Genomic DNA, 46,076 nt, shown 5'->3' with positions numbered 1-46,076 from the left:
AGGAAATTTGAGAGGAGCTGTCCTTAGTACGAGAGGACCGGGATGGACGTACCGCTGGTGCACCAGTTGTTCCGCCAGGAGCATGGCTGGGTAGCTACGTACGGACGGGATAAGCGCTGAAAGCATCTAAGCGTGAAGCCCCCCTCAAGATGAGATTTCCCAGTATGTAAGACCCCTTGAAGACGACGAGGTAGATAGGTTGGAGGTGGAAGCACGGCAACGTGTGGAGCTGACCAATACTAATCGGTCGAGGGCTTATCCAAAAGTAAAACGCAAGTTTCGTTTCGGATTCAGTTTTCAGGGAGCAAATTCCTGTATGGATTTACATGGCTATATCAATTGGAGAGATACCCAAGTGGCTATAAGGGGACCCTCTGCTAAGGGGTTAGACTGCGTAAGCGGTGCGAGGGTTCGAATCCCTCTCTCTCCGCCATTTGTAATCCATTATCATGTTATTGTGGCGGCGTAGCTCAGCTGGCTAGAGCGTACGGTTCATACCCGTGAGGTCGGGGGTTCGATCCCCTCTGCCGCTACCATACATACCTGGAGGCTTAGCTCAGCTGGGAGAGCATCTGCCTTACAAGCAGAGGGTCGGGGGTTCGAACCCCTCAGCCTCCACCATTTTTAGATTGTAGTTTGACTTTACACCGTGCCGGTGTAGCTCAACTGGTAGAGCAACTGACTTGTAATCAGTAGGTTGGGGGTTCAAGTCCTCTCGCCGGCACCATTTAATTACAAATGCGGAACCGTGGTGTAGTTGGCCTAACATGCCTGCCTGTCACGCAGGAGATCGCGGGTTCGAATCCCGTCGGTTCCGCCATTTTTGTTTGTTTTATGGCTCGGTAGCTCAGTCGGTAGAGCAAAGGACTGAAAATCCTTGTGTCGGCGGTTCGATTCCGTCCCGCGCCACCATATTGTGGAGGCTTAGCGAAGTGGCCAAACGCATCAGACTGTAAATCTGCTCACGTACGTGTTCGGTGGTTCGAATCCATCAGCCTCCACCAGTTTTATGAGCCATTAGCTCAGTTGGTAGAGCACCTGACTTTTAATCAGGGTGTCGAAGGTTCGAGTCCTTCATGGCTCATTCCAATCGAAAGTCATCACCATTAGGTGATGACTTTTTTGTGTTTTTTAGAGGATTATATAATTCCGAAAAATGGGGTTTTCTTGGAAGCATCAGCTGATATAGTGTTGCGGAGGGTTGGATTCCATCCGCGGAATGAAGCGGACGGAGAAGGTCTTATTTTGCGAAAAAGTCTGCTTTTCTGGCGGATTCAGACTCAGGAGAAGTGATATGGCTCGTTTGATCCTAGAATAAGGGGAGATAGGACAAATAGCGAAAACCCTGTCCGGTTTGTCCTGCTGAAACACCTGATTCGCTCCTCATAAGAACAGGCATATAGTGGTTAACAAACGGTCCTTAATGACAGATGTGGAGCATGTCTGGGTAGCCGGAGATATAGCGGTACACGCTGAGCAGGCCACTGTTGCCATGGGGGAAGCAGCCATTGCCGGGATCTTGATGCATAAGGAATTGAAAAAAATGACCCCTGTTACTCTGCCCCCGGCCAAGAAAAGGCATGTACATGCCGAGTGAAGTCTCCAGCCAGGCTGCTCTAACCCTAACAGTGTCTAAGGCGCATCTTGTTGAAAAATGTGATAAAATAGGCGAAAAGAGCAAAAGTGGTGGAGTATGGTGACGATGGATAGTGAGGTATTGCGTCAAAAATTAGAGCAGCTCACCGGAAAGAGAACTGGAATCAAACAGCTCGGGAGGCAGCATTCGGCTTCCCTTTTTGGCATTGGTGCAGAAGAGCAGGACCAGCCCGTGGTGCATGAGGGGCATTTATGGGTGCCTTTGTATGAGAACGATGGACGGATAACAGCAATCTGGCTGGAGCTGGATGGGCTGACTCCCATGGAGGTGAAGCTGGTTAATTATGCGGCAAGAAATTTTGCAGTCGCCCTTAAGGCAACAGGCCTGAAGGAAGAAGGCGAAATAGAGGCCCGCCAGCTCAGCGGGTGGTTGAATGCCCAATTGGAGCAGGAAAAGAATGAGGCGGAAATTCCTGACGAAATGACTTTGAAGGGACGGCTGGTGGGGGAGATGATTCCCTTCCTGCTGGTCAGCGAAAATGTTCATAACCCGCAGGTGACCTACCGTTCTCTGATGAAGCTGCTGCGCAGTTACTTCGAGAATGAAATTCTGCTTATCCCTCTGCAGGAGAAGGAATGGTTAATTTTAGCCCGCAAGGAACTGCTCACCGGCGGGGATGATAAGGAAGATGAGGAAGAGAGTGCTGATGACTTGCTGGCGCAGACCTGTATGGGGCTGCATGAGCTGATAGCCAGCGAGTGGGTTGGGGTTTTCCATCTGGCGGTAGCACCTGCCATTATTCCTGTGAAAGGGTTAACCGGATCGGTAGCCCTGCTGCGAGAAACCATTATATTGGGCCGGATCTTTCAGGTTGGGGACTACATTCATCTGCCATGGGAGCTTCATATGGAGCGGCTGGTTAATAGCATTCCCGATGACCGCCGCAGGCAGCTGCTTGGACAGATCGGGGATTATACCTCTGTGCTTGCGGACAAGGAAATGCTGCTTACTTTGGAGACTTTTTTTGAGATGGACTGCAATGTCAGTGAAACGGCCAAAAAGCTGTATATTCACCGGAATACGCTGCTGTACAGGCTGGATAAGATCAAACAGGAGACCGGAGCGGATGTCCGGAGCTTTGGGGATGCTGCTATTGTGAAGTTAGCCATGTTATTGTATAAAGTGACGAAAAGAAAATAGGTTTTTTGTGAACGTTACAAATAGCCAGCGCGGCATGTCTGGGGTAAGATAAATATACAAGAAAGCGATTTATTTTTTAATCCAATAATTGACTCGAGGGGGAAATACAATGGCAGGCGTTCGTTTAGAGCATATTTTCAAAAAATACCCGGGTTCCGATAAAGCGACAGTAATCGATATCAATCTTGATATTAAAGATAAGGAATTTCTGGTATTGGTTGGACCATCCGGTTGCGGTAAATCCACAACCCTGCGTATGATTGCCGGTCTGGAAGAAATCTCCGAAGGTAAGATGTACATTGGCGACCGTGTAGTCAATGACGTAGCTCCTAAAGACCGCGATATCGCGATGGTATTCCAATCCTACGCCTTGTATCCGCACATGAGTGTATATCAGAACATGGCATTCGGTTTGAAACTGCGTAAAGTGAAAAAAGAAGAAATCGACAAAAAAGTACGCGAAGCTGCGAAAATTCTCGATATCGAGCATTTGCTTGACCGCAAACCAAAAGCATTGTCCGGTGGTCAACGCCAACGTGTCGCTCTGGGCCGTGCAATCGTACGTGATCCGCAAGTCTTCCTGATGGATGAACCTCTCTCCAACTTGGATGCTAAACTTCGTGGTCAGATGCGTGCGGAAATCACTAAGCTGGTTAAACGTCTTGAAACCACTTGTATCTATGTAACACATGACCAGACAGAAGCTATGACAATGGGTGACCGTATCGTAGTTATGTATGATGGTATCATTCAACAAGCTGCTTCTCCTGAAGAGTTGTACAATGAGCCTACAAACCTGTTCGTAGCCGGATTTATCGGTTCTCCTACAATGAACTTTATCAACGGTACACTTTCTGATGTTGGCGGCGCCGTACGCTTCCGCGCAGAGAACCTTGATGTTGAAGTGCCAGGCGGCAAAGCCACACTGCTGCGCAACAAAGGCTATATCGGCAAAGATGTAATCATGGGTGTTCGTCCGGAAGATATCCACGAAGAACCAGTATTCCTGGAAGCTTCTCCGAACACGATCTTCACTTCGATGGTTGATGTTACTGAAAACCTGGGTCATGAAATGCTCTTGTACTTGAGCGGCCTTGGTGCCAGCACTGTCATCGCCCGTGTAGACGGACGTTCCACTACCCGTGAAGGCAGCAAGCCAAAATTGGCGATCGACATGAACAAAATCCACATCTTCGACAAGGAATCCGAACTTAACGTTCTGCTCGGATAAGATAGCATAACCGTGTGAAGCAAGCCGCCTGAGAAGGCGGCTTTTTTAATAAATAGAAGCAGCTATATTTTGGGGGCTTTCTATACAGCGCATGATTTTGGACGGAAAGCCATGGCCCCACAATGTGGGGCTGTTTATTTTTGCACACCACGGCTCCTATGAGCCCTGCTTATTTGTTAAGTCAGACAGAAGGAACAAGGCTATTAAGATTGCATTCATAGGCGTTATCCATTAAGATAGCAGGAGAATTACCTGCGGCTGGGATAGGAACTGTTATTAACCAAATGCGGGCGAGCGGTTACCGCCGCTGGTGACGAAAGGACGGACACACATGGCTAAGAAGGTAAAGGTATCCGAATTGGTGCAGAATTTTCAGTTAGAGGTTGTTTCCGGACATGAGGGTTTGAAGAGACCGATTACAGTGGATGATTTGAATCGTCCTGGTCTGGAAATGGCTGGTTATTTTGAATATTACCCTGAAGAACGTGTTCAATTGCTGGGCAAGACCGAGCTGGCTTTTTTCTCCATGCTGCCGGACGAAGAGCGTAAAAGCCGGATTCGCGGGATCTGTAATGATAATACACCTTGTATCGTGATTACAAGAGCACTTGATGTACCGCAGGAGCTTATTGATATAAGCAACGAAAAAGGATTGCCGGTGCTGCGCAGCTCTATGGCGACTACGATTTTTTCCAGCAGACTAACCAGCTTTCTGGAAGGCCGGCTGGCGCCTACCGCCACGATTCATGGCGTTCTCTGTGACGTATACGGTGTGGGGATGCTGATTACAGGCAGCAGCGGCATCGGTAAAAGTGAGACCGCGCTGGAGCTTGTAAAACGGGGACACCGTCTGATTGCTGATGACGCGGTAGAAATCCGCCAAACCTCGGATAACCAGCTGCACGGGACCGCTCCGGAGCTTATCCGCCATCTGCTGGAAATCCGCGGTGTCGGTATAATCAACGTAATGACATTGTTTGGTGCAGGGGCGATCCGCAATCACAAACGTATCACGCTGGTAGTCAGACTGGAAGCCTGGCAGCAGGACAAGCAATATGACCGGCTCGGACTGGATGAGGAAACGACACGGATTATCGATACAGATGTGCCGCTTGTAACGATTCCCGTACGCCCAGGACGTAACCTTGCGGTTATTATTGAAGTGGCGGCTATGAACTATCGTTTGAAGCAGATGGGCTTCAATGCGGCGCTGCAGTTCACTAATAAGCTTACTGCCACCATATCTGAAGACATGGATGATTTGGACTAGGAGTGTGAGAGCATGTTTTTTTCGTTAGCGATTGATCCGATTGTCTTCTCCATCGGTTCACTGCCGGTTCACTGGTATGGTCTGATACTCGGTGTCGGCGCATTGGCCGGGTTATTTTTGGCGATCCAAGAGGGCAAGCGTTTCAATATTCCGCAGGAATTTTTCATGGATATGCTGCTGCTCGGTGTGCCGTCTGCAATCATTGGTGCGCGGATTTATTTTGTGGCTTTCAAATGGGAGGATTACAAGGACAACTTTGTTGATGTCTTCAAGATCTGGAACGGCGGAATCGCAATCTATGGCGCGCTAATTGGAGCTATCATTTGCGGTATTATTTATTTCCGTTACAAAGGGTATCCGTTCTGGCGCATTGTGGATATTTGCGCACCTGGACTGCTTGCAGGCCAGATGATCGGACGCTGGGGGAATTTCGTGAACCAGGAAGCCTATGGTGGCGTTGTGGAGGAATCTTTCCTGCGTGATAAGCTGCATCTTCCTGACTTTATAGTGAACCAGATGTACATAGGAGACGCCTTTCATCATCCAACCTTCCTGTATGAATCACTCTGGAGCCTGCTCGGTATTCTGCTGCTGATGGTGCTGCGCCGGCAAAAGTTTGTGCGTGCAGGTGAGATTTTCCTGTCTTATTTCATTTGGTATTCCATCGGACGCTTCTTTATCGAGGCGCTGCGTACGGACAGCCTGGCTTTTAAAGGGAACAGCGGACTGGCTTCCTTCCTGAACGGATTGTGGTCACCGATGAAATGGCTGGGCTTTGAACAAGGGTATCTCGATCCGGCTTATGGAAATATCCGCAGCTCACAGCTTTTGGCGCTGCTGACTATCGTAGCGGCTATATTACTAATCATTGTCCGGCGGGTAACAGGTCAGCCTAAGGACCATTACTCCGATCCTATTGTCAGCACCAAGGCTGCTGCAGCGGATGCTGTAGTTCCGGAAAGTGCTGCACATACACCGCAGAGTGCTCCGCAGGTCAGACAACCGGAGCCGGAGAAAACGCCGGATGAATTACCGAAGGAGTAGCTGATCTAATGATAGAATGTGTACTGTTTGATCTGGACGGAACGATTGTAAATACCAACGAGCTGATTATCAGCTCGTTCCTGCACACGCTGAAGGAGAATAATCTGCCCCCGCTGACCCGGGAGCAGATTATTCCCTATATGGGGACTACACTGCATCAACAGTTGAGTGCTTTCTCCGGTCTGGAGGATACCAGCGTGCTGGAGCAGTCCTACCGTTCGTATAATTATGCGCACCATGATGAGCTCATTGGCTCTTTTCCCCATGTGAATGAGACGATGGAGGAGCTTGCGGACCGCGGCATCAAGCTGGGGATTGTGACGACCAAAATTCGTCCGACCACAATCAAGGCGCTGGAGATGTTCGATCTGCTGAAGTACATGGAGACCATTGTGACAGTAAATGATGTAGTTCAGCCAAAGCCTCACGCAGAGCCGGTTCTGAAGGCTGTCAGCAACCTGGGCGTTAATCCGCGTAGAACACTGATGGTTGGAGACAGCCCTGTTGATATCCAGTCCGCCAAAGCGGCTGGTGTCCGTGTAGCTGCAGTAGCCTGGTCGCTAAAAGGTGAAGACGTACTGAGTAAATATGAGCCTGATTATATCATCCATGATATGAAGGACATCTTCGGAATCGTAGACCAGGGGACGATGGAGCCGTGAGAAGAGTAACCCGTTATCCCGTGGAAGGGCACAACTCCCTTTGGTACATCTACCGCACGGTCAGCCCTTGGAAAGGTGTGCGTAATTTTATTTTTATACAGATTGCCCGTTATTGCCCGATTCTGCCGGTTAAGAACTGGATATACCGTAACGTCTTGGGCATGAAGGTGGGCAAGCACACTGCGTTTGGGCTCATGGCGATGGTAGATGTATTTTTCCCGGAAAAGATTACGGTGGGCGAAAATTCTGTGATCGGCTACAATACCACAATTCTGGCCCATGAATACCTGATCAAGGAATACCGGCTGGGTGAAGTCATTATCGGTGAAAATGTGCTGATTGGTGCCAATACGACGATTCTTCCTGGTGTAATTATCGGAGATGGAGCGGTTGTAGCGGCCGGATCAGTGGTGCATAAGGATGTGGCGGCTGGTTCCTTTGTCGGGGGCAACCCGCTCAGGGAGCTGCGTCCGTCGACCGGGGATGATCGTGAAGCCTCTGAAGATAAGTGATGTAATGTGGAAGGTTGCCCTGCAGTATGGTTGCGTGCACTCACGCAGGAGCTGCGGGGCTTTGTTATGAAAACAAAAAATAGTCAAAAATTAAGCAACCTTTCAGTGTTCAGCAACGTGAACAAGGCGTTATACTTAAGGGTAGACGCGTATTGTGCATATGGCGCGTACTGCGAGTATTTGATTGTTTTTGAAAAAAGGCACCTTAGGTGCGCAGTTATACAGGAGGAAAAGGAATGGGACAAAAGGAAAGAATTCCACAGCTGGATATATTTCGGGCCATTGCGATTCTTGCGGTGATCGCTATACATGCCACTTCACGTACACTCGCGGAGACACTGGACACCTCGATGTTCCATCCGTTTCTGTTCATTAACAAGTTCAGCCAATTTGCCGTGCCGTCGTTTGTCTTTTTGAGCGGATTCGTGCTGTTCTACAATTATATCGACCGCCCGTTAACGGGAAGAACTCTGGGGAAATTCTATAGCCGCAGACTGATTTATATTATTGTGCCTTATGTTATGTTTTCGCTCATGTACTTTATCCTGAAAATGACCGCAGGCCATACCTGGAGTCTGCCTCTGGATGAGATGGCCCACAAGCTCGGCAAATATCTGCTTACCGGGACAGCGTATACGCATCTGTACTATATTATTATCATTATACAGTTCTATGTGCTGTTCCCGCTTATGTTATGGTGTCTGCAAAAGGTCCGGCGGCTTGCAGCCTGGGCCCCGCTGATCGGACTGCTGCTGCAATGGGGATTCGTGCTGCTGAACAAATATATGACGAATCATGGATACTGGCACTTGTCCAAAGGCAGTCTGTCTATTACCTACTTCTCCTACTTCCTGCTCGGAGCGGCCATTGCGGTCTATTATGGAACCTTGAAACAATGGCTGATTCTCTCGCGTAAGGGTTGGCTTTCGGGTAAAGGACCTGGATGGATTGCGCTGTGGGTCCTATGGGCTGCTGCCGGAATCATTCATGTGGAACTGTGGTTCAACAGCTACACGAAAAAAACAGTGATTAACAGCCTGTGGTATGAAGGCTTCTCCAATCTGCATGGGCTGCTCTCCTGCATCGTGCTGCTGCAGCTGTCTTTCCTGCTGCATGGCACAGGCCGGCGTGTGTGGAGCCGTATGCTGATCTCTATCGGTGCCTGTTCCTTTGGGATCTATCTGGTTCATCCGGCACTGCTGTTCCTATACAGAAAACTTCCGTTTCACGGGGGTTCGCTTGCGTATACGGCCGCCATCGCCGGTGGTTGGCTCGTAGCATTGCTAGGCTCCTGGCTCGTTGTAGCCGTGGTCTTCCGCTATGTGAAGTCGGCCTGGGTGGTCTTTGGCTCCGGACCGCAGAAGCCTCAGAACAAGGCAGCCCTATAGCTTGTGAGTGATGAAATCAAATGAATTAAAAAAGCGCCGACTTGCCCGCAATATTGCGGCTGGTCGGCGTTTTATATAAGGCAGAAGCAGCCGGATTCTTATTCCCCGGCCTGTTCCCGCTGAAATTCAGCGATGGCCTGATACTGGCTCTCTAAGCTGCGGAATACGGAAATATAGATAGGCAGCAGCTGCTTATAGACGCGGGCGTGCTCCTTCACCGGTTGATGCTGATGGGTAGAGCCGATCATGTTGAATACAATATCAAAGGAGTCTGTGCGTCCGGTGGCATAAAGGCCAAGCACGACTGCGCCCAGACAGGAGCTTTCGAAGCTCTCCGGAATGACGACCTCCTGGTCGAAAATATCGGCCATCATCTGCCGCCACAGGGAGGAGCGGGCGAAGCCGCCGGTGGCATGGATTTTGGCAGGCCGCCCAATCTGCTCCTCCATGGCCAGCAGGACGGTGTACATGTTGAAGATGACTCCCTCCAGCACGGAGCGGATCATATGCTCTTTGTGGTGATTCATCGTCAGCCCGAAAAAAGAGCCCCGGGCATCCGGATTCCACAGCGGCGCACGCTCTCCGGTCAGATAGGGATGAAAGAGCAGACCATTGCTTCCGGGTGGCACCTGCTCGGCAATCCGCGTCAGCACCTCATAGGGGTCAATGCCAAGGCGCTTCGCTGTCTCCACCTCGGAGGCGGCGAACTCATCCCGGACCCAGCGGAAGAGCATGCCGCCATTGTTCACCGGGCCGCCGATGACCCAGTGCTTCTCGGTCAGGGCATAACAGAAGATCCGTCCCTTGGGATCGGTAAGCGGCCGGTCCACGACCGTGCGGATGGCTCCGCTGGTGCCGATCGTGGCAGCGACGACCCCCGGCTTAATGGCGCCAACGCCAAGATTGGAGAGTACACCGTCGGTGGCTCCTACAATAAAAGGGGTAGACGGCAGTAATCCGAGCTGCTCAGCCATCCCTGGCAGCAGCCCTTGCATGATCTGGGTGGTGGGAACAAGTTTCGAGAGACGGTCTGCAGTAATGCCGGCAATATGCAGAGCTTCTGCATCCCAGTCCAGCTGCTCCAAATTGAACATGCCTGTGGCAGAGGCAATGGAATAGTCTATGACGTATTCACCGAAAAGCTTGGCGAAGATATATTCTTTGATAGATATGAATTTGTAGGTCTGGTGGAACAGCTCCGGCTGTTCCTCGCCCAGCCACATCAGCTTGGTGAGGGGAGACATGGGGTGGATAGGCGTTCCAGTGCGCAGATACAGCTCATGGCCGCCCAGTTCGTTCCGCAGCCGGACGGCACAGGCGGCGCTGCGGTTATCTGCCCAGGTAATGCAGGGAGTCAGAGGATGGCCTGCATGGTCTACAGCAATCACGCTGTGCATGGCGGAGCTGAATGACAGAAAAAGAACGGAATCCGGACGTACGGCACTGTCCTTCATTACGGTTGAAATGGTATGAAATACAGCGCTTAGGATTTGCTCCGGGTCCTGCTCTGCTACCGAAGGTGAAGGGGTGTGCAGCGGGTAGCCCAGGTTCGCTTGAGCGGTAATTCTGCCATTCTCCTCAAAGAGGACCGCCTTTGTGCTTGTTGTTCCAATATCGACGCCGATCATATAGGATGTGCCCAATTCTCAGACCTTCTTTCTGATGAAAATAAGGAAAGCGGGCCGGGTAAACTTGCAGCCGCCCCGTTCCGCTATCCGGTATGCTTGAGATGTAAAGAGTATAAGGTATTGGCAGTGCTTTAGACAAAGATGCTGAGAATCATGATGAAGGTTAAACCCACTACGGACAGAATGGTCTCCATCACCGTCCATGATTTCAAGGTCTGGACTACAGACATGCCGAAAAATTCTTTGATCATCCAGAAGCCGGCATCATTGACATGGGACAGCACCAGAGATCCGGCACCTGTAGCAAGCACTGCCAGCTCGATGTTCACACCAGGGGTTACGGCAAGGACAGGGGCGACAATGCCGGCAGCAGTTGTCATGGCTACAGTAGCTGAACCGGTAGCCACACGAATCAAAGCAGCAATCAGCCACGCGAAAAATATAATATTTACATGGGTTTGCGTAGCCAGAGCTGCAATGGCTCCGCCGACTCCACTGTCGATCAACACCTGCTTGAACGCTCCGCCGCCTCCGATGATCAGAATAATGGAAGCTGTCGGTGCCAGACATTCACTTGTAAAACGGGAGATTTCTTCTTTCTTGAAGCCGCGTGCAAAACCCAGCGAGAAAAAGGAAAAAACGGCAGCGATAAGCAGGGCAATGATCTCATGCCCGATAAATTTGGCGAAAGGCGTAAAGGCATTAGAGGCCTCAGGATCTATAATATCAGCAACTGATCCCATTAGCATCAATATAACGGGCAATAGGATCGTTAACAGAGTAATTCCGAAGCCAGGGAGTTCCCGAACGCTTTTGGCAGCAAATTGCTCAGCCAGCTCCCGGGGAGGCTCCACACGTATCCGTTTGCCTATGAACTTACCGAAAAGCGGGCCGGCAATAATGGCTGTTGGCAGACCTACAATAATGGAATACAGAATCGTTTTACCCAAGTTTGCGCCGTAGGCACCAATGGCAATCATAGGCGCCGGATGGGGCGGAACAAGGCCGTGGACCGTGGACAAGCCGGCCAGAATCGGGATTCCGATTTGCAGGAGCGGCATTTTTGTTTTGCGTGCCACCATAAAGACTACAGGGATCAGCAGGATTAAGCCAACTTCGAAAAATACCGGGATTCCGACAACAAAGCCTACCAGCATCATAGCCCAATGGACTCTTTTTTCTCCAAAACGGTCTACCAGCGTATTTGCAATTCGCTCCGCGCCGCCGGATTCGGCCATCATTTTTCCCAGCATCGTACCTAGGCCTATAACAATCGCGATCGTGCCCAGTGTCCCGCCAAGCCCGCCGGTAATGGACTTAATCAAAGACGGGTACTCCATCCCTGCAAGCAGACCAAGGGCCAAGGCGGAGAGAAGCAGCGTAACGAAGGGATTCCACTTGTATCTGGCGATAAGCATAACCAGAAAAACAATGACAAGCAGCGTCCAGGTGAGCAGTGTCGCATTATGACTAAGTCCGAATAAACTTTCCATAGTGAACGGGTCCTCCCTTTGTGGTTTCACGTGCAGCCAATAGCTTAAGTTTTTAAGATAACCAGATTGAGCGCTTTCAATAAACCGATCTATTGTATACTTGTCGACAACATAATCGAAACAAAGGCAGGCCTTTGCTGAAAGAAGATTGCTTAGGGAAGGCTGCGAATCAGCGTTTCTCCAGAGTCGGCAAAATACTCCTGAACCACCTTGTGAATGGTCTCAGGATCTCCTGAACGAAGAGCCTCAACGACCGTCCGGTGTTTATCTGCCACCCAATTCATACGTGCTTCCCCGAGGGTGAAGCCCTTTTCTGTTGTAATCAGAATGACGGTCATCACAATATAGCGGATGCTGTTCCATAAATGAAGAATCCGGGTATGATTGGCTTCTGTGACAATGGCTTCGTGAAAAGAAAAGTCCTGGTGCGCAAACTCCACATAATCATTATGCTTGACGGCCAGCTTCATCTTGTCGATGGATTGTTCAAGCTGCTGGATTAGGGCATCCTGTATATTGACGGCCAGTCTTTGCTGGGCAAAACTCTCAATGAGGTACCGCACATCATACAACTCTTTGACGTCCTTGATATTCAGGCCAACCACCACGGCCCCCATTCTTTCCAGACGGATCAACCCCTCGCCGGACAGGGATTTAAGCGCTTCCCGGACAGGAGAACGGCTGGTGCCAAAATCGGCAGCAATCCGGTTCTCGGAAAGCACCTCGCCCGGTTTTATGTTTTCATTTATAATTTGCAGCCTGAGTTCACAGGCAATCGATTCTCCAAGGGAGGCTCCTTGCAGCCAAGTAACAGGATAATGCATGAAAAACGACTCCTCTATGTGATTAGTTGTAAGCTAAGACCTGGCATTCCCCTAATTTTAGCATACAATGTCTTCACGGTTCCATCAGTTTAACATGCCCTTTGTCCTGCACGGAGCTGGTCTTGCAGTTTTGACTTTATTGTTCCCCCTGCACCACGGCGTGACCGCCGAATTCATTGCGGAGGGCGGCAACAACCTTGCCATGAAAAGTGTCATCCTCCAGGGAACGGTAGCGCATCAGAAGCGATAGGGCAATAACCGGTGTGCTGGCTTCGAGATCCAGAGCGGTTTGAACGGTCCATTTTCCTTCTCCGGAGCTGTGCATCACCCCGCGAATACCGGAGAGCTTCGGATCTTTGGCAAAAGCATTCTGCGCAAGCTCCATCAGCCAGCCGCGGATCACAGAGCCATTTGACCACAATTGTGCGACATTCTCATAGTTAAAGTCAAAACTGCTTTTCTCCAGCAGCTCAAAGCCCTCGGCAATAGCCTGCATCATCCCGTACTCAATGCCGTTGTGGATCATTTTTAGAAAATGGCCGCTTCCGCTTTCCCCCGTGTAGAGATAACCCCGCTCCACTGCCAGATCACGGAATAAGGGCTCGATTTCGGTGAATACCTCAGCATTACCGCCAACCATAAAACAAGCACCATGCTCCGCACCTTCTGTTCCCCCGGATGTGCCGGCGTCAAACAAATAAATGCCTCGTTCACGCAGCTTTCCGGCTCGCGCAATGGATTCTTTATAATGGGAATTCCCGCCGTCAATGATGATATCGCCTGCTTCAAGCAGCCCGGCAAGAGTGTCAATAACTCCTGTTACGATCTCTCCGGCCGGAACCATGACCCAGACAATTCTGGGAGGCACCAGCTTCGTGACCATATCCTCCAGGGATGAAGCGGGAAGCGCTCCCTGTTCGGCCAATTGCTGCCCCCTTTGCGGATTGATATCGCTTACTACAAGGTCATGCCCATGGTTCAGCAGATTCAGTGCCAGGTTAAAACCCATCTTGCCCAGTCCGATCATGCCCAATTTCATTGCCGTTCACTCCTTAGCAGATTTTTGTTAAAGACTTGTGTACTTGTATACAACTTTGTCTGTATCTTACTACTGTGATCAAGACTTTGTAAAGAACAATTTTGTAAGCGGTTCATATTTGGGCGAATCGAGGCGCACTATATAGAAATCTTAACTTCACTCTATATGTAAGCATTTATGCTATTCTATATTAAAGGTTAAATTGACGTAGAGGGATGGTCCGTGATACGATATTCCCATTACTTTACCTTACTACCACTTTACCATAGTAAAGCATTTTTCATTCTATTGATGATATCTGACGAGGTGACCAATGAAGATGTCCAAACCCAAGGGATTCGAGAAGCCGGCCGGTGTGCGTGACTATCTCCCGCGTGCAGTGGCCAAGCTGCGCAAGATCGAGAATGATGTGCTGCACTGCATGAGCCGCTGGGGGTACCGGCAGGTGATTACGCCCACTTTGGAATATTACGATACGGTCGGCGTGGCCAGCTCCACATCGGACCAGAAACTCTATAAATTGCTTAACAACCGCGGGCAGGCCCTGGTGCTGCGCTCTGAGATGACAGCGCCGGTGGCGCGTGTAGTTTCTTCACTGTTAAAAGACGAGCCGCTGCCGCTCCGCTTGTCCTATCACGCCAACGTGTTCCGGGCGATTGAGGAGGAAGCGGGGCGGGAGGCGGAGTTTTTTCAAACCGGGGTTGAGCTGGTCGGAGACGATTCACCGGAGGCGGATGCCGAGGTTGTGGCGCTGGCGATTTCCTCGCTGCAGGCAGCCGGTGTGAAGTCCTTCAAAATCGCCATGGGGCATGTCGGCTTCCTCGACGGGCTGTTCCAGGAGGCGGTAGCCGGTCTTCCTGACGCGCAGGAGGAGCTTAAGAGCCACTTGCTGAACCGTGATTATGTGGCGTTCCGCGAGACGCTGCGGCGTCTGGAGCTGTCCGAGGCGCAGAAGAATGAGCTGGACGGGCTGCTGCGGCTGCGGGGAGGCAAAGAAATCTGCGGCCAGGCGCTTGAGCTCAGCAGCCATCCGCTGGCCCGGGCCTCTATTGAGCATCTATGCAAGGTGTGGGAAGTGCTGGTGTCATACGGGGTTTCGCAGCATGTGCTGATTGACCTGACGATGATTGGCGACTTCTCCTATTATACAGGCATGACCTTCGAGGGCTACGCTTCGGAGCTCGGATTTCCGGTATGCAGCGGCGGCCGTTATGACAATCTGCTGCAGCAGTTCGGACGCCCTGTTCCTTCGACGGGCTTCTCCTTGAAGACGAACCGTATTCTCGACGGCGTATCCGGTGTGCCGGAAGAGGAAGAGCTGCCGGTTCTGATCCAGTATGACGCTCCTCGGCGCAAAGAAGGTCTGGCAGAGGCGGCGCGCCTGCGGGCCGAAGGGCATGTGGTAGTGACGCGTCTGGCGGCAGAGCCCGGCGATCTCAAAACGGTGAAGCGTCTGGACACGGATACGGTTGAAGCGGAAGGCGACAGGTACGGGGAGGTTTATACGTTTGTGTCTTTTGTCAGCGAGCATGGCTGAGAAGAGGATGAATGAGGCTGCGGGATGGAACGTGCCAAGCAGCAGGGTTTCTACAGCATTCTGAAGTGATAGACATTCATGCCGCCCTTTGGCGGCAAATCAGACGATGAAATCTCGGGGAAGGCCCTCAATTTGGCTTTGCCAAATTCGAGGCTTCCATAACAATGTCGTGAGAATCGGACATCGTTATTTCAGGATAGAATATCAGGTTTGACCTATAAATGGGCAAGGAAACGGAGGTCTATGATCATGTCGCAGATATTGAAGGTGGCCATGCCGAAAGGACGGATATACAACAAAGCGGCGGAGCTGTTCCGCCAGGCGGGACTGCCGATTCCGCCGGATGGCGAAGAGTCGCGCAAGCTGGTGATCTCACTGCCGGATGCGGGAATGGAGTTCATCTTGGCCAAGCCGGTGGATGTGCCGACTTATGTGGAATATGGAGTAGCTGATATCGGCATTGTCGGCAAGGATGTGCTGCTGGAGGAGAACCGGGACGTCTACGAGCTGCTCGATTTGGGAATCGCGCGCTGCCGGATGTCGATTATCGGCCTGCCGAACTGGCAGCCGGGCATTCAGCAGCGGGTGGCGACCAAATATCCGAATGTGGCTTCGCGCTATTTCCGCGAACAGGGGCAGCAGGTGGAGGTTGTGAAGCTGAACGGCTCCATTGAGCTTGCGCCGCTGATCGGCCTTGCCGACCGCATCGTCGATATGGTGGAGACCGGACAGACGCTGAAGGACAACGGACTGGTGGAGATGAAGAGCATCTTCGAGATTACAAGCCGGCTTGTGGCTAACCGTGTAAGCTACCGGATGAAGAATGAAGAGATTCAGCAGCTGTGCGACCGCCTGCAGGCGGTTATCACCGGGCCGGGACTGGCAACGGGCGGAGTACAACGCTAAGGACGAAAAAGGGGGAAGCAGCGGTGAAGATTCAATCGGGCAAGGAATTTAAGCTTCAGCGTGAAGTGGAATACGGAACGCCGGAGCAAAACAAGGCTGTGAAGCAAATCGTGGCCGATATCAAAAAAGAGGGCGATGCCGCACTGCTCCGCTATACGGAACGTTTTGACGGTGCTGTGCTTACAGCTGCCGGGCTGCGTGTGACGGAGGAGGAGCTCCAGGCGGCGTATGGCCGGGTGGAGGAATCCTTTGTGACGGCGATCCGCGCGGCCGCAGCCAATATCCGGGTGTTTCATGCCCGGCAGAAACGCAATTCCTGGATGGATCTGCAGCCGGACGGCACGATCCTCGGCCAGATCATCCGCCCGCTGAAACGCGTGGGCGTCTATGTTCCCGGCGGCAAGGCAGCCTATCCGTCCTCGGTGCTGATGAACGTGATTCCGGCCCAGATCGCCGGCGTGCCGGAGATCGTGATGGTCACTCCGCCGTCGACGGGCGGCACGGAGGGCATCGATCCTTACATTCTCGTGGCCGCCGCTGAAGCCGGCGTGAACGAGATCTACCGCGTGGGCGGCGCGCAGGCGGTCGCCGCACTGGCGTTCGGCACGGCGTCCATCGCGCCGGTCGACAAGATCTGCGGGCCAGGGAACATCTACGTGGCCCTGGCCAAACGCGAGGTCTACGGCGCTGTCGACATCGACAGCATCGCCGGACCGAGCGAGATCGTCGTGCTCGCCGACGATACCGCCGAGGCCGCCTACGTCGCGGCCGACCTGCTCTCGCAGGCCGAGCACGACGAAATGGCCTCGGCCATCCTGGTCACGCCGTCGCAGCGCTTGGCGGAGGCAGTCGCTGCCGAAGTAGAACGGCAGCTGAGTGAGCTTCCGCGCGAGGCCATCGCGCGTGCCTCTGTAGACCACTACGGCGCGATTATCGTCGTGGAATCGCTGGCAGAAGGAATCTCCGTGGTGAACCGGCTGGCGCCGGAGCATCTGGAGATTGTCACGGAAGACCCGATGGGCCTGCTCGGCAGCATCGAGAACGCCGGAGCTATTTTCCTGGGCCCGTACAGCTCGGAGCCGGTGGGGGATTATTTTGCCGGGCCGAATCATATTATTCCGACCAACGGCACAGCGCGGTTCTCGTCGCCGGTGGATGTGGATGATTTCATTAAGAAATCCAGCCTGATCTATTACAGCAAAGAAGCACTGCTGCAGGACGGGGCAACGATTATAGAACTGGCACGCCGTGAGGGGCTGGAAGGCCATGCGCGGGCAATAGAGATCCGACTACAGAACGAAGCGAAGGGTGGAGACGGAAATGGAAAGTAACAACGAAGCTGGAGCTGTGCGCAAGGCCGGACTAAGCCGCAAAACTAACGAAACGGATATTAAGCTTTCCCTGGCCGTGGACGGCAGCGGGGTCTCGGAGCTGGAGACGGATGTGCCATTTCTGAATCATATGCTGGATTTATTCACGAAGCACGGCCAGTTTGATCTGTCTGTGCAGGCGCGGGGCGACATCGACATTGATGATCACCACACAGTTGAAGACATCGGCATCTGTCTGGGCCAGGCATTCCGTGAAGCGCTGGGCGACAAAAAAGGCATCAAACGCTACGCCAATGTCTTCATCCCTATGGATGAGGCGCTGGCTCAGGTGGTCATCGACATCAGCAACCGGCCGCATTTTGAATACCGGGCAACGTATCCTTCACAACAGGTGGGCAGTTTTTCAACGGAGCTGGTGCATGAATTTCTGTGGAAATTCGCGCTGGAGGCGCGGATTACGCTGCACGTAATCGTACACTACGGCTCGAATACGCACCACATGATCGAAGCGATATTCAAGGCGCTGGGACGGGCGCTGGACGAAGCCACACTGATTGACCCGCGCGTGAAGGGTGTGCCTTCCACGAAGGGAGTGCTGTAGATGACTGTTGCAATCGTCGATTACGGCATGGGCAATCTGCATAGTGTCAGCAAGGCGGTGGAACGACTCGGGTATAAAAGTCTTGTGACGGGTGAGGCCGGGGAGATTCTGGCTGCCGATAGCGTCATTCTGCCGGGAGTCGGTGCGTTTGGCGATGCGATGGAGCATCTGCGGGAGAGTGGGCTGGATGCTGTGGTCCAAAAGGCCGCAGCTTCAGGCCAGCCGCTTTTGGGGATATGCCTCGGCATGCAGCTGCTGTTCAGCAGCGGCGAGGAGTACGGCACCCACGAAGGACTGGATCTTCTGCCTGGCTCGGTAGTGCGTTTTGCGCCCCGTGAGGGCTATAAAGTGCCGCATATGGGCTGGAACAAGCTGGACTTTCTGCAGCCGCAGAGTCCTCTGTTCTCAGGGCTTGAAGCAGGACATGTGTATTTTGTCCACTCTTTCCATGCCATCATGGCACAGCAGAGCGATCTGCTTGCTGTCACAGATTACGGGCATCCGGTTACGGCTATTGTAGGCCGGGAGAATGTATTCGGTATGCAGTTTCACCCGGAGAAGAGCGGGGAGCTGGGGATGAAGCTGCTGGGCAATTTTTTGAAGCTGAAGGGCACGCGGGCGTAGCCCGCTATATATAAGCTGAACTTAAGAATTGGATCACGCCGAACCGGCGAATCCCCTGTTATTACAGGGGTTCATCGATTCACGGGGATAGATTCTTAGGTTCACTCTTTGTATAACTATATTGTAACGAAAGTGGGAGCGCCACATGTCTTCTTTTATCGTATATCCGGCAATTGATATCCGGGATGGAAAATGCGTCAGACTGCAGCAGGGTGACTACAATCAGGAAACCATTTACAACGACAGCCCGGTGAGCGTGGCCAAATCGTGGGAAGAGCAGGGCGGGAAATTTATTCATCTCGTCGATTTGGACGGGGCCAAAGCCGGACATCCGGTGAATGATGCCATCATCGGGGCAATTGCCAAAAACGCAGGCGTCCCTGTGCAGGTAGGCGGAGGACTCCGTACGCTTGCGGATGTCGAGAAACTGCTGGGTCTCGGCGTGAGCCGGGTCATTATTGGCACTGCGGCGATCAACGACCACGCGTTCACAGAGGCTGTGCTCGCCAAATACGGTGACAAGGTTGCAATCGGCATCGATGCCCGGGGTGGATATGTAGCTACTCACGGCTGGCTGAACACCTCCGAGGTGCGTGCGGAGGACCTGGCCAAGGAGCTGGCCGCCAAAGGGGCTGAGACGTTCATCTACACCGACATCTCACGCGACGGCATGATGCAGGGACCCAACATCGAGGGTATCCTGTCCATGGCTGCCACCAGCGGCAAAACCGTTATTGCTTCAGGCGGTGTAACGAGTCTGGACGACCTGCTGCGTCTGAGCGTTCATAGCGGCAGCGGTATCGGCGGAGCGATAGTCGGCAAAGCGCTGTACACCGGCAATATTGATCTGGCTGAGGCGCTTCAGGCGCTGGACAGCAAGTAGGCAGAAGCTATAGGGCTCTGGAGTGCAGCGGTGTTCACTTACTCGCATGAATCCTCCGAATATACTCAGGAGCTGCTTGTGTTCTCTTACCTTCTGGATTTGTGAGAATCTTAATTGTAATTCGTACATTTAATTTCAGTTGAAAAGGTCTAAAAGGAACTTTAATTGCATTTCGTACAGCTATAAATAGATGGCTAGGCCATATGCGGGAGATTGCCGAAATTTAGTTGTACGAAATACATTTAAACTACTGGAACACCTAAAAGCCGAGTAAATAATTGTACGTTATGCAGTTAGAGCTCTAGGTCATGTTGGTTGACTATTGGCACTTATGAAATGATTGCACTTTCTGCAATAGAAAGCTCATTATCATGCGTTAAATCACCATCTGCTGCATTCTGTACAGCTGATTTCCGGAATTCTGGTAAAAGTGCACATTTGGCCCGATTCAACTGTATAGCAGAGTTCGATGGATACGATTTTTCGGCCGATTTAGAGCTCTTCTGCTGTAAAAGTTGCAGTCAATGTTGAGGTTGACGCTCAAGCCGAAGTTAAAGTTGGTTTAATGCTCACACAGGTGCGGTCAAGCCTACCTTTATCTTTCCGCAGGTGGTGCGAGGCCGCCGTCCCGCCAGGGGCCAAAACGTGGAACACGTAGGTGGTTTTTGGGGTTATATTTGGGTTTGTACTTGTTTTTGATCTCTATGAGATTGAATTTTAAACAAGTTTATGAACAGAGCAGTCATCCTTAGTGGGAAAAAGGTTCACTAATCGCGCTCATTCGGTTTATGGAGTAGCCTATGTTGGAAAAAGTACCACTAATTAGGCTGAAAGCGGCCGTGTGGGATGAATTTGCATGAATTAGGTGTACAAAATCCAACTAAAACCACTTAGCGTTTTCTAGCCCTATAGTCGCCCGGGAGCGCACAACCCCTGCCCACGCCAGCCATCCAGGTGTCCAGAGGGCCGGGGCCCTTGGGGTCCCCCTTGGCTAAGGGGGATTTAGGGGGATCGAAATCCCTTAGGGGAAATGGTTGGATCGAAACAGGTTTTCGCTCGAAAACTACGGAAAGGGGTTATTTCATGTTAGCCAAACGCATCATTCCCTGTCTGGATGTGAAGGACGGGCGGGTAGTCAAAGGCGTGAATTTTGTGAATCTGCGCGATGCCGGGGATCCGGTGGAGCTGGCGGCACTGTATGACCGGGAGGGCGCAGATGAGCTTGTGTTTCTCGATATTTCCGCTTCTGTTGAAGGCCGGGCTACGATGGTGGAAGTTGTGCGGCAGACCGCCGGTGAAATCGCCATTCCGTTCACGGTAGGCGGAGGGATCTCCACACCGGAGGATATGAAGCGCATCCTGCGTGCCGGTGCGGACAAAATCGGCATCAATACCGCAGCGGTCAACAATCCGCAGCTCATTCTTGAGGGAGCGCGCCGTTTCGGCGCCCAGTGCATTGTAGTGGCGATGGATGCCAAATATAATGAGGCTTGGGGCGAATGGGAAGTATACACGCACGGCGGACGCAAGCCTACGGGAATCCGTGCGCTGGCCTGGGCCAAGGAAGCCGAGAAGCTGGGAGCGGGCGAGATTCTGCTGACCAGCATGGATGCGGACGGCACCAAGGATGGCTTCGATCTGAAGCTGACTGCTGCGGTCAGTGACCTGCTCACTATTCCTGTAATTGCCTCCGGGGGAGCAGGGAAGATGGAGCATTTTTATGATGTATTTACCGAAGGCAAAGCCGATGCGGGACTGGCAGCGACGATTTTTCACTATAAAGAGATTGCCATTCATGATTTAAAAGCAGATCTGAAGCAAAAAGGGGTAGAGATCCGATGAGCGAAGCCGAACAAAACAAAGCGCTAAGCCAGCAAGATGTACTAGAGGGCATCCGCTGGAATGAAGCCGGACTGCTGCCTGCCGTAGTGCAGGATGCGGAAAGTCTGGAAGTCTTAATGTTTGCCTACATGAACAAAGAATCGCTGCAGCTCTCGCTGGAGAGCGGACAGACCTGGTTCTGGAGCCGTTCGCGCAGCGAGCTGTGGCATAAGGGAGGGACCTCGGGCAATACCCAGGCCATCACCTCGATTCATTATGACTGCGACAGCGACACGCTGCTGGTAAAGGTGATACCGGAAGGGCCGGCATGCCATACAGGAGAAACCTCCTGTTTCTTCCGTGAGCTTCCGCTGAGCAATCCTGCAGCAGCGAAAGGAGTTAAGGGAGGCCAAGAAGCAGTCTCTGCCCGGCAAGGGCTGAACGACAGTGAGCGGTTTGCGGTTCTGGGCGAACTGGAACAGGTGATTGCCGAGCGGGAAGCGGAGCGGCCCGAAGGGGCATATACCACATACCTGTTCGACAAGGGCGTTGACAAGATTCTTAAGAAGGTAGGCGAAGAAGCTTCCGAAACGATCATCGCTGCCAAAAATAAAGATAATGCCGAGCTGCGCCTCGAGGTCAGCGACCTGATCTATCATCTGCTGGTGCTGCTGCAGGAGCGCAAGCTGCCGCTGGATGAGATTATGGATGAGCTGAGCGCCCGCCATGAACGGCCCCGCCGCGATTAGGAAGGAGCCTTCTACATGCGTATTGATTATCATACCCACCATGAACGCTGCGGCCACGCGGTAGGAACACTGGAAGAATACGTTCAGCGGGGGATTGAATTGGGGCTGGAGCAGCTCGGACTGTCAGACCATCTGCCGCTTATCCATGTGGACTCGGAGAGCTACTATCCTGAGATGGCTATGCCGCTGTCGGAGCTTCCCCGTTACGTCGAGGAATGTTTGAACCTGAAGGAACGCTATCGCGGAAGAATTGAGCTGCGTGTCGGGCTGGAAGCCGATTATATCGAAGGGTATGAGGAGCAGATCCGCGAGCTTTTGTCACCGTATCCGTGGGATTATCTGATCGGATCGGTGCATTTTCTCGGAGAATGGGACATCACGGACTTTCGCCAAACCGGGGGCTGGGAAGGCCGGGATGTGATGGAGGTCTACCGCCGGTATTATGATGCGGTGCGGAAGTCGGCGTTATCGGGATTATATGATATTATAGGACATATGGATGTTATCAAACGGTTTGGCTACGGTCCACAGACACCGGAGGGCAAGGCCGAGGTGCGGGCGCTGGAGCATGAAGCGCTGAAGGCAATAGCCGGCAGCGGCATAGCGATGGAGCTTAACGCTTCCGGACTTACCAAGCCGTGCGCGGAGATGTTCCCCTCGGGGCATGTGCTCCAGCAGGCGCTGGAGCTGGGCATCCCGCTCACCCTTGGCTCTGACGCCCATGATCCCCTGAAGCTGGGAGACGGCTTGCAGGAAGCGCGGAGCCTGCTGTGGCGCACAGGCTTCCGCAAGCTGGCTGTGTTTGAGGGGCGTGTCCGTACGCTCGTTCCGTTTGAACTATAAATTTTGATCCCCAGGAGGGTACTATGCATCATCATCAGTTGCGTATTTTTTCCGGTTCGTCGAATCCGAAGCTGGCCGCAGATATTGCGGAGCGTCTGGGTGCCCCGCTGGGCCAGATTAAGCTGACCCGCTTCAAGAGCGGCGAGATTTATGTGCATTACGAAGAGAGCATCCGGAACTGTGACGTATTTTTGGTGCAATCCCTCGCGCATCCCATTAATGAACTATTCGTAGAGCTGCTGGTCATGATCGATGCCGCCAAACGCGCATCGGCTAGAACGGTTAATATTATTGTGCCTTATTACGGCTACGCCCGGCAGGAGCGGAAATCTGCACCGCGCGAGCCGATTTCGGCGAAGATGGTGGCTGATGTGCTTACGACCGCAGGAGCCACCCGTGTGATTACGATTGACCTGCATGCGGCGGCGATTCAAGGCTTTTTCAACATACCGGTAGATCACTTGACGGCGCTTGATCTGATCAGTGGATATCTGAAGGTGAAGGGCTTATCCGACCTGGTGGTTGTGTCACCAGATGCGGGCCGCGCCTCTATGGCGGAGAAGCTGGCCAGCCGTCTGGATTCGCCGTTTGCCATTATGATCAAGAAGCGTCCGGCCCACAACGAATCGGTGATTACGCATGTGATTGGTGATGTAGAAGGACGGACGCCGATCATCATTGAGGATCTGATCGATACGGGAACGACGATTGTGAATGTAGTGGAAGGCCTGAAGGAGCGGGGGGCCAAGAACAGCATCGTTTGTGCCACCCATGGTCTTTTTTCCGGAGACGCCTTGAGCCGTATGGTACACCCCAATATAGATGAGATTGTCGTTACCGACTCTATTGCGCTGCCGGATGATCATTCCAGCCGTTTCACCGTGCTCTCCGTAGCACCTATGCTGGCTGAAGCCACACGCATTATTATCGAAGGCGGTTCCATTGACAAGCTGTTCAGAGACGCGGGAATTTAGGTTCCTGCGTCTTTTTTTTGTTTAGGAAATTATGATTTCTCTTTATTGTGGATAAAGTGTGTATAAAGTTGGGGATAAGTATGTGCGAATTCAGCGAATTCACTCAAACGGGTGGAAATTAGCCGGATTCGATTGCCTTTTTCCAACTGGCGCTTGCGAAAAAGCAGGTGAGCCGTGCTAGTTGGAAAAAGGGAACTTATTTCTCCCACCAATCAACAATTGTAAGAATGAAGTGGAAAAAGGAAGCTTAATTAGGCGATATTACTCTGTTAGGAGCCAAACCAGCAGAATTAGTTAACTTTTTTCCACTTGAAATTCCCGAAGAATTCAAAAAGTTCTCCTGGCAACGCTAAGCTGAAATCTATTCAGACAAGGACGGCGTATCCGTTTTGTTCTGAAAAGACAAAAAGCGGGCGGGTGAATCTATCGTGCCGGGTGGGCAGAGATGGCTTTTTCAAGCTTTTACCTCCTGGAGACTCCCTTCCGAGCTTGAGAATCCCCCTGTCACCTGTGGTATACTGTGTGGAGACAGTCGGACCATAAATGGTATCGACGGCACTTAAATGGGAGCCAGGGCAGAGATTTGCCGCCGCTCTCCTATTTTTCGTGAGGATAAGGAAGCTTACAAAGGGAGGTGCCTTGCTTCCATGATTGAGAGAACTTCAGAGAATGACGTGGAGAATCGAAACGTGATTCCCGTTACTCTGGATGCCAATTTTTTCTTTGAAAGAGCCGTACGGTCATTGGACCGCTTTCAATATGATAAGGCATTGAAGAATTTTCGCAAAGCTGTTGAATATGAACCGGAAAACCCGGTGAATCATTGCAATATGGCGGGTATATTATCCGAGATGGGGAAATATGAGGCATCCAACGACATCTTAACCCATGTTCTGGAGGAAATTGATCCCTCTATGACGGAATGCCACTTCTATATGGCTAATAACTATGCAAATATGGAAAGCTTTGAAGAGGCCGAGCGCAGTCTGGTCACCTATCTTCAGGAAGATGCGAACGGAGAGTTCATTGCCGAGTCCGAAGAGCTGATGGAACTGCTGCAATATGAGCTGAACCGTCCGGCTCCGCTGGTCCGGATCCGCAGCCGGGAAGGTGTCGTGGAGCATGACAGAGCCCGGAGCCTGCTCGAGGAAGGGAAGTTTCCGCAAGCGGTCGCGCTGCTGGAAGAAATTGTACAGAACATCCCCGATTTTCTGGCGGCGCATAACAATCTGGCTCTTGCCTATTTCTATATGGGCCGCTTTGCCAAAGCCAAGGAATGCCTTGGCGAAGTGCTCGCCCAGGACCCGGGCAACCTGCATGCATTGTGCAACATGGCTATTTTCCTGCAGTATGCAGGCGATCGGGAACAGCTGGATGGGCTGGTGCGCATGCTGGAAGCCACTGTGCCTTTTCACCAGGAGCATGTATTCAAAATGGCTACGACGATGGGGATTCTGGGCAAGCACAAAACGGCCTACGGGCACTTCCGCCGCCTGCTGAAGGATGAAGAGGTCGGTGGCGATGCGAGCTTGTACCATTACTGTGCAGCGGCGGCAAGCAACAGCGGATTTGTGAGTGAGGCGGTACGCTGCTGGCAGCTGGCCGCTAAGCTGGACCCGGAATCAGTAGTACCGAAGTTTTTCCTGTCCCAGCTTCAGCTGGCCCAGGCCGAGGGCCGGCCGCTGCCTCCGGTAAGCTATAATTATCAGCTGCCTTTTCAGGAACAGCTCAAGCAGTGGAAGAACAACATGGACAGCTTCTCTGAAGAGGTGCGGAATAATCCGCTGCTGCGTGCTTCGTTCTTCTGGGCGCTGCGTTACGGTGATTCAAGTACGAAGCTTCAGGTGACAGAGGCGCTCCGCTGGATCGGGGACGATGAAATGTCCGAGGTGCTGAAGGGGATTTCTGAGCAGGAGCCGCTGCAGGAGACTGCACTTCTCGGGCTGCAGCGCCTGATCGGTGGCGCTCCGGAGGAGAGCACCATCCAGAGGGCTGTTCAAGAGCCGGGCGTGCCAGGCCATAAAGGGCTACCGGAATGGAAAGAGGACTGGCAGCGGGTTATTGATCATACGGCTGCCGTGATGGAACGGCGATATGATGCCGTGCTGAAGAAGGATGCCGAGCTTCTCTGGAAGCAGTTCATCAGCCGCCTCTACCCGGATGTTCCCTTGTTTAGGCATACTGAAGGCTGGTGTGCGGCTCTGGAATATTTGACCGCCAAGCTGCATAGCCATCCGCTTACCTATCGTGAGGCTGCCCAGCGCTACGGCGTTTCGGTCTCTATGGTAAGCCGGTACGCGCGGCGTATTCATCAAGTATGCGGGTTCCCGCAGGACGGGGCGGCAGCGGACATTTTGCCGCCTTTTACGGAAAATATCTGACCCTAAGGAGGATATACTCATGTACAAAACAATTGTAATCGGAACAGGCCCGGCAGGACTGACTGCCGCGATTTACCTGGCACGTGCCAATCTCAGCCCCCTTGTCATTGAAGGCTTGCAGCCGGGAGGACAATTGACTACAACGACAGAGGTAGAGAACTTCCCTGGTTTTCCTGACGGCATCCTGGGTCCGGATTTGATGGATAATATGCGTAAGCAGGCAGAGCGCTTCGGGGCTCAATTTAAGAATGGCTGGGTGGAAGCTGTGGACTTCTCGCAGCGCCCATTTAAGATAACCGTGGATGGCATGGGTGTGCTGGAAGCAGAGTCCGTAATTATTTCGACCGGAGCTTCGGCGAGGTACCTGGGCATCCCGGGAGAGCAGGATAATGTCGGACGCGGGGTCAGCACCTGTGCAACCTGCGACGGGTTCTTCTTCCGCGGCAAAAAGATTGTAGTGGTTGGCGGCGGCGACTCCGCCATGGAGGAAGCAAGCTTCCTGACGCGGTTCGCTTCCAGTGTGACCCTGGTCCACCGCCGTCCGGAGCTGCGCGCTTCGAAGATCATGCAGGACCGTGCGCGGGAGAACAGCAAGGTCGCCTGGGCACTGAACCGCACCCCGCTAGAAGTCGCTGTCGGAGATACCGGGGTGAAGGGACTGAAGGTCCGCAACAATGAGACGGGAGCTGAAGAGCTTGTGGAGGCGGACGGCGTATTTGTCGCTATCGGCCACACACCGAACACGGCCTTCCTGGGCGGCCAGATCACTACCGATGCCAACGGCTATATCGTGGTGAAACCGGGAACCACAGAAACCAATATTCCGGGCGTGTTTGCTTGCGGCGATGTGCAGGATACCCGTTACCGCCAGGCGATCTCGGCTGCCGGGACCGGCTGCATGGCCGCCATGGATGCCGAGAAATATCTGGAAGGCTCGATGGTGCATGACTGGAGCGAAACGCTGGATAAGTAACGGAGGCGTTCAGTCAGCAAAATTTTTTATTGACACAAAATACCACTCCATGTAAATTGTATTTAATTAGATAAGATACCCACTAGGGGAGCCTGAATAGGCTGAGACGGGATAAGTGATTCCCGGACCCTTGAACCTGATCTGGATCATACCAGCGTAGGAAAGTGGAGTCGGACCTTTTTTAGCGCAGCCTTCTTTTGGCTGTTCCTGAATAAAGCCGCTCCAGGTGGAGCGGCTTTTTGAATTATAAGAATTTATAGGCTTTGTGCTATGAATTATCCTTTTAATTCTCGCTGAAACGGTACCTTCCTTATCCAAGGACGGGGCAGCCGTTTCTGCCTGCTGCGTGATTATCTTATCTGCACATTGCTCATAGAGCACAAAGGAGGAGATAAGAATGTCAGATTCAGTAAAGAAGGAAGAGGTTAATCTTTCAGGATTCCCCGCGAGCCGCAAGGTATATGTAGAGGGCTCACGCCCGGACATTCAGGTACCGATGCGTGAAATCTCTCTCAGCCGGACCGAGGGCGTGGCGGGAGAGGCGGATAATGCGCCACTGCGCGTGTATGATACCAGCGGGATTTATACTGACGCCGGACAAGAGACCGATATCCGCAAGGGTCTCCCGCCGCACCGCTTATGCTGGATTGCGGAACGCGGAGATTCGGAAGAATACGCCGGGAGAGCTGTGCAGCCCGGAGATAACGGCAGGACTGCGGACGGATCGCCGGCAGAAGGTTTTTCCGGCTTGCAGCGGCGCCCGTTAAGAGCGCGTGAGGGCCGCAATGTCACCCAGCTCCACTATGCGCGGCAGGGGATCATTACACCGGAAATGGAGTATATCGCCATCCGTGAGAATACCCGGCCTGAATTCGTAAGGGACGAGGTCGCGGCAGGCCGGGCCATTATCCCGTCCAATCTCAACCATCCCGAGAGTGAACCGATGATCATCGGGCGTAATTTCCTGGTCAAGATCAATGCGAACATTGGGAATTCCGCCGTGTCTTCTTCCATTGAAGAGGAAGTGGAGAAGATGAGGTGGGCAACGCGCTGGGGGGCCGATACGATTATGGACCTCTCCACCGGCGCAAAAATCCATGCCACCCGCGAATGGATTATCCGCAACTCGCCGGTTCCAATCGGCACAGTGCCCATCTACCAGGCTCTGGAGAAGGTAAAAGGAATAGCTGAGGATTTGACCTGGGAGCTGTACCGCGACACACTTATTGAACAGGCGGAGCAAGGTGTGGATTACTTCACCATTCATGCCGGGGTGCTGAAGCGCTATATTCCGCTTACCGCTGGCAGAATGACCGGAATTGTCTCACGGGGCGGTTCCATTATGGCGGCCTGGTGCCTTGCCCATGATCAGGAGAACTTTTTATATACACATTTTGAGGATATTTGCGAGATTATGAAAACTTATGATGTGGCCTTTTCCCTGGGAGACGGGCTACGCCCGGGCTCCATCGCCGATGCCAATGACGAGGCTCAATTTGCTGAGCTAGAAACGCTTGGAGAGCTGACGGCGCTGGCCTGGAAGCATGATGTTCAGGTGATGGTGGAAGGTCCAGGCCATGTGCCGATGCACAAGATCAAGGAGAATATGGATAAGCAGCTGGAGCTTTGCCAGGAAGCCCCTTTTTACACCCTCGGTCCGCTGACTACGGATATTGCCCCCGGCTATGACCATATTACATCGGCAATTGGTGCGGCTATGATCGGCTGGTTCGGGACAGCGATGCTCTGCTATGTTACCCCGAAGGAGCATCTGGGCCTACCGAACAAGAACGATGTGCGCGAAGGTGTCATTACCTACAAAATCGCTGCACATGCCGCTGATTTGGCCAAGGGACATCCGGGCGCACAGGACCGGGACAACGCACTCTCCAAGGCGCGGTTCGAGTTCCGGTGGCGTGACCAGTTCCACTTGTCGCTGGACCCGGAACGTGCGCTGGAGTACCATGATGAGACGCTTCCGGCGGAAGGCGCCAAGACAGCGCATTTCTGCTCGATGTGCGGCCCGAAATTCTGCAGCATGCGGATCTCGCACGATATCCGCAATTCGTCCAGGCTAAGCAGAATGCTGTAACCTGCAACAACCGTTCCGAGAGGCTGTTTCCGACGCTGTAACATGCGGAGGAGGCAGCTTTTTTCTATAGATGTTTCATTCCGTATCCACGTGGCAAACCAATTGTTTGTCAGCTTAATTAAGTTTGTAATTTTGTGATTGCAATCACAATCCTTCCCTGTACCCTATGCTAAGCTGGTGTTGAGAAAGGTTATCAATTAGCCCGGGGTTAAGCTGCAGGAGGAGAGCGCAATGAGCAAAAGCCTTAACATGGATGAGTCCATATTTGAGCTGGTCAGCCGTTATCCGGAGGTCGTAGATATTATGGTGGAGCTGGGGTTCCGCGATATCACCAAGCCAGGCATGCTGCAGACGGCAGGCCGGTTCATGACCCTGTCCAAAGGAATCACAATGAAAAAAATGGATCGCGAAACCGTCCGGCAAGCTTTTCAGCGCCATGGCTTCGAGATTATTCAATAGAGGAGAGAATACAATGAGCGAACTGATTAATAACCGGGAAGTGGATGTTCCCGAGCAGACACGCCGCCAAGCCATGCTTAGGGAAATAATCAAGGAGCTGCATGCCGGAAAAAGCGTGGAGGAAGTCAAAGCACGTTTTGCAGAAGCGGTAGGTGATGTTACAGTCGCGGAAATCTCGGCCATGGAGCATTCACTGATGACAGAAGAGGGGATTCCTGTAGAGGAGGTGCAGCGACTGTGCTCTGTGCACACGGCCATTTTCAAAGGGTCCATCCAGGAGATTCACCGTTCCAATAAACCGGAGGAACAGCCGGGGCATCCCGTGCATACCTTCAAGCTGGAGAACCGCGAGATTGAACGTCTTGTGAACTTCCGCCTTCAGCTTCATACTGATAAATTCCTAAGAAGCGGCACGGAAGAGATGAAGTTCAAGCTGCTGGAGGATCTGAGCCTGCTGCTCGATCTCGACAAGCACTACAGCCGCAAAGAGAATCTGCTGTTTCCCTACCTTGAGAAGTACGGCATCTATGGGCCTACCAAGGTGATGTGGGGAGTGGATGATGGTATCCGCAGTATGATCAAGCAGGCAAAAGCCGCGCTTGGTTCTTATAACGGGGAGGCCGAGGAACTTGGTGCTCTGCTGGCGAACATTATTCAGGAAGTCAATGAAATGATCTTTAAAGAAGAGAATATCCTGCTGCCGATGGCGCTCGATAAGCTGACTGAGGATGAATGGGTCAAAATCGCCCGCGAAAGCGATGAAATCGGCTTCTGCCTGGCTGCACCGGAGCGCGAATGGATTCCTGAGCGTGTTGCAGAGCCGGAGGGTGCCGCAGCGCCAGCGCAAGAGGGAGGAGTGGCTCCTCAGGGCTTTATCCGCTTCGAGACGGGCTTGTTGTCACTGCATCAGCTGGAAACGGTGCTGAACCATTTGCCGGTCGACCTGACGTTTATTGACGAAAATGACGTAGTCCGCTACTTCTCGCATGGTAAAGAGCGTATTTTTGCCCGCACCAAGGCGGTCATTGGACGCACCGTGCAGAACTGCCATCCGCCGCAAAGCGTGCATGTGGTAGAGAAGCTATTGGCGGATTTCAAGGCAGGCCGCAAGGATGCTGAGGATTTCTGGATTGCCATCAAAGATAAATTTATCTACATCCGTTATTTCGCTGTCCGTGATGAAGCGGGACAATACATGGGCACGCTTGAATTCACCCAGAATATCGCACCGATCCGCGCACTGGAGGGACAAAAACGGATTTTGTCGGAATAGCGTAAATTTCATACATCTGGAGAAACGGAAGCTGCCTCTTTTGGAGGACGGTCAAGCCGTTTCTTTTTGCATAAAAAAATACCAGCCGCCTTATATAGCCGGGTGTGCCGCCTTTCCTTGACCGCAGGGGTACCTTCTATTATAGTGGGTACGTAGGATTAACTATTTTAGCATAGAAAAAGGTGGCTTGTTACATGTCTGAAAGTATCTACGTTGGCGTTGACTTAGGTGGAACCACGATTAAGGTTGGAATCTGCAATGCCGAAGGGAACCTGCTGCATACCTATGAGGGGCCTACGGGGACTGCGGATGGCGTCGATGCCGTCATCGATAATATCGAAAAGTATGTGCGTCAGATTGTGGAGGACTCCCCGTATTCTTGGGATCAGCTTGCCGGTGTAGGAGCGGGCCTGGCCGGGTTTACGAATATTCGTGAAGGAATTATCATCCTTGCGCCTAACATAGGTTTTAGAGATGTGCCGATCCGGTCCATTCTGGAAGGTCGTTTGAACAAGCCAGTCAAAATAGACAATGACGCCAATGTGGCTGCACTGGGCGAGGCCTGGAGCGGCGCAGGACGCGGTGTGGAGAACTGTGTGTGCTACACGCTGGGCACCGGTGTCGGCGGCGGGATCATTATTAACGGCAAGGTGTATCAAGGGTTTGCAGGACTTGCAGGCGAGCTTGGGCATATTTCTGTAGTGCCTGACCTGGAAGCTATTCAATGCGGCTGCGGCAATATGGGCTGCTTGGAAACGGTTTCCTCTGCTACGGGTATTATCCGCATGGCTAAAGATGCTGTAAGCCGCGGCGACCGCACTTCGCTGTCCGTGGTAGAGAAGATCGCAGCCAAAGAGGTATTTGATGCAGCGAAGGCCGGAGACGAAGTGGCTCTGCGGATTGTGAACCGTGCTGCCTTCTATTTGGGCAAATCCATGGCTGCTGTTGCAGCAGTGCTGAATCCCGAAGTGTTTATCGTTGGCGGCGGTGTCTCCAAAGCCGGAGACATTCTCTTTGACGAGGTCCGCCGCGTGTTCGCCAAGCTGGCTCCGGCCCCACTGCAGACCGGTGTGACCATCGTGCCTGCCGAGCTGGGGAATGATGCGGGTATTATTGGTGCCGCAGGTCTTTTGCTGCGTTCTTAAGCAGCGGGAATTATTCATATACTTTGGATAGGGAGGGGGCGCTTCGATGACCGAATTGGAACAATCACCGCCCGGTGGAGCCACCCTGATTATTATTACGGGCATGTCAGGTGCAGGCAAGACAATTGCTGTACAGAGCCTGGAAGATCTTGGATTCTTCTGTGTGGATAATTTGCCGCCGGTGCTGATTCCCAAATTCGCCGAGCTGATTGAGCAGTCGAAGGGGAAAATCGCCAAGGTAGCGCTGGTTATCGATTTGCGCGGCAGAGAGTTTTTCACAGCTTTGTCGGAATCGCTAGCCTATATCAAGGATGAATCTACGATCGCCTTCGAAATTCTGTTCCTGGATGCAACGGATTCCGTACTGGTACAGCGTTACAAAGAGAGCCGGCGGCATCATCCGCTGGCACCCAAAGGCATGCCGCTTGACGGCATCCGTCTGGAACGCCAAATGCTGGAGGAGCTGAAGAATTCAGCCACCTTGTGTTTGGATACCAGCAGCATGAAGCCGGTTCAGCTGAAGGAAAGGATCGTATCGCGCTTTTCCCATTTGGGCAAAAGCATGCTTTCCGTCAACATCACCTCGTTTGGCTTCAAATATGGGATTCCGATCGACGCAGACCTCGTGTTTGATGTCCGCTTTTTGCCTAATCCGCATTACGTGGATCAGCTGCGGCCTAAGACGGGCCAGGACAGCGAGGTTTATGATTATGTCATGAAATGGCCGGAAACACAGGTATTTCTGACTAAATTGCTGGATATGCTTCATTTCCTCATTCCGCAATACCGGAAAGAAGGCAAGTCCCAGATTATTATCGGCATTGGCTGCACAGGCGGCAAACACCGCTCTGTGGCCATCTCCGAATATTTGGGCAAAATGCTGGGGGTTAGCGAGACGGAATCGGTAGCAGTCAGCCACCGGGATTCCGAGCGTGACCGGCATTAAGAGAGAAGGGATCAATAGTGGCTGAAGAACAAGGACAGCGTCCGCGTATTGTCGTCATGGGCGGGGGTACGGGGTTGTCTGTTATGCTTCGCGGTTTGAAGGAAAAGCCGCTTGATATTACAGCGATAGTAACTGTAGCGGATGACGGGGGAAGTTCCGGCATACTGCGCAGTGAACTGCAAATGCCGCCCCCCGGTGATATCCGCAATGTACTGACAGCAATGGCTGATGTAGAACCGCTTATGGCCCAGATCATGAGATACCGTTTCAGCAGCGGTGAAGGGTTAGCCGGGCACAGCCTGGGGAATCTTATTTTGGCGGCGCTTACGGATATCTCCGGCGATTTCGTTACTGCAGTCCGGGAGCTTAGCCGGTTATTCGCCGTGCGCGGCCGGGTGCTGCCTGCTGCTGGTGAAGCTGTAGTGCTGCATGCCGAGATGGCCGACGGCTCTATTATCACTGGGGAGTCCAAGATTCCGGAAGCCCGCGGTGTCATCAGACGGGTCTTCCTGGAGCCGGAGGATGTTGAGCCGCTGCCAGAGGCCTTGGAGGCGATCCGCAATGCCGACGCCATCCTGTGCGGCCCGGGCAGCCTGTATACGAGTATCCTGCCCAATCTGCTTGTACCTAAGCTGGCGGAGGCCATTGTAGCCTCGGATGCGATCAAAATTTTTGTCTGCAACGTGATGACCCAGCCCGGAGAAACGGACAACTATACCGTCAGTGACCACCTTCAAGCTGTTTATGATCATGTTGGATTGCATTTATTCGATTATGTGATCGTGAACGACGGGGAGATACCCGAACAGGTTCAGGTCAAGTATGCTGAAAAGGGTGCCCGTCCGGTACAGCTTGACCGTGACATCGTGGATGGCAACGGGTATAAGGTTATTGCTGACAAGCTGGTATTATTCAAGACCTATCTGAGGCATGATACAGATAAGCTCAGTCATCATATTTACCAGCTTGTGCAGGACTGGACTTCAAGATAAGTTTATTCTTTAGGAACATGAAAGAGGTGAGCCCCTTGTCTTTTGCGGCCCTTACCAAAAAAGAGCTGACGATGGTGGAGAGCCAGCCTTGCTGCGAGAAAGCGGAGATGTCCGCGCTGATCCGGATGAACGGTTCAGTGCAGCTTTCAAGCAAAAAGGTAGTTCTCGACATTTCGACGGAGAACGCCGCGATTGCAAGGCGGGTATATTCTTTACTTAAGAAATATTACCAGGTCCATATCGAGCTGCTCGTGCGTAAAAAAATGCGTTTGAAGAAGAATAACGTTTATATTGTCCGAATTCCAAGCCGTGTCCAGGAGATTCTTAAGGACCTGCGGATCGTCTCCGAGGGCTTCATCTTCACCGATGGGATCGATCCGGAGATTATCGGCAAGAACTGCTGCAAGCGCGCTTATCTGCGCGGGGCATTTATGGCTGGAGGGTCGGTCAACAATCCGGAAGGATCTTCCTACCATCTGGAGATCGCTTCGATGTATGAGGAGCACTGCAAGGCTCTGGTGGAGCTGGCGGGTGAGTTTCATCTGAATGCCCGCTGCATCGAGCGTAAAAAGGGCTTCATTCTGTACATCAAGGAAGGCGAGAAGATTATCGAGTTCCTGAGTCTGATCGGCGCCCATCAAGCGTTGTTCAAGTTCGAGGATGTGCGGATTATGCGCGATATGCGCAATTCCGTTAACCGGATCGTCAACTGCGAAACGGCCAACCTCAACAAGACCATCAGCGCGGCCGTGCGGCAGATCGAGAATATCAAGCTGCTGCAGCGTGAAGTGGGACTGGAAAGTCTGCCGGATAAGCTGCGCGAGGTAGCCGAGATCAGACTGGCACACCCGGATATTAACCTTAAGGAAGTCGGCGAAATGCTGAAGGGTACGGTCAGTAAATCCGGGGTAAACCACCGTCTGCGCAAAATTGACGAGCTGGCGGATAAGGTCCGAGGGGGCTGAATATTTTTTTTCTAGTGTGGTTGAGGTTATAATGATATAATATTATAAAATTAATGTGAAATTTTTGGGCAGATCTCAAATAGGGGGTAAGCGTTTCATGACAAAGCACCCGGTAGTTGTACGGTTGAAGACGGGGCTTCACGCTCGGCCGGCAGCATTGTTCGTGCAGGAAGCTAACAAATTCTCGTCGGAGATTTTCGTGGAAAAAGACGATAAAAAAGTGAACGCTAAAAGCATCATGGGTATTATGAGCCTGGCGATCAGTTCCGGCACGGAGATTTTTATCAGCGCGGATGGCGCCGATGCGGATCAAGCTGTAACCGCTTTGACAAGTCTTGTCAGCAAAGAAGAGCTTGAGAACCAGTAATTTGTTGCAGGACCGTACTTTTAAATGGTGTGACGAAAGGCCCCTTCGGGGCTTTTTTTAATATCCGGGTATAGACAAGCCTTTGTGGGGAATAAATTTTTTTGAAGCAACTGATAGCCGCTATGCAACTTTTGCCAAGCCACTCCGTCTAGAGAGTACCAACAACAATTACAATTAACGAAAGGGGATGGCAAACATGAAGGCATGGAGCAAAAAGCTCGGAGCAGTAATGCTGGCAGGAAGTTTGATGATTGGAGGTATGGCTTTGGGCGGAGTGATTCAAGGTCCTGAAAAGGCTTACGCCGCCGAGGATGTCCAGAGAAACGTTGTGAGTGTCGTCGGCAAGGGTGAACTTTCGCTCAAGCCGGATGTCGTCTATCTGTCCATCGGGGTTAACGCTACGGCAGCAACGGCAGAAGAAGCACAGAAGACCATTGGAGCCAAGATTAGTAAGATTTCAGCATTGCTGAAGACGACTTGGGGCATTGCAGACAAGGACATTCAGAGCACACAATTCATCGTGCAGCCGAACTACACTTATACTGAAAAAGAGGGTCAACAGATCAAGGGCTATATTGCCCAGCATTCGCTGAAGGTCACCTATCGTGATCTGAACAAGGTTGGACAGCTGCTCGATGCAGCTTCCGCGGCAGGAGCGAACAACATCGGAAATACCCAATTTGCCATCGAAGATCCTTCCGCCTTAGAAGCACAGGTGATTGAGAAAGCTATGGCGAATGCGGATGCAAAAGCCGGAGTCATTGCCAAAGCAGCTAAGCGGAGCCTGGGCCAGGTGATTACGGTCACTCAGAGCGATGATGGTAATCATCCGGTCGTGTATATGGAGAATGCAGCGATGGCCAAATCATCGGCAGATGCAGCCGGCGGCACCTACGTTGAACCCGGGGAAGTCAGAGTCTCAACCCAGCTTAGCGTAATGTATGAGCTGAAATAAACAAAACTCCTAAGAGGCGCTTCTTCTGCTGGGTACAGCGGAGAGCAGTGCCTCTTTTTATATGTTTGCTGCGATGGTTGCGAAATCTATCATTTTGTTTAAAGAAATGTAATAAGCAGACCTGAAATCACCGGCGAAGCTTAAAAAATTGTAAAGGGCTTTGTAACAACCGCTATACCAATTATCTTTATAATGGGTAGAGTGAATGGGGGGCAGCAAGCAGGCTGTTACCCGATATTATGGAGATCACATCAAGACTATCAACATACCAGCGGAAGGGGATACTATTATGAAGAACATCAATAAGAAGCAGGCCCGTAAATGGGGCGCAGGCATTGTGGCCGCAGGAATTTTGCTCAGCGGAGGGCTGTTGCCCGCCGAGGCCGGCCAGGCTGCAGCAGCGGCGGTGCAGTCCAAAGCCGATCAATCCCTGGTTGTGCTGAAGGTGAACGGGACGATCACCCCGCAGACCGGTATTGTGCGGGAGGGTAAAGTCTGGGTTCCGGTCACTTTTCTGCGGGATGCCCTGGGCATGCCTTTTACCTATGATAAAGCGGAAAAAGCTTATACGATCGGCAAAGGAACATCTAAGGTTAAGCTGACAGTCTCCGAGTACGAGAATTCAATCTCGGTCAACAACTTTTATCTTAATGAGTATGAAGGCAAAAATATCAATAACCGGCTGTTCGTTCCGTTTGACCTGGTCAGCGATTTTCTGGGATACAAAGGGGATTGGAACGCGGCTTCGGGCCGGCTGAATGTGGTCAGCAAACCGCAAAATGCGATCACCATCAAGACGGAGAGCATCGTCAAGGACCATAAAGACGCACCGGTCAAGCTGGATTACCCGCAAGTGTCCGGACTGGCGAATGCCGCGGCGCAGAAAACGATCAATGACACGATCAAGCAGACCTTTACCAAGTTTGCAGCCGAAGCGGAAAAAGAAATTGCGAACAAATCTTCAGATGACCGGCCATATGAGTACGACGGCGGATACGTGGTCACTTACAACCAGGACGGTATTCTAAGTCTCATTACGCAGCAGTATGAGTATACCGGAGGGGCTCATGGCATGACCTACCGCAATTCGTTCACCTTCTCTCTGAAGGACGGCAAACGTCTGCTTATCGGGGATGTGCTGAAGGCCAACCCTAACTACAAAAAAGAGCTGAATGCCAAGCTGTCCAAGCTGATTAAGGCGGACGGCGGCTACCTTGGCGGTTTCAACGGCCTTAACACAGAGAAGAACTTTTACGTGAAAGACGGGAAGATGGTCGTCTTCTTCCAACTTTATGAATACACTGCATATGCTGCCGGATTCCCTCAGTTTGAGTTCACCTTTAAGGAATTGCTGCCGGCCGGCAGCAGCCCGTTCGCGGGGTTGAAATAGAACAATTTCTGATAAAAAGGACAGCTTAGCCCGCTCCGCAGATGCCGTGTATGGACACCTTCCGGTTACCTAATGCCTTTCCTGTTCATAAGCTAAAGAGAAACCAGCTTATTGCGGGGAGGAAAAAAGAGATGAGCTATCAGTACACGGCCATTGGCGATTCCTTGACGACCGGATTCGGGGCGCTGCCTGGCAACGGATTTGTGCCGGTGTACCGCAGAATGGCTGAGGGACGGCTGCGTGTGCCCGTCGGGGCTGTGAATCTTGGCATCAATGGATTAACTACGGCTGCGCTGGAGCAGCGTCTGAACAGGGACCCCATATTCCGCCAATCCCTCCGGGATGCAGAGATCATTACTATGTCGATCGGCGGGAACGATCTGATCAGGGCAGCCAAAGCTGTGTCATTTCGTCCGCGTGACCTGTCTCCTGCGCTGGCACGGGCGCTTCGCGAATGCAAAAGAAATTTCGGTGAGATTATGGGTTCGCTCCGGCAATTGAAGAACGGCAGCCGCCTGCCCTACATCATCCGTATAGTAGGACTTTATAATCCCTATCCTCAGCTAACGGAAGCGACAGACTGGGTGCGCCAGTTTAACGCCTTTGCTGCAGGCTACAGCAGCAGTGTATGCGGGTTTGCCTCCATTTATCATGAGTTTGCCGGCAATGAGCGGAGTCTGCTGTCCCTGGATCATGTGCATCCGAATGGAAGAGGTTACCGTGTAATTGCCGGTAAACTGGATTCTCTGGGGTACGGGCGGCTGGGATGACATACAGTAACGCAGACACAGAAGAGGCTGCACCAGACCAATGGTCTGGGCAGCCTCTTTGTGATGCGCTTGAATTATACGCCTGAAGGAAGTGTCTTCTCAATAACCTTATCGACAATGCCATATTCAGCTGCATCAACAGCACTCATGAAGTAGTCGCGGTCTGTATCCTTCTCAATGCGTTCCAGCGGCTGGCCGGTACGTTCTGCCAGGATACGGTTCAGCTTGTCGCGAAGCTTAAGGATACGGCGGGCCCGGATTTCGATGTCCGTAGCCTGTCCTTGAGCACCGCCCAGCGGCTGGTGAATCATAATCTCACTGTTTGGCAGCGCGAAGCGTTTGCCCTTGGCACCGGCATTCAGCAGGAAGGCTCCCATGGATGCGGCCATGCCCACACAAATCGTGGAAACATCCGGTTTGATGTACTGCATTGTATCAAATATAGCCATTCCGGCTGTAATGGAACCGCCAGGGCTGTTCACATACAGGTGAATGTCCTTATCCGGATCCTCAGCAGCCAGGAAGAGCATTTGTGCGATGATGGAATTGGCTACCACGTCATTAACCTCCGTTCCGAGGAAAATGATGCGGTCCTTCAGCAGGCGGGAATAGATGTCATAAGCGCGCTCGCCGCGGTTGCTCTGTTCTACTACCATAGGAATATAACTCACGTGGAAAACCTCCTTGAATTGGTTCTTCGAATGTGTTCATTGTTACTGTTACCGTAATAACCACATGATAAACAAATTCAAACAAAAAGTCAAAGAAAGTCAAACTTAGTTAATAAAAAAAGAGCCAATCAGCGGCTCTTTGGTTAAATACTATAAGTGGATGCTGCTAAAATATGTACAAAAAAGAAATTAATGGCGCGCCCGCCAAGAATCGAACTTGGATCTCAGGCTTCGGAGGCCTACGTCATATCCATTGGACCACGGGCGCAACAAAAATTATTATAATCTATTTATGGCTCAATTGCAACGGATTAATTCTGCTGCTGCAAAAATATCTTCTTCAGGCCCTCCATTGGTGTCTATCAGCGTTGTGAAGGTAGTTTGGACCGGGCTTATATATGCGGGTCGCAGGACTTTCAGCACTTTCCTTCATGGGGCAGATGTATAAGATGAAAAGAGGTTGAGAATTATACTCTCGGAAGACTTGCACTCCGCGTGATATTTGGGTAGAATATGGGTGGGACTTAAAAAGTTAACCCGGGACGTTTTAAGACCATGGACAAGGGAATAAGAGGAAGACGAAGTTGCAGGAGTGAAAGCATGCGTAATTTATTAGAAATCCAAAAGCAGCTTCTGCCTGATCTCATGGAAACCCTTAAGAGACGTTACACGATTCTGCATCAGATCATGCTGTCCGATATTATTGGGCGCAGAACGCTGGCCGCTTCGCTTGATATGACCGAGCGGGTACTGCGCGCCGAGACGGATCTTCTGAAATCGCAAGGGCTCATTGAGATCGAGAGCGTAGGCATGCGCGTAAGCGATGCCGGACGCAGACTGCTTGACCTGCTGGAGCCAATCGCCAAGAGCCTGTTTGGCCTGGATGATCTGGAGGAGAAAATTCGTACAACGTATGGTCTGAACAAAGTTATTGTTGTACCCGGTGATTGCGAAACGTCGCTGTTCACCAAGCGTGAACTGGGACGTGCGGGAGCCAAAGCATTGCTCGGCGTACTGCGTTCCGAAGATACTGTTGCCGTTACCGGGGGTTCAACACTCGCTGAAATGGCAGACCAGCTCACACCACCAATCCCCCTTTCCTATAAGAATGCCTGGGTTGTCCCGGCGCGTGGAGGGCTGGGTGAGAGCATGGAAATTCAGGCCAATACGATTGCTTCAACAATGGCCAAGAGGATTGGAGCCAATTACCGCCTCCTCCATGTACCTGATTTACTAAGTGAAGATGCGTACCAGTCATTGGCGCTTGACTTCAACATTGGGGAGATCGTGCAAATCATCCGCAGATCGCGTATTATTGTGCATGGTATTGGAGATGCCATTGAAATGACCCGCCGCCGTAAGCTGGATGAGGCCACCATCTCGGAAATCCGGGGAGAAGGAGCGGTTGCTGAATCGTTCGGCTATTATTTTAACGAAGAGGGTCAGGTTGTTCATACCATGCTGACTATGGGACTCCGTCTGGAAGATATTATCCGCACCGAAGTGGTTATCGGTATTGCCGGCGGCAAACGCAAGGCCAAGGCGATTCATGCAATGCTGCGCTTTGGACAGGAGGATATACTCGTTACCGATGAGGCGGCTGCTGTCGAAATTGGCAAGGAAATTGACAATCAGAATCATACGGCCCTATAGCTTCCAATATATGGGGAGCAAGCGAAGGTATTATGCATTATACTTAACATTGTTGTCTTGACAAGCTTAACGGCTTGTCTTGAATAAATAAAACGAAATCTAGGAGGAACTATTCAATGAGTGTAAAAGTTGGTATTAACGGTTTTGGACGTATTGGACGCCTTGCATTCCGCCGTATTCAAAATGTAGAAGGTATCGAAGTGGTAGCAATCAACGACTTGACTGATGCTAAGATGCTTGCTCATTTGCTTAAATATGATACAACTCAAGGTAAATTCCAGGGAGACGTTGAAGTACATGACGGCTTCTTCAAAGTGAACGGCAAAGAAGTTAAGGTTCTGGCGAACCGCAACCCGGAAGAACTGCCTTGGGGCGACCTCGGCGTTGACATCGTTCTGGAGTGCACAGGCTTCTTCACAACTAAAGAAGCAGCTGAGAAGCACCTGAAAGGCGGAGCTAAAAAAGTAGTAATCTCCGCTCCGGCTACCGGCGACATGAAGACCGTTGTATACAACGTTAACCATGACATCCTGGATGGTACTGAAACTGTAATTTCCGGCGCATCTTGCACAACTAACTGCCTGGCTCCAATGGCAAAAGTCCTGAACGACAAGTTCGGCATCGTTGAAGGCTTGATGACTACCATCCACGCTTATACTGGCGACCAGAACACACTGGATGCTCCACACGCTAAAGGCGACTTCAGACGCGCCCGCGCTGCTGCTGAGAACATCGTTCCTAACACCACTGGTGCTGCTAAAGCTATCGGTCTGGTAATTCCAGCACTGAAAGGCAAACTGGACGGCGCAGCACAACGTGTGCCTGTAGCTACCGGTTCCCTGACTGAGCTGGTTACTGTTCTTGAAAAGAACGTTACTGTTGAAGAACTGAATGCAGCTATGAAAGCAGCTTCCGATCCTGATACTTATGGCTACACAGAAGATGAAATCGTATCTTCCGACATCAAAGGAATGACTTTCGGTTCCCTGTTCGATGCTACACAGACTAAGGTTATGACTGTTGGCGACAAACAACTGGTAAAAACCGTTGCTTGGTACGACAATGAAATGTCCTACACTGCACAGCTCGTTCGCACTTTGGAACACTTCGCTAAGCTGGCTAAGTAATATCGATTTCCCATAAGCGGCATCTATAGAGCGGAAACAGAAGTTCCTTGTTTCCGCTCTTTCTAAATGGATTCGTGAATGACCAATTTTGGGTGTGGAGGAAAAGTAATCATGAACAAAAAAAGTGTCCGTGATGTAGAAGTAAAAGGCAAACGCGTATTTGTGCGTGTCGATTTCAACGTGCCAGTGGAAGACGGGAAGATCACTGATGATACCCGTATCCGCGAAACCCTTCCAACGATTAAATACCTGATTGAGAACGGTGCAAAGGTCATTCTGGCCAGCCACATGGGCCGTCCTAAAGGCCAATTCGTAGATTCCATGCGTCTTACTGTTGCTGCTGTGCGTCTGTCCGAGCTGCTCGGCAAACCGGTGGCTAAGGCTGATGAAGCAATCGGCGAAGCTGTAAAAGCAAAAATCGCTGAACTGAAAGATGGCGATGTGCTTGTGCTTGAGAATGTCCGCTTCTATCCGGGCGAAGAAAAGAACGATCCTGAACTGGCTAAGCAGTTCGCAGAACTGGCTGACCTTTTCGTCAATGACGCATTTGGCGCGGCTCACCGTGCACATGCCTCCACAGAAGGCATCGCTCACTTCCTGCCGGCTGTATCGGGCCTGCTGATGGAGAAAGAACTGAATGTTCTGGGCAAAGCTCTTTCCAATCCGGAACGTCCTTTCACTGCCATCATCGGCGGATCTAAAGTGAAAGACAAAATTGACGTTATCGACAACCTGCTGACTCTGGCTGACAACGTTCTGATCGGCGGCGGCCTGTCCTACACGTTCACCAAAGCTCAAGGTTACGAAATCGGTAACTCGCTGGTAGACAACGATAAGATCGATGCGGCTCTCGGATTCATCGAGAAGGCCAAAAAACTGGGCAAAAACTTCGTACTTCCGGTTGACGTTGTTGTTGCTGACAAGTTCGGTGCGGATGCCAACACCAAAATTGTAGATGTAACGGATATCCCGGCTGGCTGGGAAGGTCTGGACATCGGTCCTAAAACTCGTGAAATTTATGCCGACATCATCAAAAACTCCAAACTGGTGGTTTGGAACGGACCGATGGGCGTATTCGAAATCGATATTTTTGCCGAAGGTACAATCGCTGTAGCCAAGGCTTGCGCGACTACAGAAGGCTACACTGTCATCGGCGGCGGAGATTCCGCAGCTGCAGCAGAGAAATTCCACCTGGCTGACCAAATGGATCACATTTCCACTGGCGGCGGCGCATCACTGGAGTTCATGGAAGGCAAAGCGCTCCCTGGCGTTGAAGCACTGAACGACAAGTAAGACGTAGAAGGTAGAAGGAGGCAATTCATTACTATGAGCAGAACACCTATTATCGCCGGTAACTGGAAGATGTTCAAAACAGTTCCCGAAGCGGAAGGCTTTTTCGCTGAAGTCAAAGGCCAGGCCGAAGTGAAAGGCGTAGAGACCGTAATCTGCGCGCCGTTCACGAACCTGCCTGCACTGGTTGCAGCGGCAAAGGGCACCAGCATCAAGATTGGCGCACAGAACCTGCACTTCGAAGATAACGGAGCCTACACAGGCGAAATCAGCGGCGTAATGCTGAAGGACCTTGGCGTAGATTATGTGATCATCGGCCACTCCGAACGCCGTGCATACTTTGGCGAAACGGACGAAATCGTGAACAAGAAGATGCATGCGGCATTCCGCCACGGCATTACTCCAATTGTCTGTGTAGGCGAAAAGCTCGAAGAGCGTGAAGCTGACCAGACGAAAGCTGTCTGCAAAGTTCAAACCGAAGGCGCGTTTGCCGGCCTTAGTGCTGAACAGGCGGCAAGTGTTGTCATTGCCTATGAGCCTATCTGGGCTATCGGAACAGGCAAATCCTCCACTTCCCAGGATGCTAACGAAGTTATCGCCTATATCCGTACGCTTGTAAAAGACCTGTACGATGAGGCGACGGCTGAAGCAGTACGTATCCAATACGGAGGCAGTGTGAAGCCGGAGAATGTTACGGAGTACATGAGTCAAAGCGACATCGACGGCGCGCTCGTCGGCGGTGCCAGCCTGCAGCCTGCTTCGTTCGTTTCATTGGTTGAGGGGGCGAAGTAAGGATGTCAGCACCCAAACCTGTTGCTTTGATCATCATGGATGGTTTCGGTCTGCGCAATACGACTGAAGGCAACGCTGTTGCCCAAGCCAACAAACCGAACTATGACCGTTACCTGAAGCAGTATCCGAACACCACGCTGACCGCTTGCGGCGAAGCTGTGGGTCTGCCGGAAGGACAGATGGGTAACTCCGAAGTGGGTCACCTTAACATCGGAGCCGGCCGGATTGTGTACCAGGACCTGACCCGTATCGACAAGTCGATTCGTGACGGGGAATTCTTTGAGAACGAAACTCTGGTTGCCGCTGTAAGAAGCGCCAAGTCAACCGGGAAAAAGCTTCACCTGTATGCGCTGGTATCCGACGGAGGGGTACATAGCCATATTAGTCATTTGTTTGCCATGCTCGATCTGGCCAAGAAAGAAGATATGCACGAAGTGTATATCCACGCTTTCATGGATGGACGCGATGTACCTCCTGACAGCGGACAGAAGTTCGTTCAGGATCTGATCGCCAAGATTGAGGAAGTAGGCGTAGGCAAGATCGCTACAGTATCCGGACGTTATTTCGCGATGGACCGTGACAAACGCTGGGAACGTGTAGAGAAGGCTTACCGCGCGATGGTTTACGGCGAAGGACCGCAATATACCGACGCACTGCAGGCGATCACTGCATCCTACCAGAACTCTGTGTACGATGAATTTGTTGAGCCTAGCGTGATTGTGAACAGCGAAGGCAAACCGACAGCGACTGTAGAGAGCGGCGATTCCGTCGTATTCCTCAACTTCCGCCCGGACCGTGCCATTCAGCTGTCGCAGGTATTCACGAACTCGGATTTCCGCGGCTTCGACCGGGGTCCCTTGTTCCCGCAAAACCTGCATTTTGTATGCTTGACTACCTTCAGTGAAACGGTTCAGGGCTACGTGGCATACTCGCCGAAGAACCTGGACAATACGCTGGGTGAAGTGCTTGTGCAGCAGAATAAGAAGCAGCTGCGTATCGCGGAAACCGAAAAATATCCGCACGTAACCTTCTTCTTCAGCGGCGGACGTGATGAGGAGCTTTCAGGCGAAACCCGCATCCTGATCAACTCCCCGAAAGTGGCAACCTATGATCTTAAGCCGGAGATGAGCGCATACGAAGTGGCGGCGGCCTGCGTAGCGGAAATCGAAGCGGACAGACAGGATGCCATTATCCTTAACTTTGCGAACCCTGATATGGTAGGACACTCCGGCATGCTGGAACCAACCATCAAGGCTGTAGAAGTTACGGATGAGTGCGTGGGCAAGGTTGTGGATGCAGTAGTTGCCAAAGGCGGCGTTGCCATCATCATTGCCGACCACGGTAATGCGGATATGGTGTTTGACGAGCAGGGACGTCCGTTCACGGCTCACACCACCAACCCGGTTCCTTTCATCGTAACGACTGAAAATGTTGTACTGCGTGAATCCGGTATTCTCGCAGATGTGGCACCTACAATCTTGGATCTGATGGGACTTCCGCAGCCTGCGGAAATGACCGGACAATCCATGATTGCCAGCCGCAAATAAGCAGTACCCGGCAATATCTGCAAGACTATAACCGATATTAAAAGGAGATTAACTTACATGACTATTATTTCTGATGTGTACGCTCGCGAAGTCCTCGACTCCCGTGGTAACCCTACTGTAGAGGTTGACGT

42 protein-coding genes, 9 tRNA genes, 1 rRNA gene and 1 riboswitch (1 of these 53 running past the window's edge) are annotated in these 46,076 nt (G+C 52.0%); of the genes, 46 read left to right on the top strand and 6 right to left on the bottom strand.

Annotation, left to right across the window (positions count from 1 at the left end; translation table 11 throughout):
* The 17 genes from BLQ82_RS07125 to BLQ82_RS07045 form a co-directional block, all read left to right on the top strand.
* Nucleotides 1–263: ribosomal RNA gene (locus BLQ82_RS07125) — 23S ribosomal RNA — on the top strand; the annotation flags it as partial.
* A gap of 78 nt (nucleotides 264–341) precedes the next feature.
* A tRNA-Ser gene (locus BLQ82_RS07120) sits at nucleotides 342–433 on the top strand.
* A 26-nt stretch (nucleotides 434–459) separates the two neighbouring features.
* Nucleotides 460–536, top strand: a tRNA-Met gene (locus BLQ82_RS07115).
* Between the two features lie 9 nt (nucleotides 537–545).
* Nucleotides 546–621 (top strand) — tRNA-Val (locus tag BLQ82_RS07110).
* A gap of 30 nt (nucleotides 622–651) precedes the next feature.
* Nucleotides 652–727: transfer RNA gene (locus tag BLQ82_RS07105), tRNA-Thr, on the top strand.
* 15 nt (nucleotides 728–742) lie between these two features.
* Nucleotides 743–820: transfer RNA gene (locus BLQ82_RS07100), tRNA-Asp, on the top strand.
* A gap of 16 nt (nucleotides 821–836) precedes the next feature.
* Nucleotides 837–912: transfer RNA gene (locus BLQ82_RS07095), tRNA-Phe, on the top strand.
* 6 nt (nucleotides 913–918) lie between these two features.
* A tRNA-Tyr gene (locus BLQ82_RS07090) sits at nucleotides 919–1,004 on the top strand.
* A gap of 7 nt (nucleotides 1,005–1,011) precedes the next feature.
* Nucleotides 1,012–1,084 (top strand) — tRNA-Lys (locus BLQ82_RS07085).
* A gap of 318 nt (nucleotides 1,085–1,402) precedes the next feature.
* On the top strand, nucleotides 1,403–1,597 hold the full coding sequence (locus tag BLQ82_RS07080) for a hypothetical protein (protein WP_074647951.1): 195 nt from the start codon (nucleotides 1,403–1,405) through the stop codon (nucleotides 1,595–1,597).
* 105 nt (nucleotides 1,598–1,702) lie between these two features.
* Nucleotides 1,703–2,797: a PucR family transcriptional regulator gene (locus BLQ82_RS07075; RefSeq protein ID WP_062523674.1), complete on the top strand. Its 1,095-nt coding sequence runs from the start codon at nucleotides 1,703–1,705 to the stop codon at nucleotides 2,795–2,797.
* Nucleotides 2,798–2,906: 109 nt separating this feature from the next.
* On the top strand, nucleotides 2,907–4,028 hold the full coding sequence (locus BLQ82_RS07070; RefSeq protein ID WP_062523673.1) for an ABC transporter ATP-binding protein: 1,122 nt from the start codon (nucleotides 2,907–2,909) through the stop codon (nucleotides 4,026–4,028).
* 331 nt (nucleotides 4,029–4,359) lie between these two features.
* Nucleotides 4,360–5,298: an HPr(Ser) kinase/phosphatase gene (gene hprK / locus BLQ82_RS07065; RefSeq protein ID WP_020425530.1), complete on the top strand. Its 939-nt coding sequence runs from the start codon at nucleotides 4,360–4,362 to the stop codon at nucleotides 5,296–5,298.
* A 12-nt stretch (nucleotides 5,299–5,310) separates the two neighbouring features.
* Nucleotides 5,311–6,342: a prolipoprotein diacylglyceryl transferase gene (lgt, locus tag BLQ82_RS07060; RefSeq protein WP_074647948.1), complete on the top strand. Its 1,032-nt coding sequence runs from the start codon at nucleotides 5,311–5,313 to the stop codon at nucleotides 6,340–6,342.
* Nucleotides 6,343–6,350: 8 nt separating this feature from the next.
* Nucleotides 6,351–7,004, top strand: coding sequence for a pyrophosphatase PpaX (gene ppaX / locus BLQ82_RS07055; protein ID WP_062523672.1), 654 nt, complete (start codon nucleotides 6,351–6,353; stop codon nucleotides 7,002–7,004).
* On the top strand, nucleotides 7,001–7,516 hold the full coding sequence (locus BLQ82_RS07050) for an acyltransferase (protein ID WP_062523671.1): 516 nt from the start codon (nucleotides 7,001–7,003) through the stop codon (nucleotides 7,514–7,516). Before ppaX ends, BLQ82_RS07050 begins: the two co-directional genes overlap by 4 nt.
* A gap of 236 nt (nucleotides 7,517–7,752) precedes the next feature.
* Nucleotides 7,753–8,904, top strand: coding sequence for an acyltransferase (locus BLQ82_RS07045; RefSeq protein ID WP_062523670.1), 1,152 nt, complete (start codon nucleotides 7,753–7,755; stop codon nucleotides 8,902–8,904).
* 98 nt (nucleotides 8,905–9,002) lie between these two features.
* On the opposite strand, the gene gntK is transcribed toward BLQ82_RS07045, so the two are convergent.
* The 4 genes from gntK to gnd all read right to left on the bottom strand — a co-directional run bounded on the left by gntK (nucleotide 9,003) and on the right by gnd (nucleotide 13,888).
* Nucleotides 9,003–10,532, bottom strand: a complete 1,530-nt coding sequence (gene gntK, locus BLQ82_RS07040; RefSeq protein ID WP_074647989.1) for a gluconokinase — start codon at nucleotides 10,530–10,532, stop codon at nucleotides 9,003–9,005.
* 131 nt (nucleotides 10,533–10,663) lie between these two features.
* Nucleotides 10,664–12,025: a GntT/GntP/DsdX family permease gene (locus BLQ82_RS07035; RefSeq protein WP_062523668.1), complete on the bottom strand. Its 1,362-nt coding sequence runs from the start codon at nucleotides 12,023–12,025 to the stop codon at nucleotides 10,664–10,666.
* Between the two features lie 152 nt (nucleotides 12,026–12,177).
* Entirely contained in the window at nucleotides 12,178–12,849 is a 672-nt protein-coding gene (locus tag BLQ82_RS07030) for a GntR family transcriptional regulator (protein ID WP_062523667.1), read from the bottom strand.
* Nucleotides 12,850–12,985: 136 nt separating this feature from the next.
* Complete coding sequence (gene gnd, locus BLQ82_RS07025) at nucleotides 12,986–13,888, bottom strand: phosphogluconate dehydrogenase (NAD(+)-dependent, decarboxylating) (protein WP_062523666.1); 903 nt, start codon at nucleotides 13,886–13,888, stop codon at nucleotides 12,986–12,988.
* Nucleotides 13,889–14,207: 319 nt separating this feature from the next.
* Between gnd and BLQ82_RS07020 the strand changes: the two genes are divergently transcribed.
* The 23 genes from BLQ82_RS07020 (at nucleotide 14,208) to BLQ82_RS06910 (ending at nucleotide 38,865) form a co-directional block, all read left to right on the top strand.
* Nucleotides 14,208–15,425: an ATP phosphoribosyltransferase regulatory subunit gene (locus BLQ82_RS07020; protein WP_062523683.1), complete on the top strand. Its 1,218-nt coding sequence runs from the start codon at nucleotides 14,208–14,210 to the stop codon at nucleotides 15,423–15,425.
* 249 nt (nucleotides 15,426–15,674) lie between these two features.
* Nucleotides 15,675–16,331 carry an ATP phosphoribosyltransferase gene (gene hisG, locus BLQ82_RS07015; protein WP_062523665.1) on the top strand — a complete coding sequence of 219 codons (657 nt, stop codon included), beginning with the start codon at nucleotides 15,675–15,677 and terminating at the stop codon, nucleotides 16,329–16,331.
* Between the two features lie 23 nt (nucleotides 16,332–16,354).
* Nucleotides 16,355–17,662, top strand: coding sequence for a histidinol dehydrogenase (gene hisD, locus BLQ82_RS07010; protein WP_074647945.1), 1,308 nt, complete (start codon nucleotides 16,355–16,357; stop codon nucleotides 17,660–17,662).
* On the top strand, nucleotides 17,652–18,263 hold the full coding sequence (hisB, locus tag BLQ82_RS07005; RefSeq protein WP_062523663.1) for an imidazoleglycerol-phosphate dehydratase HisB: 612 nt from the start codon (nucleotides 17,652–17,654) through the stop codon (nucleotides 18,261–18,263). The genes hisD and hisB overlap by 11 nt, the downstream gene beginning before the upstream one ends.
* Nucleotides 18,264–18,887: an imidazole glycerol phosphate synthase subunit HisH gene (gene hisH / locus BLQ82_RS07000; RefSeq protein WP_062523662.1), complete on the top strand. Its 624-nt coding sequence runs from the start codon at nucleotides 18,264–18,266 to the stop codon at nucleotides 18,885–18,887.
* 145 nt (nucleotides 18,888–19,032) lie between these two features.
* Nucleotides 19,033–19,770: a 1-(5-phosphoribosyl)-5-[(5-phosphoribosylamino)methylideneamino]imidazole-4-carboxamide isomerase gene (hisA, locus tag BLQ82_RS06995; protein ID WP_062523661.1), complete on the top strand. Its 738-nt coding sequence runs from the start codon at nucleotides 19,033–19,035 to the stop codon at nucleotides 19,768–19,770.
* Between the two features lie 1,083 nt (nucleotides 19,771–20,853).
* Nucleotides 20,854–21,612 (top strand): imidazole glycerol phosphate synthase subunit HisF, encoded by a 759-nt coding sequence (gene hisF, locus BLQ82_RS06990; RefSeq protein ID WP_025707066.1) that lies wholly within the window; start codon nucleotides 20,854–20,856, stop codon nucleotides 21,610–21,612.
* On the top strand, nucleotides 21,609–22,340 hold the full coding sequence (hisIE, locus tag BLQ82_RS06985; protein ID WP_062523660.1) for a bifunctional phosphoribosyl-AMP cyclohydrolase/phosphoribosyl-ATP diphosphatase HisIE: 732 nt from the start codon (nucleotides 21,609–21,611) through the stop codon (nucleotides 22,338–22,340). The genes hisF and hisIE overlap by 4 nt, the downstream gene beginning before the upstream one ends.
* Before the next feature lie 15 nt (nucleotides 22,341–22,355).
* Nucleotides 22,356–23,183, top strand: coding sequence for a histidinol-phosphatase HisJ (gene hisJ, locus BLQ82_RS06980; RefSeq protein ID WP_062523659.1), 828 nt, complete (start codon nucleotides 22,356–22,358; stop codon nucleotides 23,181–23,183).
* A gap of 23 nt (nucleotides 23,184–23,206) precedes the next feature.
* A complete protein-coding gene (locus BLQ82_RS06975) occupies nucleotides 23,207–24,157 on the top strand; it encodes a ribose-phosphate diphosphokinase (protein ID WP_062523658.1) in 951 nt (316 codons plus the stop codon).
* Between the two features lie 647 nt (nucleotides 24,158–24,804).
* The gene (locus BLQ82_RS06970; protein WP_062523657.1) at nucleotides 24,805–26,538 is read left to right on the top strand and encodes a tetratricopeptide repeat protein; all 1,734 of its coding nucleotides are present in this window, start codon (nucleotides 24,805–24,807) and stop codon (nucleotides 26,536–26,538) included.
* 19 nt (nucleotides 26,539–26,557) lie between these two features.
* Nucleotides 26,558–27,511, top strand: a complete 954-nt coding sequence (trxB, locus tag BLQ82_RS06965) for a thioredoxin-disulfide reductase (RefSeq protein ID WP_062523656.1) — start codon at nucleotides 26,558–26,560, stop codon at nucleotides 27,509–27,511.
* Nucleotides 27,512–27,585: 74 nt separating this feature from the next.
* Nucleotides 27,586–27,691, top strand: a riboswitch (TPP riboswitch).
* 217 nt (nucleotides 27,692–27,908) lie between these two features.
* Nucleotides 27,909–29,603: a phosphomethylpyrimidine synthase ThiC gene (thiC, locus tag BLQ82_RS06960; RefSeq protein WP_062523655.1), complete on the top strand. Its 1,695-nt coding sequence runs from the start codon at nucleotides 27,909–27,911 to the stop codon at nucleotides 29,601–29,603.
* A gap of 231 nt (nucleotides 29,604–29,834) precedes the next feature.
* Complete coding sequence (locus tag BLQ82_RS06955) at nucleotides 29,835–30,062, top strand: DUF1858 domain-containing protein (protein ID WP_062523654.1); 228 nt, start codon at nucleotides 29,835–29,837, stop codon at nucleotides 30,060–30,062.
* Between the two features lie 13 nt (nucleotides 30,063–30,075).
* Entirely contained in the window at nucleotides 30,076–31,335 is a 1,260-nt protein-coding gene (locus tag BLQ82_RS06950; RefSeq protein WP_062523653.1) for a DUF438 domain-containing protein, read from the top strand.
* Nucleotides 31,336–31,529: 194 nt separating this feature from the next.
* Nucleotides 31,530–32,480 (top strand): ROK family glucokinase, encoded by a 951-nt coding sequence (locus BLQ82_RS06945; protein ID WP_062523652.1) that lies wholly within the window; start codon nucleotides 31,530–31,532, stop codon nucleotides 32,478–32,480.
* 46 nt (nucleotides 32,481–32,526) lie between these two features.
* Nucleotides 32,527–33,426: an RNase adapter RapZ gene (rapZ, locus tag BLQ82_RS06940; protein ID WP_062523651.1), complete on the top strand. Its 900-nt coding sequence runs from the start codon at nucleotides 32,527–32,529 to the stop codon at nucleotides 33,424–33,426.
* A 56-nt stretch (nucleotides 33,427–33,482) separates the two neighbouring features.
* Nucleotides 33,483–34,418, top strand: a complete 936-nt coding sequence (locus BLQ82_RS06935) for a gluconeogenesis factor YvcK family protein (RefSeq protein WP_167529903.1) — start codon at nucleotides 33,483–33,485, stop codon at nucleotides 34,416–34,418.
* 35 nt (nucleotides 34,419–34,453) lie between these two features.
* The gene (whiA, locus tag BLQ82_RS06930) at nucleotides 34,454–35,383 is read left to right on the top strand and encodes a DNA-binding protein WhiA (protein WP_020425594.1); all 930 of its coding nucleotides are present in this window, start codon (nucleotides 34,454–34,456) and stop codon (nucleotides 35,381–35,383) included.
* A 97-nt stretch (nucleotides 35,384–35,480) separates the two neighbouring features.
* Nucleotides 35,481–35,750, top strand: a complete 270-nt coding sequence (locus tag BLQ82_RS06925; protein ID WP_020425593.1) for an HPr family phosphocarrier protein — start codon at nucleotides 35,481–35,483, stop codon at nucleotides 35,748–35,750.
* A gap of 196 nt (nucleotides 35,751–35,946) precedes the next feature.
* The gene (locus BLQ82_RS06920) at nucleotides 35,947–36,705 is read left to right on the top strand and encodes an SIMPL domain-containing protein (protein WP_062523649.1); all 759 of its coding nucleotides are present in this window, start codon (nucleotides 35,947–35,949) and stop codon (nucleotides 36,703–36,705) included.
* Nucleotides 36,706–36,994: 289 nt separating this feature from the next.
* The gene (locus BLQ82_RS06915; protein ID WP_062523648.1) at nucleotides 36,995–38,095 is read left to right on the top strand and encodes a PdaC/SigV domain-containing protein; all 1,101 of its coding nucleotides are present in this window, start codon (nucleotides 36,995–36,997) and stop codon (nucleotides 38,093–38,095) included.
* A gap of 131 nt (nucleotides 38,096–38,226) precedes the next feature.
* Entirely contained in the window at nucleotides 38,227–38,865 is a 639-nt protein-coding gene (locus BLQ82_RS06910; protein WP_062523647.1) for a GDSL-type esterase/lipase family protein, read from the top strand.
* 74 nt (nucleotides 38,866–38,939) lie between these two features.
* Here BLQ82_RS06910 and clpP read toward each other — a convergent pair whose 3' ends face one another.
* Both clpP and BLQ82_RS06900 read right to left on the bottom strand, forming a co-directional pair.
* Nucleotides 38,940–39,536, bottom strand: a complete 597-nt coding sequence (gene clpP / locus BLQ82_RS06905; protein WP_025704350.1) for an ATP-dependent Clp endopeptidase proteolytic subunit ClpP — start codon at nucleotides 39,534–39,536, stop codon at nucleotides 38,940–38,942.
* 193 nt (nucleotides 39,537–39,729) lie between these two features.
* Nucleotides 39,730–39,804, bottom strand: a tRNA-Arg gene (locus tag BLQ82_RS06900).
* A 332-nt stretch (nucleotides 39,805–40,136) separates the two neighbouring features.
* Between BLQ82_RS06900 and BLQ82_RS06895 the strand changes: the two genes are divergently transcribed.
* From BLQ82_RS06895 to eno, 6 genes are all read left to right on the top strand, one after another.
* A complete protein-coding gene (locus tag BLQ82_RS06895) occupies nucleotides 40,137–41,189 on the top strand; it encodes a sugar-binding transcriptional regulator (RefSeq protein ID WP_062523646.1) in 1,053 nt (350 codons plus the stop codon).
* Nucleotides 41,190–41,305: 116 nt separating this feature from the next.
* The gene (gap, locus tag BLQ82_RS06890; RefSeq protein ID WP_025704348.1) at nucleotides 41,306–42,316 is read left to right on the top strand and encodes a type I glyceraldehyde-3-phosphate dehydrogenase; all 1,011 of its coding nucleotides are present in this window, start codon (nucleotides 41,306–41,308) and stop codon (nucleotides 42,314–42,316) included.
* Nucleotides 42,317–42,427: 111 nt separating this feature from the next.
* Complete coding sequence (locus BLQ82_RS06885) at nucleotides 42,428–43,609, top strand: phosphoglycerate kinase (protein ID WP_062523645.1); 1,182 nt, start codon at nucleotides 42,428–42,430, stop codon at nucleotides 43,607–43,609.
* 33 nt (nucleotides 43,610–43,642) lie between these two features.
* Nucleotides 43,643–44,398: a triose-phosphate isomerase gene (gene tpiA, locus BLQ82_RS06880; protein WP_062523644.1), complete on the top strand. Its 756-nt coding sequence runs from the start codon at nucleotides 43,643–43,645 to the stop codon at nucleotides 44,396–44,398.
* 2 nt (nucleotides 44,399–44,400) lie between these two features.
* Nucleotides 44,401–45,945 (top strand): 2,3-bisphosphoglycerate-independent phosphoglycerate mutase, encoded by a 1,545-nt coding sequence (gpmI, locus tag BLQ82_RS06875; protein WP_062523643.1) that lies wholly within the window; start codon nucleotides 44,401–44,403, stop codon nucleotides 45,943–45,945.
* 57 nt (nucleotides 45,946–46,002) lie between these two features.
* On the top strand, nucleotides 46,003–46,076 hold the 5' portion of the coding sequence (gene eno, locus BLQ82_RS06870; RefSeq protein WP_062523642.1) for a phosphopyruvate hydratase. The gene runs 1,213 nt beyond the window's last position; the window shows 74 of its 1,287 coding nt (coding positions 1–74); the start codon lies at nucleotides 46,003–46,005; its stop codon lies off the right edge, out of view.

Origin of the sequence: Paenibacillus jilunlii (assembly GCF_900102965.1) — a bacterium.
GTDB lineage: Bacteria > Bacillota > Bacilli > Paenibacillales > Paenibacillaceae > Paenibacillus_AQ > Paenibacillus_AQ jilunlii.
This window is presented reverse-complemented; position numbering and strand designations above follow the sequence as displayed.

Coding starts and splice junctions, on each gene's coding strand:
- BLQ82_RS07075 (WP_062523674.1), top strand. CDS start 1,703: ATGGATAGTGAGGTATTGCGTCAAAAATTAGAGCAGCTCACCGGAAAG.
- BLQ82_RS07070 (WP_062523673.1), top strand. CDS start 2,907: ATGGCAGGCGTTCGTTTAGAGCATATTTTCAAAAAATACCCGGGTTCC.
- hprK (WP_020425530.1), top strand. CDS start 4,360: ATGGCTAAGAAGGTAAAGGTATCCGAATTGGTGCAGAATTTTCAGTTA.
- lgt (WP_074647948.1), top strand. CDS start 5,311: ATGTTTTTTTCGTTAGCGATTGATCCGATTGTCTTCTCCATCGGTTCA.
- ppaX (WP_062523672.1), top strand. CDS start 6,351: ATGATAGAATGTGTACTGTTTGATCTGGACGGAACGATTGTAAATACC.
- BLQ82_RS07045 (WP_062523670.1), top strand. CDS start 7,753: ATGGGACAAAAGGAAAGAATTCCACAGCTGGATATATTTCGGGCCATT.
- gntK (WP_074647989.1), bottom strand. CDS start 10,532: ATGATCGGCGTCGATATTGGAACAACAAGCACAAAGGCGGTCCTCTTT.
- BLQ82_RS07035 (WP_062523668.1), bottom strand. CDS start 12,025: ATGGAAAGTTTATTCGGACTTAGTCATAATGCGACACTGCTCACCTGG.
- BLQ82_RS07030 (WP_062523667.1), bottom strand. CDS start 12,849: ATGCATTATCCTGTTACTTGGCTGCAAGGAGCCTCCCTTGGAGAATCG.
- gnd (WP_062523666.1), bottom strand. CDS start 13,888: ATGAAATTGGGCATGATCGGACTGGGCAAGATGGGTTTTAACCTGGCA.
- BLQ82_RS07020 (WP_062523683.1), top strand. CDS start 14,208: ATGTCCAAACCCAAGGGATTCGAGAAGCCGGCCGGTGTGCGTGACTAT.
- hisG (WP_062523665.1), top strand. CDS start 15,675: ATGTCGCAGATATTGAAGGTGGCCATGCCGAAAGGACGGATATACAAC.
- hisB (WP_062523663.1), top strand. CDS start 17,652: ATGGAAAGTAACAACGAAGCTGGAGCTGTGCGCAAGGCCGGACTAAGC.
- hisH (WP_062523662.1), top strand. CDS start 18,264: ATGACTGTTGCAATCGTCGATTACGGCATGGGCAATCTGCATAGTGTC.
- hisA (WP_062523661.1), top strand. CDS start 19,033: ATGTCTTCTTTTATCGTATATCCGGCAATTGATATCCGGGATGGAAAA.
- hisF (WP_025707066.1), top strand. CDS start 20,854: ATGTTAGCCAAACGCATCATTCCCTGTCTGGATGTGAAGGACGGGCGG.
- hisIE (WP_062523660.1), top strand. CDS start 21,609: ATGAGCGAAGCCGAACAAAACAAAGCGCTAAGCCAGCAAGATGTACTA.
- hisJ (WP_062523659.1), top strand. CDS start 22,356: ATGCGTATTGATTATCATACCCACCATGAACGCTGCGGCCACGCGGTA.
- BLQ82_RS06975 (WP_062523658.1), top strand. CDS start 23,207: ATGCATCATCATCAGTTGCGTATTTTTTCCGGTTCGTCGAATCCGAAG.
- BLQ82_RS06970 (WP_062523657.1), top strand. CDS start 24,805: ATGATTGAGAGAACTTCAGAGAATGACGTGGAGAATCGAAACGTGATT.
- trxB (WP_062523656.1), top strand. CDS start 26,558: ATGTACAAAACAATTGTAATCGGAACAGGCCCGGCAGGACTGACTGCC.
- thiC (WP_062523655.1), top strand. CDS start 27,909: ATGTCAGATTCAGTAAAGAAGGAAGAGGTTAATCTTTCAGGATTCCCC.
- BLQ82_RS06955 (WP_062523654.1), top strand. CDS start 29,835: ATGAGCAAAAGCCTTAACATGGATGAGTCCATATTTGAGCTGGTCAGC.
- BLQ82_RS06950 (WP_062523653.1), top strand. CDS start 30,076: ATGAGCGAACTGATTAATAACCGGGAAGTGGATGTTCCCGAGCAGACA.
- BLQ82_RS06945 (WP_062523652.1), top strand. CDS start 31,530: ATGTCTGAAAGTATCTACGTTGGCGTTGACTTAGGTGGAACCACGATT.
- rapZ (WP_062523651.1), top strand. CDS start 32,527: ATGACCGAATTGGAACAATCACCGCCCGGTGGAGCCACCCTGATTATT.
- BLQ82_RS06935 (WP_167529903.1), top strand. CDS start 33,483: ATGGGCGGGGGTACGGGGTTGTCTGTTATGCTTCGCGGTTTGAAGGAA.
- BLQ82_RS06925 (WP_020425593.1), top strand. CDS start 35,481: ATGACAAAGCACCCGGTAGTTGTACGGTTGAAGACGGGGCTTCACGCT.
- BLQ82_RS06920 (WP_062523649.1), top strand. CDS start 35,947: ATGAAGGCATGGAGCAAAAAGCTCGGAGCAGTAATGCTGGCAGGAAGT.
- BLQ82_RS06915 (WP_062523648.1), top strand. CDS start 36,995: ATGAAGAACATCAATAAGAAGCAGGCCCGTAAATGGGGCGCAGGCATT.
- BLQ82_RS06910 (WP_062523647.1), top strand. CDS start 38,227: ATGAGCTATCAGTACACGGCCATTGGCGATTCCTTGACGACCGGATTC.
- BLQ82_RS06895 (WP_062523646.1), top strand. CDS start 40,137: ATGCGTAATTTATTAGAAATCCAAAAGCAGCTTCTGCCTGATCTCATG.
- gap (WP_025704348.1), top strand. CDS start 41,306: ATGAGTGTAAAAGTTGGTATTAACGGTTTTGGACGTATTGGACGCCTT.
- BLQ82_RS06885 (WP_062523645.1), top strand. CDS start 42,428: ATGAACAAAAAAAGTGTCCGTGATGTAGAAGTAAAAGGCAAACGCGTA.
- tpiA (WP_062523644.1), top strand. CDS start 43,643: ATGAGCAGAACACCTATTATCGCCGGTAACTGGAAGATGTTCAAAACA.
- gpmI (WP_062523643.1), top strand. CDS start 44,401: ATGTCAGCACCCAAACCTGTTGCTTTGATCATCATGGATGGTTTCGGT.